31 protein-coding genes (1 of these 31 running past the window's edge) are annotated in these 57,671 nt (G+C 72.5%); 15 read left to right on the forward strand and 16 right to left on the reverse strand.

Annotated features, from left to right (window positions below):
* Nucleotides 1-142: 142 nt before the first annotated feature.
* A complete protein-coding gene (locus ABZ342_RS08455) occupies nt 143-658 on the forward strand; it encodes a DinB family protein (protein WP_360470650.1) in 516 nt (171 codons plus the stop codon).
* Nucleotides 659-660: 2 nt separating this feature from the next.
* On the opposite strand, the gene ABZ342_RS08460 is transcribed toward ABZ342_RS08455, so the two are convergent.
* Nucleotides 661-1,875: an FAD-dependent monooxygenase gene (locus tag ABZ342_RS08460; protein ID WP_360470265.1), complete on the reverse strand. Its 1,215-nt coding sequence runs from the start codon at nt 1,873-1,875 to the stop codon at nt 661-663.
* Nucleotides 1,876-1,951: 76 nt separating this feature from the next.
* Between ABZ342_RS08460 and ABZ342_RS08465 the strand changes: the two genes are divergently transcribed.
* A complete protein-coding gene (locus tag ABZ342_RS08465; protein ID WP_360470268.1) occupies nt 1,952-2,485 on the forward strand; it encodes a TetR/AcrR family transcriptional regulator in 534 nt (177 codons plus the stop codon).
* On the opposite strand, the gene ABZ342_RS08470 is transcribed toward ABZ342_RS08465, so the two are convergent.
* The 4 genes from ABZ342_RS08470 to ABZ342_RS08485 are packed head-to-tail and all read right to left on the reverse strand — an operon-like array spanning nt 2,482 to nt 5,981.
* A complete protein-coding gene (locus tag ABZ342_RS08470; RefSeq protein WP_360470271.1) occupies nt 2,482-4,104 on the reverse strand; it encodes an acyl-CoA dehydrogenase family protein in 1,623 nt (540 codons plus the stop codon). The two genes, ABZ342_RS08465 and ABZ342_RS08470, sit on opposite strands and share 4 nt — an antisense overlap.
* Nucleotides 4,088-4,693, reverse strand: a complete 606-nt coding sequence (locus ABZ342_RS08475) for a TetR/AcrR family transcriptional regulator (protein ID WP_360470274.1) — start codon at nt 4,691-4,693, stop codon at nt 4,088-4,090. Before ABZ342_RS08475 ends, ABZ342_RS08470 begins: the two co-directional genes overlap by 17 nt.
* A gap of 39 nt (nt 4,694-4,732) precedes the next feature.
* Nucleotides 4,733-5,374: a DUF1345 domain-containing protein gene (locus tag ABZ342_RS08480; protein WP_360470276.1), complete on the reverse strand. Its 642-nt coding sequence runs from the start codon at nt 5,372-5,374 to the stop codon at nt 4,733-4,735.
* Between the two features lie 49 nt (nt 5,375-5,423).
* The gene (locus tag ABZ342_RS08485) at nt 5,424-5,981 is read right to left on the reverse strand and encodes a helix-turn-helix domain-containing protein (protein ID WP_360470279.1); all 558 of its coding nucleotides are present in this window, start codon (nt 5,979-5,981) and stop codon (nt 5,424-5,426) included.
* 44 nt (nt 5,982-6,025) lie between these two features.
* Here ABZ342_RS08485 and ABZ342_RS08490 point away from each other — a divergent pair, with 44 nt between their 5' ends.
* The 5 genes from ABZ342_RS08490 to ABZ342_RS08510 all read left to right on the forward strand — a co-directional run bounded on the left by ABZ342_RS08490 (nt 6,026) and on the right by ABZ342_RS08510 (nt 9,372).
* The gene (locus ABZ342_RS08490) at nt 6,026-6,541 is read left to right on the forward strand and encodes an N-acetyltransferase family protein (protein WP_360470652.1); all 516 of its coding nucleotides are present in this window, start codon (nt 6,026-6,028) and stop codon (nt 6,539-6,541) included.
* Between the two features lie 31 nt (nt 6,542-6,572).
* Nucleotides 6,573-7,022 carry an SRPBCC domain-containing protein gene (locus ABZ342_RS08495; protein WP_360470282.1) on the forward strand — a complete coding sequence of 150 codons (450 nt, stop codon included), beginning with the start codon at nt 6,573-6,575 and terminating at the stop codon, nt 7,020-7,022.
* Nucleotides 7,019-7,351: a metalloregulator ArsR/SmtB family transcription factor gene (locus ABZ342_RS08500; protein ID WP_360470285.1), complete on the forward strand. Its 333-nt coding sequence runs from the start codon at nt 7,019-7,021 to the stop codon at nt 7,349-7,351. Before ABZ342_RS08495 ends, ABZ342_RS08500 begins: the two co-directional genes overlap by 4 nt.
* Before the next feature lie 12 nt (nt 7,352-7,363).
* Entirely contained in the window at nt 7,364-7,804 is a 441-nt protein-coding gene (locus ABZ342_RS08505) for an SRPBCC domain-containing protein (RefSeq protein ID WP_360470288.1), read from the forward strand.
* A 563-nt stretch (nt 7,805-8,367) separates the two neighbouring features.
* Nucleotides 8,368-9,372 (forward strand): tyrosine-type recombinase/integrase, encoded by a 1,005-nt coding sequence (locus ABZ342_RS08510; RefSeq protein WP_360470292.1) that lies wholly within the window; start codon nt 8,368-8,370, stop codon nt 9,370-9,372.
* Between the two features lie 40 nt (nt 9,373-9,412).
* Here ABZ342_RS08510 and ABZ342_RS08515 read toward each other — a convergent pair whose 3' ends face one another.
* A complete protein-coding gene (locus ABZ342_RS08515) occupies nt 9,413-9,784 on the reverse strand; it encodes a hypothetical protein (protein WP_086670657.1) in 372 nt (123 codons plus the stop codon).
* 66 nt (nt 9,785-9,850) lie between these two features.
* Between ABZ342_RS08515 and ABZ342_RS08520 the strand changes: the two genes are divergently transcribed.
* Complete coding sequence (locus tag ABZ342_RS08520) at nt 9,851-10,642, forward strand: glycerophosphodiester phosphodiesterase (RefSeq protein WP_360470297.1); 792 nt, start codon at nt 9,851-9,853, stop codon at nt 10,640-10,642.
* 3 nt (nt 10,643-10,645) lie between these two features.
* Here ABZ342_RS08520 and ABZ342_RS08525 read toward each other — a convergent pair whose 3' ends face one another.
* Complete coding sequence (locus ABZ342_RS08525; protein WP_360470300.1) at nt 10,646-11,314, reverse strand: transglycosylase family protein; 669 nt, start codon at nt 11,312-11,314, stop codon at nt 10,646-10,648.
* A 245-nt stretch (nt 11,315-11,559) separates the two neighbouring features.
* On the opposite strand from ABZ342_RS08525, the gene ABZ342_RS08530 reads away from it, so the two are divergent.
* The 3 genes from ABZ342_RS08530 (at nt 11,560) to ABZ342_RS08540 (ending at nt 14,376) form a co-directional block, all read left to right on the forward strand.
* Nucleotides 11,560-12,960: an MFS transporter gene (locus ABZ342_RS08530; RefSeq protein ID WP_360470303.1), complete on the forward strand. Its 1,401-nt coding sequence runs from the start codon at nt 11,560-11,562 to the stop codon at nt 12,958-12,960.
* Nucleotides 12,961-13,037: 77 nt separating this feature from the next.
* Nucleotides 13,038-13,802, forward strand: a complete 765-nt coding sequence (locus tag ABZ342_RS08535; protein WP_196425389.1) for a thymidine kinase — start codon at nt 13,038-13,040, stop codon at nt 13,800-13,802.
* A 226-nt stretch (nt 13,803-14,028) separates the two neighbouring features.
* Nucleotides 14,029-14,376, forward strand: a complete 348-nt coding sequence (locus ABZ342_RS08540) for an RNA polymerase-binding protein RbpA (protein WP_003081521.1) — start codon at nt 14,029-14,031, stop codon at nt 14,374-14,376.
* 96 nt (nt 14,377-14,472) lie between these two features.
* Here the strand turns inward: ABZ342_RS08540 and ABZ342_RS08545 are convergent, their stop codons facing one another.
* Nucleotides 14,473-15,087 carry an NUDIX domain-containing protein gene (locus ABZ342_RS08545; RefSeq protein WP_360470306.1) on the reverse strand — a complete coding sequence of 205 codons (615 nt, stop codon included), beginning with the start codon at nt 15,085-15,087 and terminating at the stop codon, nt 14,473-14,475.
* Between the two features lie 48 nt (nt 15,088-15,135).
* Here ABZ342_RS08545 and ABZ342_RS08550 point away from each other — a divergent pair, with 48 nt between their 5' ends.
* Nucleotides 15,136-15,891 carry a DeoR/GlpR family DNA-binding transcription regulator gene (locus tag ABZ342_RS08550; protein WP_360470309.1) on the forward strand — a complete coding sequence of 252 codons (756 nt, stop codon included), beginning with the start codon at nt 15,136-15,138 and terminating at the stop codon, nt 15,889-15,891.
* On the opposite strand, the gene ABZ342_RS08555 is transcribed toward ABZ342_RS08550, so the two are convergent.
* Nucleotides 15,818-16,618 (reverse strand): PIG-L family deacetylase, encoded by an 801-nt coding sequence (locus ABZ342_RS08555; protein WP_360470312.1) that lies wholly within the window; start codon nt 16,616-16,618, stop codon nt 15,818-15,820. The two genes, ABZ342_RS08550 and ABZ342_RS08555, sit on opposite strands and share 74 nt — an antisense overlap.
* Nucleotides 16,619-16,653: 35 nt before the next feature.
* Here ABZ342_RS08555 and ABZ342_RS08560 point away from each other — a divergent pair, with 35 nt between their 5' ends.
* On the forward strand, nt 16,654-17,400 hold the full coding sequence (locus ABZ342_RS08560; protein ID WP_360470315.1) for a class I SAM-dependent methyltransferase: 747 nt from the start codon (nt 16,654-16,656) through the stop codon (nt 17,398-17,400).
* On the opposite strand, the gene ABZ342_RS08565 is transcribed toward ABZ342_RS08560, so the two are convergent.
* From ABZ342_RS08565 to ABZ342_RS08575, 3 genes are read right to left on the reverse strand one after another with little or no spacing between them, the layout of a single operon-like run.
* On the reverse strand, nt 17,387-18,154 hold the full coding sequence (locus ABZ342_RS08565) for a polyprenol monophosphomannose synthase (protein ID WP_155544054.1): 768 nt from the start codon (nt 18,152-18,154) through the stop codon (nt 17,387-17,389). The genes ABZ342_RS08560 and ABZ342_RS08565 overlap by 14 nt on opposite strands.
* A 26-nt stretch (nt 18,155-18,180) precedes the next feature.
* Nucleotides 18,181-19,812: an apolipoprotein N-acyltransferase gene (lnt, locus tag ABZ342_RS08570; RefSeq protein ID WP_360470318.1), complete on the reverse strand. Its 1,632-nt coding sequence runs from the start codon at nt 19,810-19,812 to the stop codon at nt 18,181-18,183.
* 11 nt (nt 19,813-19,823) lie between these two features.
* Nucleotides 19,824-21,419, reverse strand: a complete 1,596-nt coding sequence (locus ABZ342_RS08575) for an amidohydrolase (protein ID WP_360470321.1) — start codon at nt 21,417-21,419, stop codon at nt 19,824-19,826.
* 132 nt (nt 21,420-21,551) lie between these two features.
* Here ABZ342_RS08575 and ABZ342_RS08580 point away from each other — a divergent pair, with 132 nt between their 5' ends.
* Complete coding sequence (locus tag ABZ342_RS08580; protein WP_360470324.1) at nt 21,552-22,940, forward strand: lysine 2,3-aminomutase; 1,389 nt, start codon at nt 21,552-21,554, stop codon at nt 22,938-22,940.
* 274 nt (nt 22,941-23,214) lie between these two features.
* Nucleotides 23,215-23,634, forward strand: coding sequence for a hypothetical protein (locus ABZ342_RS08585; protein ID WP_360470327.1), 420 nt, complete (start codon nt 23,215-23,217; stop codon nt 23,632-23,634).
* Between the two features lie 100 nt (nt 23,635-23,734).
* Here ABZ342_RS08585 and ABZ342_RS08590 read toward each other — a convergent pair whose 3' ends face one another.
* The 4 genes in view from ABZ342_RS08590 to ABZ342_RS08605 are tightly spaced (at most 10 nt apart) and all read right to left on the reverse strand, a layout consistent with a single transcriptional unit that may run on beyond the window.
* Nucleotides 23,735-23,932 (reverse strand): MbtH family protein, encoded by a 198-nt coding sequence (locus ABZ342_RS08590; protein WP_155544057.1) that lies wholly within the window; start codon nt 23,930-23,932, stop codon nt 23,735-23,737.
* Nucleotides 23,932-25,185 (reverse strand): MFS transporter, encoded by a 1,254-nt coding sequence (locus ABZ342_RS08595; protein WP_360470331.1) that lies wholly within the window; start codon nt 25,183-25,185, stop codon nt 23,932-23,934. Before ABZ342_RS08595 ends, ABZ342_RS08590 begins: the two co-directional genes overlap by 1 nt.
* On the reverse strand, nt 25,182-40,097 hold the full coding sequence (locus tag ABZ342_RS08600; protein WP_360470333.1) for an amino acid adenylation domain-containing protein: 14,916 nt from the start codon (nt 40,095-40,097) through the stop codon (nt 25,182-25,184). The genes ABZ342_RS08595 and ABZ342_RS08600 overlap by 4 nt, the downstream gene beginning before the upstream one ends.
* 10 nt (nt 40,098-40,107) lie before the next feature.
* A protein-coding gene (locus ABZ342_RS08605) for a non-ribosomal peptide synthase/polyketide synthase (protein ID WP_360470336.1) crosses the window boundary here: on the reverse strand, nt 40,108-57,671 show its 3' portion. Its footprint extends 16 nt past the window's final position; 17,564 of the gene's 17,580 nt are visible here — the last part of the coding sequence; the start codon falls outside the window, past its right edge; the stop codon is at nt 40,108-40,110.

Below are 57,671 nucleotides of genomic sequence, written 5' to 3' on the forward strand. Positions count from 1 at the left end.
CGCACGCGCTCACCAGCAGCAGGACGACCAGGACGAAGAGCTTCTTCACCGCGCCTCCACGACCAGGGCCTGCCGGGGCAGGCGCAACTCGAAGCCCATCGCCGCCGATCTGCACCGGTACCTCCAGGAGGAGCGCGAGAGCGTGCTCGCGTCGTTGTCCGGGTTGAGCGAGTACGACATCCGCCGTCCGATGACGCCGACGGCCACCAACCTCCTGGGCCTGGTCAAGCACCTGGCCGGCGGGGAGCTCGGCTACCTGGGCGACTGCGTCGGCCGCCCGGCCCCGGTCCGCCTGCCGTGGGTCGAGGACGGCTCGATCTGGGACAGCGCCGACATGTGGGCCACCGCGGAACAGTCCCGCGAGGAGCTGGTCGAGCTGTACCGGACCGCGTGGCGGCACACCGACGAGTCGATCGACCGGTTGCCGCTGGACGCGCCGGCGTCGGTGCCGTGGTGGCCGCAGGAGCGCCGCGCGACGACGTTCGGCTCGCTGCTCGTGCGGGTCACCGCCGAAACCGCGCACCACGCGGGTCACGCGGACATCGTGCGTGAACTGATCGACGGCCGCGGCGGCGCCGACCGGGAGGACATCGGCGACACCGCCTGGTGGGACACGTACCGGGCGCGCGTCCAGGGTGCGGCCGAGCGGCACCGCTGACTTCAGGCCACCGCGGTCACGGCGTAGTCCTTGACCCGCATCGAGTCGTGCATGCGCACGCCGCCGGTGTTGAGCTTCGCCAGCGCCGTCGTGACGCCGGCCGGCAGCGCGGAGACCAGCTGGCCGCCGCGCGCGAGCGCCCACACCCCGGCGCGGGAGCCGGGGATCAGGCTCCGGGCGGCGCCGACGGCGAACGCGCGGCTCTTGCGCACCAGCTCGCCCATTTCCCTTTCGTAGGCGGCGAAGGCGCGTTCGTGGTCGCCGCCCGCCGCGGCCAGCTCGCCGGCCAGGACGTAGGCGCCGAGCACGGCGAGGCTGGTGCTGCCGCCGACGGCGGGGCCGGGGCAGTAGCCGGCGTCGCCGACGAGCGTGACGCGTCCGCGTGACCACGTGTCGAGCCCGAGCTGCGTGATCGAGTCGAAGTAGAACGGCCCGGGGCCGCCCAGTTCGGCGAGCCAGCCGTCGACCTGGGGGTGCATCCCGGCGTAGGCCTCGCGCAGCAGCTCCCGCTGCCGCGCGACGTCGTGGTGGTGGTAGTCGAGCTGCTCGTCGCGGCGGAACAGGAACACCGCGCGGGCCTCGTCGAGGTGCCGGGCGCTGTAGACGCCGGCGGTGCGCCCGAGGCCGAGGTGCAGCACGGTCTCGCCGTCGCCGAGGCCGTCGGTGTCCGGCAGGGAGAGCACGGCCAGGTAGGCGCCGATGAACTTCGTCAGGCCGGCTTCTTCGCCGAAGACCAGGCGGCGGACGTTCGAGTGCAGCCCGTCGGCGCCGACGACGACGTCGAACCTGCGGGGTGCGGCGTGCTCGAAGGTGACGTCGCCGTCGGGGGAGAGGGCGGTGATCGAGTCGCCGAAGAGGTACTCGGCGTCGTCGCGACCGGCGTCGTAGTAGATCTCGCTGAGGTCGTCGCGCATGATCTCGGCGTGCCGCTCGGAGGTCGCGCGGTAGATCTTCGTCAGGTCCACCCGCAGCGGGCGGCGCGCGCCTTCCCGGTGCAGCGTCATGCGCGTGGTGCCGGTCTTGAGGGCTTCGACGCGGGGCAGCACGCCCATCTTTTCGGTGATGTCCATGGCGGGCCGGAACAGGTCGACGGCGTGGCCACCGGTCTTGCGCAGCGCCGGGGCGCGTTCGACGACCGTGACGTCGAAGCCGTGGCGGGTGAGCCAATAGGCGAGCACCGGACCCGCGATGCTGGCGCCGGAGACGAGAACACGCATGAGTACCTCCCTGACTTAACGGTAGGTAAGTTGTACCACAGTCCTTACCTATCGTTAAGTCAGTTATGCTGGGCCGGTGCCGAAACCCTCCGACACCAAGCAGCGCATCCTCGACGCCGCACGCGACCTCTTCACCACCCAAGGGGTGCAGCGCACCAGCCTGCAGGACATCGCCGACCGGCTGGGCATCACCAAACCCGCGCTCTACTACCACTTCCCCTCGCGCGACGACCTCGTCCGCAGCATCGTCGCGCCCATGCTCGACGACGGCGAGAACTTCCTCCTCACCCAGGAAGCGCGCGGGGACGCGCCGGTGCGCGAGCTGATCGAGGGGTTCTTCGACTTCAACTACCGCCACCGCGCGGACGTGATCATGCTGCTGGCCGAGATGCCGACGCTGGCCGACCTCGGGCTCATCGACCGCGTGCTGGCCTGGCGGACCCGGCTCACCGCACTGATCTGCGGCCCAGCACCGACCCTGGACAAGCAGGCGCGCGCGATCCTGGCCCTGGGCGGCCTGCAGGACGTCTGCATGCAGTTCCCCGACTCCCCGGTCGAGGAACTGAAAGCCGCGGCGGTCGCCGGGGCACTGGACGCACTCGGGCGCTAGCGCACCGCCGCGCGGTCGATGATCGCGCCCGTGTCGACCCCTGGGGGCAGCGTGCCGAACGCGATGCCCCAGTCGCCGCCGAAACGCGACGCGCAGAACGCGTCCGCGACCGCCGGGTCGCCGTGGCGGACCAGCAGCGATCCCTGCAGCACCAACGCCATCGACTCGACCACCCTCCGCGCCCGGTACTCGATCGCGTCGAAGTCGGTCAGCTCCTTGCGGACGCGGCCGACGGCGTCGTCGAGCCGCGCGTCGCCGCCGGCGGCCCGCTCGACCTCGGCGAAGAAGGCCGCGACCGTCTCCGGCTGCTTGCCCATGGCGCGCAACGCGTCCAGCGCTGCGACGTTGCCCGAGCCCTCCCAGATCGACGACAGCGGTGCCTCGCGGTAGAGCCGCGGCATGCCCGACTCCTCGACGTACCCGTTGCCGCCGAAGCATTCGAGCGCCTCGGCCGCGTGCACCGGGGCCCGCTTGCACACCCAGTACTTCGACACCGCGAGCCCGAGCCGCCGGAACGCCTGCTCCTGCTCGTCGTCGCGCCGGTCGCCCGCCGCGGCCAGCCGCATGGCCACCGTCGTCGCCGCCTCGGACTCGACGACGAGATCCGCGAGCACGTTCGCCATCAGCGGCTGGTCGACCAGCGCCTTGCCGAAGGCGTGCCGGTGGGTCGCGTGGTGGACCGCGCGGACCGCACCCAGCCGCATGCCGGACGCGCTGCCGAGCGTGCAGTCCAGGCGGGTGTTGTTGACCATCTCGATGATGGTCCGGACCCCGCGGCCCTCCTCGCCGACGAGCCAGCCGACGGCGTGGTCGTACTCGATCTCCGACGACGCGTTGGACCGGTTGCCCAGCTTGTCCTTCAGCCGCTGCAGCCGGATCGGGTTGAGGGAGCCGTCGGGCAGGACGCGGGGGAGCAGGAAGCACGAAAGCCCACCGGGCGCCTGGGCCAGCGTCAGGAACATGTCCGACATCGGCGCCGAGGTGAACCACTTGTGCCCGACGAGGGTGTAGCTGCCGTCGGCGCTCGGGGTCGCCGTCGTGGTGTTGGCCCGGACGTCGGAGCCGCCCTGCTTCTCGGTCATCGACATGCCCGCGATCAGGCCCCGCTTGGTGCTCGGCTCACGCAGGCCGAAGTCGTACTCGGTCGCGGCCAGCAGCGGCTCGTACCGCGCGGCCAGCTCCGGGTTGGCCCGCAGCGCCGGGATCGCCGCGTAGGTCATCGAGATCGGGCAGCTGTGCCCGGCCTCGACCTGCCCCCAGACGTAGAACTTCGCCGCACGGGCCGCGTGCGCACCCTCGCGCGGGTCCCGCCACGGCGTGCCGTGCAGGCCATGGGAAACCGCGACGGTCATCAGGTCGTGCCAGTACGGGTGGAACTCGACCTCGTCGATCCGGTTCCCGTACCGGTCGTGCGTGCGCAGCACCGGCTCGTTCTCGTTGACCACCCGGCCCCACTCCTGGGCCTGCTCGCTCCCGGCGAGACGGCCCAGCTCGTGCAGCTCGCCGGCCGCCCAGTCCGCGCCGGCGCGCTCGAGCCCGGCCAGCAGCGCGGGGTCGTCGGCGACGTCGTGGCCCTGCAGCGTCGGGACCTGGTTGGTGACCTCATGCGTGGCGGGCATCGGAACCTCCTAGAGCGCGGACGACGAACGTGCGAAGCTCGGCGACGTCACCGGCGTTGCCGCTGGTCAACGGGCCGATCAGGACTTCCGCGGCGGCGCCCACCAACGCGGCCGCGGTGAGCCGGCCGTCCTGCGGCGGCAGCGCGCCGTCCTTGACGCCGGCCGCGACGTGCTCGGCGACGACGTCGGTGAACGCCCGCCGGAACTCGAGCCGTTCGGCGTCGATCCGCGCGTCGACCGGCTCGGCCAGCAAGGCGTAGGCCTGGCGGGGAGCTTTGAGGGCGCGCTGGGCGAACGTCTCGAACACGGCCAGGACCCGCTCGGCGGGCTCGCCGGGGCGCGCGGACGCGGCCCGGACGGCCTCGACCTCCCGCGTCACGACCTGCCGGAAGACGTGCACGACCAGGTCGGCCTTGGTGGGGAAGTGCCGGTAGACGCTGCCGACGGCCACCCCGGCCCGCTCGGCGACGGCGGCGACGGAGCAACCGCCGTAGCCGTGGTCGGCGAGCTGTTCGGTCGCCGCGGCGACGATCGTCTCGCGCTGGGCGTCGAGGCGTTCCTGGACCTTCGGGGTGCGGCGGTAGGGCACGTCAAGAAGTGAAGCACTGATTCATTGCTTCAGTCAACGCTACTTCCCGGTGATCACGCCGACCGCGATCCCCAGGATCGCCGTGTTGTAGACGAACGCCACCACGCTGTGCGTCAGCACCGTGTACCGGATCGGGCGCGCCTGAACCTCCACATCGGACGTCGCGAACGACGTCCCCACCGTGAAAGCGAAGTACGCGAAGTCCAGCAGGTTCGGCCGCTCCGTCGCCGGGAACCGCAGCCCCGGTCCCGGCGCGGCCCGGTAGTGCAGGTGCGCGTAGCGGTCGGCGTACCCGAAGTGCAGCAGGATCCACGCCGCCAGCACCGCCGGCACCGCGCTGATCTGCAACACCGACGCGTACTCGCCGTCCTCCTCGGCGATCACGTTCGCCACCAGGATCAGCGACCCCGCCGACATCCCGACGACGCTCACCAGCAGCGTCGCCGCGAAACTCGACCGGCGGCCCAGCAGGCTGTGCAGCCACGCCGGCTCGCCGTCACCCGCCAGCCGATAGCGGCGGATGCGCAGGAACCGGGTCGCGATCACCGCCACGGCCAGCACGTCCCACGCCAGCAGGAACACCACGTCCAGCCCGGTGTCCGGCGCGATGAGCCAGCCCAACCCCAGCAGCACCAGCAGGAACTCCGCACACTGGTACCAGATCCTCCGAAGACGCCGCACGGCGCGAAGCTAACGGTCCCCGCCCGCGACGGCACGCCGGATCACCTGGTCAGGTGGCCCGCGGTACCAGCGCGACCAGGTACCGGCAGGGCCGCGACCCCGGGTTGGCGAACACCCGCTCCGGCGCGGTCCCCAGCTGCAGGCAGTCCCCGGCGTCCAGCTCGTGCACCTCGGTGCCCTCCCGCATGCGCAGGTGCCCGTCGAGCACCCAGACCTGCTGGTGCAGGAACGCGCTCGCGAGCAACGGCACCTCCGCACCCGCGGGCAGCGCGATCTCGACCAGCTCCAGCGGACGGCCGGCGGCGGGGGAGACCGCGCGCCGCCGGTAGCCGGTGTCCGGATCGACCCACACCGGCTGCTCGGCCGCGCGCACCAGCCGCCGCTCGTCGCCCTCGGCCCGCGCGATCAGCTCCGACAACGTCATCCCGAGCGCGGCCGACAGCTTCGCCAGCAACGCCGCCGTCGGCTGCACGTCGCCACGCTCGATCTTGCCGATCATCGCCCGTGACACCCCGGACGTCTCGGCCAAGGCGGCCACCGAGAGACCGTGGGACGTCCGCGCCGCGTGCACGGTGGCGGCCAGCCGGGCCGTCAGAGGGTCGGTCATGGGTGGATACTATACGACCCATTCTGGCTACCATGTGAGCCATGTTGATCCGAGACGCCACTCCCGACGACGCCACCGCCTGCCTCGCCATCTACGCGCCCTACGTCACCGAGACCGTCATCTCCTTCGAAGACGAACCGCCCTCCGTCGCCGAAATGGCCCGCCGCATCACCGACGCCCACGCCTGGTTCGTCCTGGAAAGCGAAGGCCGCGTCGCCGGATTCGCCTACGCCCGCCCCTTCGCCGAACGCGCCGCCTACCGGTGGTCGTGCGAGACGAGCATCTACCTCGAACGCGGCCGCCGTCGCACCGGCGCCGGCCGCGCCCTGTACGAAACCCTCTTCGACCGGTTGCGGGACAAGGGCTTCTGCCGCGCCTTCGCCGGCATGACCCTCCCGAACGACGCGAGCGCCGGCCTGCACCGCGCCCTCGGGTTCGAGCCGGCGGGCGTCTACCGCCGGGTCGGCTGGAAGCACGGCGCGTGGCGGGACGTCGCGTGGGTCCAGAAGGACCTTCACGCAACCGATGGTTGCGCATCGCCGCCGGCCCCGCTAACGTGACACGCAACCAAACGTTGCACAAGGAGCCGACATGGAACACGGAACCCTCGACCGCGAGATCCACATCGACGCCAGCCCTGACGTCGTCTTCGACGTCGTCAGCAGCCCCGAACACCTCCGCGAATGGTGGCCCGACGAGGCCGAGTACCCGGTCGAGCCCGGGGGAGACGGCCGCATCGGCTTCGGCGGCAGCTGGGTCCGCTTCACCGTCGTCGACGCCGTCCCCCCGAAGCTCTTCTCCTTCCGGTGGACCCACGAAGCGGGGGAGACCGCCGCACCCGGCAACTCGTTCCTCGTCGTCTTCGAACTCGAGCCCACGGCCGGCGGCACCCGCCTCCGGATGACCGAGACCGGCTTCCGCGAACGCGGCTGGGACGAAGCCAAGATCGCCGCCGAATACACCGACCACGCCAGCGGCTGGGACCACTTCCTGCCCCGCCTGCCCGGGTACGCCGTCAAGGTCGGAGCGACGACCCGGTGAGCACCGCCGTGGACGACGACCTCTGGTCGGCCATCGGAGACCCCACCCGCCGCCGCATGCTCGACCTGCTCCTGAACGAGGGCAGCGCGACCGCGACCAGCCTGAGCGAGCACCTCCCGGTGACCCGCCAAGCCGTCGCGAAACACCTCACCGTCCTCGACCGCGTCGGCCTCGTGTACGCGACCGCCGCCGGTCGTGAGAAGCAGTACCGCGTCGACGAGGCCCAGCTGGCCCGCGCCGTCGCCCAGCTCGCCGACGTCGGCGCCGCCTGGGACGCCCGGCTCCGCCGCATCAAGCGCATCGCCGAAACCATCCAGAAGAAGCTCTAGAGAGGCACGACCATGGACATCTTGCACCGCATCGGCATCGAGAAGGCCACACCGGAGAAGGTCTACGAGGCGATCACCACCCTCGACGGCCTGTCGGACTGGTGGACCGAGAAAACCGTGGGGGACACCGAACTCGGCGGCGTCATCGCGTTCCGCTTCATCCCGGGCGGGTTCGACATGAAGGTCATCGAGCTCGACCCGGGCCGGCTCGTGCGCTGGGAGGTCGTCGACGGACCGCCGGAGTGGATCGGCACGACGATCCGGTGGGACCTCGAGCAGCGTGGCGACTACACGATCGTCCTGTTCAAGCACGAAGGCTGGCGGGAGCAGATCGAGTTCATGCATCACTGCAGCACGAAGTGGGCGATCTACCTGATGAGCCTCAAGCAGCTCGTCGAGACCGGGGAAGGTGCTCCGAGCCCGCGGGACGTGATGATCAGCGACTGGCACTGAGATTACTTGACATAATGTACATTATCGGCACTTGGGGACACGCTGCGACGGAGAGCCAGGAGGGGTGCCAAAGCCGGATTCCCCGGGAGGTGCGTTCGGTTCGTCAGGACGGCTCCTGCTGAGGTTTCGCCCCTCGCGTTCTCCCGCGGCGAGCCCCAGACGGCTCTGAGGGCGCCTTTCAGAGGGCGCAGGAGCGTCCCCTGGAGCCAGGAAGTCGATGTGCCGTCACTCGACCTCAAAACGTCACGGTGACGAAACTATGGGCAGCAAACCTGGCGCCAGACCGATCGTTAATGAGAACTGCGCCGCGGAACCTGCCGGTTGTCGGCCGACCCCCGGCGTCCCGGACACCAGAGCGTCGCGACGCCCGAACATATGTGCGCCTCCCCGTCGCGCACGCCGGAAAGGGCGGATTCGGGCCTCGAATCGGCTTCGGCGGGATCCGGGATCCCCCGGGGGTCATTCCGGACTAAACCGACATTTCATGCATAATGGGGATTATGCATGAAATGAGAGGTGACCCGGCGACCGGAATTGTCGGTGCCGTGCTGTAGAAGATCCACATGAAGGTTTCCGAGGCCCAGCAAGCCTTCTTCGCGGCCCGCCGGCCCCGCAAGGACTCTCCGCACACCACCGACGCCTACCGCCGCGACCTCGCCGGGATCACCACTCTCCTGGTTTCGGAACTGGGCCGCCCGGCCGAGGATCTGGACGTCACCGACATGACCGGGCCGGCGCTGCGGTCGGTGTTCGGCGTGTTCGCCGACGGGCACGCGAAGAGCTCGGTGCTGCGCGCCTGGTCGACGTGGAACCAGTTCCTGACGTTCTGCGTGGCGGACGGGTTGCTGGAGGGCAATCCGATGGGTGCGGTGGCGCGGCCGCGGACGCCGGCGTTGACGCCGAAACCGTTGCGGGGTGAGGAAACCCCGGAGCAGCTGCTGTCGGCGGCGGCCGCGGGTTCGCGGCGCGCCCGGGATCCGTGGCCGGAGCGGGACGTGCTGGTGATCGCGCTGGGGCTGGTGGCGGGGTTGCGGGCGGCGGAGATGCGGGCGTTGACGGCGCGGTCGCTGGTGGGGCGCGCGGGTGAGCTGCGGTTGCACGTGAGGGGGAAGGGCAGCCGGGATCGGTCGATTCCGGTGCAGCCGGTGCTGGCGGAGCTGATCGAGCGGTACCGGGAGTCGTGCCGGGTGCGGTTTTCGAGTGTGCGGTTCTCCCCTGGTTCGCCGTTGTTGCTGGATCGGGCGGGTGAGCCGATCGGGCGGGGTGCGCTGGAGTACTTGGTGAAGTCGTGTTATCGCGGGGCGGGGTTGCACGATCGGGTGCCGGCGGGGGCGAACCTGCACGCGTTGCGGCACACGTTCGCGACGAGGCTGGCGGAGGACGGGGCGACGGCGTCGGAGATCATGGCGTTGCTGGGGCACGCGAGCTTGGCGACGAGCCAGAACTACATCGAGGCGACGGGCCGGGAGCAGCGTGCGGCGGCGGCGAGCAACCGGACGTACCGGGCGTTGGACGGGCTGAGAGAGGTTCGGTCCTCCGACCGCTACCCCGACCCCGACCCCGGGTAGCCGTCGCCCTCGCTGACGCTCCTTCTCCCCGGGTGGGTGGTCAGCGGAGTTGTTCGAGGTCCTTGGCCGCGCGGGCGATCTCGGCGGCCAGGCCGCGCAGTTCGCGGGGGTCGGCGCCGTCGTCGGCCGCGGTCACGATGTCTTCGGCGGCGCACCGCAGCTGGAACAGCCGGTCCTGGAGGGCGGCGATCTCGGTGTCGGAGAGGACCACGGCGTCTTCGGGCAATCCGCTTCGCTGCAGTGCGGTGCGGCGTTCGTAGGCGCGCTGGCGGCAGGACTGGCCGCAGTACCGCCGCCGTCGTCCGACGTTGCCCGCTTCCGGGAGGCGGCGGCCGCACCAGCCGCAGTGCTTCGGGGCGCCGCGGCGGGCGGGGACGGGTTCGAGCTGGGTCAGTTCGGCGGCTTCCCTCACCCCGGAGACCCTAGCTGGCCACCGGTTGCTCATGCCGGGGTCATGGCGGAAGTGCACACTTGAGGGATGCAGGCGTCGTTTCCGTACCTGGCCGATCCGCTCCCCCGTGCTTTCGCGCACCGGGGGTGGCACCTCGACGAGCTCGACGGGCTCGAGAATTCGCTGCCGGCTTTCCAGCGGGCGTGCGCGGAGGGGTATCGGTACCTGGAGACGGACGTGCACGCGACGGCGGACGGTGTGGTGGTGGTGCACCACGACGCGAACCTCGACCGGACGACGGACGGGTCGGGGGCGATCGCGGCGCAGACGTGGGAGCAGCTGAAGAACGTCAAGGTCGGGGGGAAGGCTCCGCTGTCGCGGCTGGAGGACGTGCTGGAGGAGCTGCCGAACGCGCGGTTCAACGTCGACGTGAAGGCGGATCAGGCGGTGCGGCCGTTCGTCGAGGTGCTGGAGCGGACGAAGGCCCATGACCGGGTGGCGGCGGCGGCGTTTTCGGATGCGCGGCTGGTGCGGTTGCGGAAGCTGGCGGGGCCGAAGCTGGTGACGGCGATGGGGCCGCGGTCGGCGTTCGCGCTGTGGGCGCGGGGGAAGCTGCCGCTGCTCCCCCTGGGGCGGCTGGTGCTGGGGGCGATGGCGCAGGTGCCGGTGCGCCAGGGTGCGCTGCGGGTGGTGGACAAGGCGTTCCTGTCGATGGCCGGGCGGTCCGGGATCGAGGTGCACACGTGGACCATCGACGATCCGGCGGAGATGCGGATGCTGCTGGATCTGGGGGTGCACGGGATCGTGACGGACCGGCCGGACCTGTTGCGCGAGGTGCTGATCGAGCGTGGGGTCTGGCAGCGGTCGCAGGAGCCGTGAGCGTCAGCGGGGTGGTTTGCCGGTCCAGGCGGCTTCCCAGGTCTTGGGGCCGAGCAGGCCGCTGTCCTTGATGCCGTTGGCGCGCTGGAGGTCGAGGACCGCGGTGCGGGTTTTTTCGTAGTAGCAGCCGGTGCCGGTGAAGCCGTAGCCGAAGGCGTTCATGCGGAGCTGGAAGGCCTTGAGCGGGGCGGCGCAGTCGCCGAAGGCGTAGACGACGCCGGGCCACGGCGGTTTGCCGCTCGGGGGCGGCGGGGTGGGTGCGGGGGCGGGTCCGCCGCCGATGTAGGCGGAGTCGGCGTAGGTGGGGACGCGCTTGCTGCGGGCGTCGCCGTCGCCGGCGAGCTTGAGCATGCCGGCGCACTGCCAGGGCTGCCAGCCGCGCATGCGGTAGAGGTAGAGGGCCCGGTAGTCCTGTTCGGCGGGGGCGGCCTGGTCGGGGCGGCCGGCGCCGCCGACGCTGCGCCAGGTGGGCAGGTCGAACTGGTAGGCGCCGTAGTAGCCGTTGCCGGTGTTGGTGGCGTAGCGGCCGCTCGACTCGCACATGCGGAGCTTGGCCCAGGCCGTCGACGCGGGGTCCGCGGAGGCGAGGGCGGGGACGGTGAGCTGCAGACCCATGGCGGCGATGGCGAGAAGGAGGATTCTCGCGACGGTGCGTCTCCGGTTCTGGATCATGGAAGCACAGTAGAAGCGTGTCCCACTGACCACAAGGGACACACTGCTCGCCTGAGTCTCACACGAAACACTGTTCACACGAGTCAGCGACACGCCGTGACGGGCCGCGCGGTGTGTGCCCCGGAAGTGGCGGATGATCACGAAGCGACAAAGCGGACACGGTTCGGGTGGTCCGGTCCCCCGGGTCCGGGCGCGCCAGTAGTCTCCGCGCTGACCTGCTGGTTTTCGAGGTGAAGGAGCCGTGGATGACGCTGGCCGGGACGCGCTCGACCAAGCGCGAGCGCTGGGGCTGGTATTTCTACGACTGGGCCAATTCGCCGTTCTATTCGTCGACGACGACGGTGTTCGGTGCCCTCTCGATGAGCTCGATCGCGGCCGAGGACGCGAAGTCGAACTTCACCCTTAACGGGGACCGCGCTTGCCTCGACGCGGCCGGCAAGGCGGACACGCTCCACAACTGCGACGTGACGTTGTTCGGGCTGCACTTCCCCGCCGGTTCGGTGTGGGGGTACCTGCTGTCGGTGGCGACGGTGGTGCAGGTGCTGGTCCTGCCGATCGCCGGCGCGGTGGCCGACCGCAGCCACAACAAGCGCCGGATCCTGGGCGGGTTCGCGTTCCTGGGTGCGGCCGCGGCGGCGGCGATGTTCTTCTTCGCCGGATCGGACTGGCAGCTGGGCGTGGTGCTGTTCATCATCGCGAACATCGGCTACGGCGGTTCGCTGGTCGTCTACTACTCGTTCCTGGTGGACATCGGCGGGCCGGACGAGCGCGACGACATCTCGGCGAAGGGCTGGGCGTTCGGGTACCTGGGCGGCGGGCTGGCGCTGGTGTTGCAGCTGGGGCTCTACCTCGGCCACGACACCTTCGGCGTGAGCAAGGACGTGGCGGTGCAGATCTGCTTCCTGACCTCGGGGCTGTGGTGGGCGGCGTTCACCATCCCCGCGGTGCGGGCGCTCCCCCGCCGGCACACGCCGGTCGACGTCGTGCCCGGGGCGTCGGTGCTGCGCGCGGGGTTCGCCGAGCTGCGGCAGACGATCGTCGCGGCGAAGGCGTATCCGTTGACGCTGGCCTTCCTGGGCAGCTACCTGGTCTTCACCGACGGGATCAACACGGTGGTGACGGTGTCGGCGCAGTACGGCAAGGACGAGCTGGAGTTCGGCAACGAGGTCCTGATCGTGACGATCCTGGTGATCCAGTTCGTCGCGTACCTGGGTGGCACGCTGCACGGGCTGGTGGCGCGGCGGATCGGGGCGAAGCGGACGATCCTGGGCAGCCTGGTGCTGTGGGTGGTGGTGCTGGCCGGGGCGTACTTCGTGCAGCCGAAGCAGCTGGTGCAGTTCCTCGCGGTGGCGGTCGGGATCGGGTTGGTGCTGGGCGGAACGAACGCGTTGTCGCGGTCGTTGTTCAGCCAGATGATCCCGGCGGGCAAGGACGCCCAGTACTACTCGCTCTACGTCGTGGGTGAGCGGGGGACGTCGTGGCTGGGTCCGCTGCTGTTCGCGGGGGTGGGGCAGGCGACGGGGTCGTTCCGGCTGGCGATCATCGCGCTGGTGATCTTCTTCGCGGCGGGTCTGGTGCTGGTGTGGCTGGTGCCGGTGCGGCGGGCGATCGTGGCGGCGGGCAACACGCCGCCGGAGGTCCTGTGACCTTGTGACGTGGCCTGTTCGGCTGTCACGCGGGGCCATCCTGGACGAACGTCCAGACACCGATAGGGTCGGCTGTCGTGACCTTGTTGAACGACCGGGCCGCCGGCCCCGATCCGACCGACGCCCTCTCGTCGGTTCCCGCGGCCGGTTCGCGCCGCGGGACACCGCCGGTGGGCAGATTGAAGTTCTGCTACGGGCCGATGGACTGCGGGAAGTCGACGCTGGCGCTGCAGATCGACCACAACCACGCGCGGCAGGGGCGGCGGGGCCTGGTGCTGGTGCGCCACGACCGTTCGGGTGCGCCGCAGATCTCGAGCCGGATCGGGCTGAGTCGGCAGGCGGTGGAGGTCGGCGAGGACACCGACGTGCGGGACCTGGTGCGGCAGGAGTGGGCGCGCGGGCAGCACGTGGACTACGTCGTGGTGGACGAGGCGCAGTTCCTCTCCCCCGGGCAGGTCGACCAGCTGGCGGAGCTGGCCGACGAGGTCGAGATCGACGTGTACTGCTTCGGCATCGCGACGGACTTCCGGAGCCGGTTGTTCCCCGGGGCCGCTCGTCTGTTCGAACTGGCGGACGAGCTGCAGCCGGTTCAGGTGGAGGTGCTGTGCTGGTGCGGGCTGCCGGGACGGTTCAACGCGCGGGTGCTCGACGGTGAGGTGGTGCGGGAAGGGGACACCGTTGTGGTGGCAGATACCGAACAATCCGTAGTTGAATCTTCAGCTTTGGCCGGTTTTGAGGCCGAAAACGCTACTGTGCGTTATCAGGTATTGTGCCGCCGCCACTTCCGATCGGGTGACTTGGGGCCCGTTACTGGTCGTCACGGTCAGTTACGGTTGACCTGACATGGGCCCCAGTAGCCCATCCGGGGGATATCAGCACTAAGAAGGCCGTATTGACGTCACGCCGAAGCGCGAAACGCCTCCTACTAGAGGAAGCTGATGCCGTTGGGTGACGCAGCTCATCGTGAGCAACGACATGGCAGCCCGGGAATCCTCGGGGGCCCCAAGTCGTTGCATAGGGTGAGCATCACCCAGGCTCCACCCGGAGCTGACTGAAAGGACCCCCATCATGGCCGACCGTGTTCTTCGTGGAAGCCGGCTGGGAGCGGTCAGCTACGAGACCGACCGCAACCACGACCTCGCCCCACGCCGCACCGTGCGCTACGCCTGCCCGAAGAACCACGAGTTCGAGGTGCCGTTCTCCGACGACGCCGAGATCCCGACGGTCTGGGAATGCCGCCTGCACGGCAGCGAGTCGGAGATCGTGGACGGCGGGCAGCCCGAGCAGAAGAAGGTCAAGCCGCCGCGCACCCACTGGGACATGCTGCTCGAGCGGCGCACGATCCCCGAGCTCGAGGACCTGTTGAACGAACGTCTCGCCGAGCTGAAGGGCCGGCGGACCTCCCGGTCCGCGTAACGCCCGTGAGCGTCGGCCCGTAGCCACCGCTCCCACCACAACGGAAAGGCCCCCGCCACCTCCCCCGGCGGGGGCCTTTCGCATGCCCGGAGGGTGCTAGTCCGTTGCGTCGCGGAACGGGCCCCGCAGGGCTGCCCACTGGAGCAGCATGATGGTCTTCGCGTCCGCGATCTCCCCCGTCTCGATCATCTTCAGGGCCTCGGCGAACCGCAGCTCGATCACTTCGATGTCCTCCCCCTCCTCGGCGATGCCGCCGCCCTCGCCACGGTCGGCCGGGTCGTAGGGCGCCGCGTAGCAGTGGAGGCGCTCGGTCACCGAGCCCGGGCTCGTGTACACGTCGAACACGTGCTCCAGCTCGCCGATGCGGACGCCGGTCTCCTCCTGCGCCTCGCGGCGGATGGCCGTCTCCGCGTCGTCGGCGTCGAGCAGGCCCGCCGCCGTCTCCAGGAACATGCCGTCCGGGTGGTCGTTCACGTAGACCGGGTAGCGGAACTGACGCGTCAGCAGCACCGTCCCGCCCACCGGGTCGTAGAGCAGCACGGTCGCCCCGTTGCCGCGGTCGTAGGTTTCGCGCTGCTCGGTGCTCCAGCGGCCGTCGCCGTGCCGGTAGTCGAACGTCGTGCGGCGCAGCACGTACCAGGCCGAGGACAGCACTTCCACGTCGGTGACGCGGACGCGCGGGTTGCGGGACGGGCTTGGCAAGGAGGTCATCCCCCGACCATAATGTGCACGACTCGGCAGAAACAAGGAGGACTGTGCATGCTGGTCGGCGAACGCCGTGAACTGCTGCTCGCCCGGCTCGCGGCCGACGGCAAGGTGCTGGCGAAGGACGTCGCGGCCGAGCTCGGTGTCTCGGAGGACAGCATCCGCCGCGACCTGCGCGACCTGGCCGCCGCCGGGCACTGCCAGCGCGTCTACGGCGGAGCGCTGCCCGTCTCCCCCGCCGTCGCCGACTACGCGAGCCGGACGGCGATCGCCGTCGACGGCAAGGACCGGGTCGCCGCGCTCGCCGCCGGCTTGGTCCGGCCGGGTTCGACCGTCATCCTCGACGGCGGCACCACCACCCTCGCCGTCGCCAAGGCCCTGCCCGCGGACCTCGAGGCCACCGTCGTCACGCACAGCCCGACCGTGGCCGTCGCCCTGCTGGACCACCCGAACGCCGAGGTCTTCCTGCTGGGCGGGCGGCTGTTCCGGCACTCCGCGGTCACCTGCGGCGCCGCCGCGGCCGAAGCCGCCCAGTCGATCAGCGCCGACGTCTTCCTGCTCGGCGTCACCGGCGTCCACCCCGACGCCGGGCTCACCACCGGCGACGCCGACGAGGCCGCGATGAAACGCACCCTGGCCCGGCGCGCGGCCGACACCTACGTGCTGGCCAGCGCCGAGAAGCTCGGGGCGGCCTCGCGGTTCACCGTGCTGCCGTTCGCCGACATCGCCGGAGTCATCACCGACGCCGACGACTCTGACCAGAACGTGCAGAAACTTGCAGCGATGGGCGTGGAGATCCGGACCGGCTGACCTCGACGTACCACTCGCGGCCCGCCACGAGCGCGAACACCGGTGCCGGCAGCCACACGAGCACCCGCAGCACCGCCGAGAGCCGCCCGCGGCCGCGTACGTCGGACACGTGCGCGGCGAGCGCCGCCTGCTTGCGCCCGGCGAACCGCCGCACGTCGAAGCGGTGGGTGATGGCCGAGGACGGGCTGTACAGGCGGCCGAGGGCGGCGCTGTCGTACCGGAACGGGATCCGCAGGGCCCGGATCAGCCGGACGAGCCGGATGACGACCTCGCGCGGCATCGTGGCCTCCAGCAGCCGCGTCCCGGTCAGCCGGGCCGCCCGCCGGGCGACGTCGTGCACCTTGACGTGGTCGCGGTGGCCGTAGCCGCCGTTCGGGTCGTAGCCGAGCAGCAGGTCGGCTTTCTCCTCGTGCAGCACGGCGGCGAGCCGGTGCGCGGCTTCCTCGGTGTCGGCGCGGGCGAAGCGCTGCCGGCCGGGTGGATCCGGGTAGAGCTCGGGCCCGTGCCCGCTGTCGGCGTACCCGAGGTGCACGACGCGCCGGACGCCGAGGATGGCCGCGCTCGCCTCCAGCTCGCGCCAGCGCGGGGTCGGGGATTCGGCGTCCATGCCGTCGGTGGCCACGACGACCACCACCCGGTGCCCGTCGGCCGCCGCGCGGGCGAGGGTGCCGCCGCTGAGCAACACGGGGTCGTCGGCGTGGGCGTGGAAGGCCACGATGGTCGTCATCGGCCCCATGATGGCCGATGACGGGAGAAGACGGCATGAGTGAGCACCGGGTCCGGTTCGCGGCGCTGTTCGACGCCGAGGTACGGCCGCACAACGAGCGGTTCCGCGCCGCGGCGGCCGTGGCGCCGGGCGAGGACGTCCTCGACGTCGGCTGCGGCACCGGCGAGTCCACCCGCGAAGCCGCGCAGGCGGGGGCGACCGCGCTGGGCGTCGACGTCTCGGAGCAGGCGATCGCCAAGGCCCGCGAACTCGGCGGGGCGAGCTTCGAGGTGGCCGACGTACAGACCTTCGAGCTCCCGGCCGCGGGGTTCGACGTCGTGCTGTCCCGGTTCGGGGCGATGTTCTTCGCCGACCCGCCCGCCGCGTTCGCCAACCTGGCCCGTGCGCTGCGGCCGGGCGGGCGCCTGGTGCTGCTGGTGTGGCAGGAGCGGGCCCGCAACGAGTGGTACTCGGTGCTGCACGACGCCGTCGCCCCCGGCACCACCCCGCCGCCCGCCGGGCCGCACTTCTCCCTCGGCGACCGGGACCACACGCGCACGGTGCTCGAAAACGCCGGGTTCGGCGACATCGAGTTCACCGAGCTGCGCGAACCCGTCTGCTACGGCCCCGACGCGGAGACAGCGGCCGAGTTCGCGCTCGGCCTCAAGGACGTCCAGGAGCTGGGGCCCACCGAGGAGTCCGCGACCCGTCTCCGGGACGCCTTCGCCGCGTACGAGACCTCGGACGGCGTGGTGCTGGGCGCCCGGACGTGGATCGTGACCGCGCGGGTCAGCGCCGCTTGACCAGGCGGCGCAGCTGCTGCCAGCGGCGCTCCGCGCCCCACGTGGCCACCCGCAGGAACGCCTCGCGGATGATCGAGCCGCTCATCTTCGACTCGCCGATCTCGCGCTCGGTGAAGGTGATCGGCACCTCGACGATCTCGAACCCGGCGTCGGCCGTGCGGACCGTCAGGTCGATCTGGAAGCAGTACCCGTGCGAGTTGACCTCGTCCAGGGCCAGCTTCTCCAGCACCGGGCGGCGGTAGGCGCGGAAGCCCGCGGTGATGTCGCGGGTGCGCATGCCCAGCGCGATCTGCGAGTAGATGTTCGCGCCGCGCGAGAGGATCTGGCGGTTGACCGGCCAGTTGACCACCGCGCCACCCGGCACGTACCGCGACCCGATGGCCAGGTCGGCGTCGCCGACCGCGTCCAGCAGCCGGGGCAGGTCCTCGGGCGCGTGCGAGCCGTCGGCGTCCATCTCGACGATGGTGTTGTACTCCCGCGCCAGGCCCCAGCGGAAGCCGGCGATGTAGGCGGCGCCGAGGCCGGCCTTCTCGGTGCGGTGCAGCACGTGGACGTGGTCGTTGGCGGCCGCGCGCTCGTCGGCGAGCTCGCCGGTGCCGTCGGGGCTGCCGTCGTCCACCACGAGCGCGTGCACGTCCGGGAGTACCTTCTGCAGGCGATCCAGGATCGGGCCGAGGTTCTCCCGTTCGTTGTACGTCGGGATCACCACCAGCACCGGCTCGATTCCCCGGGCCCCCCGCGGCGCCTGCGACATCCGTGCTCCTCCGATATCCCCGGCGGTCAGTCCGCCGTGTCCCCTGCCGTGCCGGCGCTGTCGCGCCGGGTGCGAAAACGGAGCACGAGCCCGCCGGCCACCCCGGCGATCGCCAGTGCCAGCAGCCCGTACTCCGTCCACGCACCGAGTTGATCCGACAGCGTAGTCTGCGTCCGCAGCGGGACGCGCCCGACCAGGGAATCCGCGGTGAAAAGGCCCGTTGAGCTGGTAACCGTCCCGTCGGAGGCGACGATGGCGCTCACTCCTGAGACGGCGGACACCACGACGGAGCGGCTGTGCTCGACCGCCCGCAGCCGCGACATGGCCAGCTGCTGGACGCTCATCTCGCTCTCGCCGTACCAGGCGTTGTTGGTCGGGACGACGAGCAGTTCGGCGCCGTCGCGGACGGCGTCGCGAGCCGGGAAGTCGAACGCGGCTTCGTAGCAGACGAACACGCCGACCTTCGTGCCGGCGACGTCCATGGCCTGGTTGGTGCCGTCGCCGGGGACCATGTCGACGGTCTCGGAGTCGAGGAACGGCGTGACGAGCTCGGCGAGCTTGCGGGCGGGCACGTACTCGCCGAACGGGACCAGCTGCTGCTTGGCGTAGCGCTGTCCGGGCCCGGTGTGCGGGTCCCAGGCGATGACGGAGTTCTGCAGGTGGCGGTCGGGCAGCTCGTAGATGGCGCCGATCAGCGCGGGTACGCCGAAGTTCGCGACGAGCTGGTCGACCTGCGGGTCGGGCCCGGTGACGGTGGTCGCACTCTCCGGCCACAGCACCAGGTCGGGCTTCGGGACCTTCCCGGCGTGGACGGCGTCGAGCAGCCGTTGGCTCTCGGTGATGGTGTTGTGGCGCAGCACCTCGCGTTCGCCCTGCAGCGCCAGCCCGATGTTCGGGGCGTTGCCCTGCACGGTCGCGACGGTGCGCTCGCCGTCCTGCGCGCCGGTGCCGATGGTGGGCCACAGCGCCAAGCCGGCCACGAGGGGCAGCAGCGTGCCGGTGGCGGCGAACACGGCCGGGCGGGTCCGCAGCGCCGCCGTGAGCGCCTCGCGGCCGTCCCAGAGCCGTCCGAGGAGGGCGGCGAGGCAGAACCCGGTCAGGACGACGGCGAGGCCGACGAGCGGCGCGCCTCCGATCGACGCGAGCGGGAGGAACGCGCCTTCGGGCTGGCTGAAGGCGACGCGGCCCCAGGGGAAGCCGCCGAACGGGAACCACGCGCGGGGTGTCTCCAGCGCGATGAACACCAACGCGGCCCACAGCGGCCCGGCCGGCAGGCGGGACACCAGCGTCATGAGGCCGCCCGCGAGGCCGTAGTAGAGCGCCAGCGCGAAGGACAGGCCCAGCCACGGCCACGGCCCGAAGTCGGGGCCGAGGAAGTCCAGCAGCCAGGTCAGCAGCGGCAGGAAGAACACGAACCCGAACGCGAAGCCGTAGCCGAACGCGCCGCGGAAGCTCCGGCGGCCGCGCAGCACGAGCGCGAACCCGGCGAACGCCAGCGGCGCGAGCCACCACAGCGGGCGCGGCGCGAAGCTCAGGTAGTAGGCGAACCCGGACACCAGCGCGCCGGCCAGGCGCAGCAGCCAGGCGCGCGGGAACCGCCGGGTGCGGGCGGGGTGGTGCGGGGTGCCCGGTTCGGGGTCCGCGACGGTGACTGCCACGGGTGAGAACTCTAGGTGATGGCGTCGTGGAGGACTTCACCCGCGCGGACGGTGCGCAGGCAGTGCGGGAGGGCGGCGTCCGGTTCGAGCCGCGGCAGGGGTGGCACGCCGGCGCGCGGGTCGGTGGACCAGCGCTGCACGCGGCTGTCCGGCGTGGCGACGACGAGGTCGGCCGCGTCCCAGATCGCGTAGTGCGCCGGGGCGCCCGGGACGAGGCTGCCGGTGACGCCGTCGTTGACGCCCGCGGCGCGGTGCCCGGCCCGGGTGTGGGCGGTGAACGCCGCGCGCGGGGACAGGCCGGCGCCCGGGGTGCGGTGGTAGGCGGCGGCGCGGACGCTCCCCCACGGGTCGAGCGGGGTCACCGGCGCGTCGGAGCCGAAGGCCAGCAGGACCCCTTCGGCGGCCAGCGCCGAGAACGGGTTGAGCCCGGCGGCGCGGGCCGTGCCGAGGCGTTCGGCGTACATGCCTTCCTCGCCGCCCCAGAGCGCGTCGAACAGCGGCTGCACGGAGGCGACGACGCCCCAGCCGGCCAGCAGCTTCGCCTGCTCGGCGGTGACCATCTCCAGGTGTTCGAGCCGGTGGTGGCGGCCCGCGAGCGCGCGCTGCCCGACCTCCTTCTCGGCGAGCCGGAACCCTTCGACGACTTCGGCGACGGCGGCGTCGCCGATGACGTGGAAGCCGGCCTGCAGCCCGGCTTCGGTGCAGGCGGCGAGGTGGTCGCCGATGCGGTGCGCGTCGAGGTAGAGGGTGCCGGAGCCGCCGTGGTCGGCGTAGGGGGTGCTGAGCGCGGCGGTGTGCGAGCCGAGGGCGCCGTCGACGAACAGGTCGCCGGCGAGGCCGCGGGCGCCGAGCTGGTGCGCGGTCTCGACGGCGCCGAGTTCGCCCCAGTAGCCGACGACCTCGGGGGTGTCCGGGCCGGCGAGGGCGAGCAGGGCGGCGAGGTCGTCGCGGCCGGAGATGTCGGGGCCCGCGCATTCGTGGACGCTGACGATGCCCTGGGCCGCGGCTTCGGTGAGGAACGCGCGCTGGGCGCGTTCGCGCTGCGCGGGCGTGATCGCGGCGCGCACGGCCGCGCGGACGGCGTGGTGGGCGGCGCGGGTCAGCGGGCCGTCGGGCGACCAGCCGTCGGCGTCGCGGGCGGCGGGGGCGAGCTCGACCAGGGCGGTGGAGACCAGCGCGGAGTGGACGTCGACGCGGCTGAGGTAGACGGGCGTGCCACCGGCGGCGGCGTCGAGCTCGGCGCGGCTGGGCAGCCGCGGGTCGGTCCAGGTGCTCTCGTCCCAGCCGTGGGCGAGCAGGACCTGGCCGGGGACGACGGCGCCGCGCACGCGGGCCAGCAGGTCGGCGCCGCCGCGGACGCCCGTGAGGTCCAGGCCGCTCAGGTGCAGGCCGGTGGCGGTGGCGTGGATGTGGGCGTCGACGAAGGCGGGTGCGACGAACGCACCCTGGAGGTCGACGATCTCGGCGCCGGGGTGGAGGGTGCGAGCCGGGGCGTCCTGGCCGACCCAGACCACGGTGCCGCCGGTGACCGCCATCGCCGTGGCGTCCGGGCCGGCGGGGGTGTAGATGCGCCCGCCGAGCAGGAGCGTCGTGTGTTCGTCCGTCACGCCCTTGAGTTTGCTCCTCGGTCCGGAGCCTTCCGCCACCTGGGGGAAGACAGGCCAGCAGGCAGGAAGATTTACTCCGTGAGAACGTTATGACAGGATATTTTAACGCGTTCCCGACGACTAGGAGTACAAGTGACTGCGATCCAGGAACCTGTGACGCCTGCCGCCGCCTTCGACCAGCCCTACGAGTACGCCCGCGCCGAGCTGGTGGAACCCGACTGGCGCCGTTTCCCGGGCTGGCACGACGTGACCGACGCCGAGTGGCGCGACGCCCAGTGGCAGCGGGTGCACTGCATCCGCAACGCCAAGCAGCTGCGCGCGCTGATGGGCGACCTGCTGGAGGAGCGCTTCTACGAGGACCTGCTCGCCGACCAGCGCGAGATGGCGACGATGTCGATGCTGCTGCCGCCGCAGATGCTCAACACGATGGCCCCCACGGCGGGCACGGACCCGGCGAAGGTGACCGAGGCGTTCTACGCCGACCCGATCCGCCGCTACATGCTCCCGGTGCGCAGTGATCGTGACCCGGTCTGGGCGAGCCACCCCCACTCCGAGCGCGACTCGCTGCACGAGGCCGAGATGTGGGTCGTCGAGGGGTTGACCCACCGCTACCCGACCAAGGTGCTGGCCGAGATGATCTCGACCTGCCCCCAGTACTGCGGCCACTGCACCCGCATGGACCTGGTCGGCAACTCCACCGAGACGGTCGAGAAGCACAAGCTCACCCTCAAGCCGGTCGACCGCCAGGACGCCATGATCGCGTACCTGAAGAAGACCCCGGGCGTCCGCGACGTCGTGGTGTCGGGCGGCGACGTCGCCAACGTGCCGTGGCCGCAGCTGGAGTCGTTCCTGATGCGCCTGATGGACATCGACACGGTCCGCGACATCCGCCTGGCGACGAAGGCCCTGGCGGCGCTGCCGCAGCACTGGCTCCAGCCGAAGGTGGTCGAGGGCCTGGAGCGCGTCGCGGTGACGGCCCAGCGCCGCGGCGTCAACCTGGCGATCCACACGCACGTGAACCACGCCCAGTCGGTGACGCCGTTGGTGGCGGAGGCGGCCCAGACGGCGTTGAACGTCGGTGTGCGGGATGTGCGTAACCAGGGCGTGCTGATGCGCGGGGTGAACGCGACGCCGGCGCAGCTGCTGGACCTGTGCTTCGCCCTGCAGGGTGAGGCGAACATCCTGCCGTACTACTTCTACATGTGCGACATGATCCCGAACGCCGAGCACTGGCGGGTTTCGGTGCACGAGGCGCAGGAGCTGCAGCACGCGATCATGGGGTACCTGCCCGGGTACGCGACCCCGCGGATCGTGTGTGACGTGCCTTATGTCGGGAAGCGGTGGGTCCACCAGCTGGCCGACTACGACCGCGAACTGGGCATCTCGTACTGGACGAAGAACTACCGGACGGGGATCGAGCTGGAGGACCCGGAGGCCTTGCAGCGGCGGTACCCGTACTACGACCCGATCTCGACGCTGCCGGAGGCCGGGCAGACCTGGTGGGCCAACCGCTCCAGCTGACGGCGACGCGTCGCCGTCGAGAGGCATACCGACGGGGGGGGGTGCCGCGGAGTCTGATCGGGGCCGCGCGCCCCCCGTCCGTCTTGGACGTTTCGGCTGGCCAGGGCCGGCGACCTCCTGAAACGCGCCATCGACCGCGTCGTTCCCGACAGCCGCACGGGCCACCTGAGTCAGGGCCTGCCGGAGGACGGGGTCCGCATCGACCCGCAAGGCAACCCGGTCAGCAGAAAGAGCCTGGGAAACCACACACCGATCACCTGGGACCACTGAGCACATGACGAACTACACCGACTTCCCCGACCTCGCCAACGTCTACCTCGAAGACAGCTTCGTCCTCGCCATCGACGAGACCCCCACCTCGCTGTCCTTCAGGCTGGAAGCCGCGCTGACTCCGTCACACCCGCGCTACCACGACCCGCGACCGGATGAAGCGCACTGCTACGCCGACGCCGTGCTGACCGTCGCCGACGCAACGAAGATCGAGTGGATCACCCGGTCATCCCAGACCGCCCGCGACGCCACTGGCGAAGAAGATCTCGGCAACATCGACAGCTTCCAGCGTCACGACGATCACTACGAGATCGCCGGGGACTGGGGCCACGTCCGGATCTATTCGACGGCGACACCACAGCTCACTTTCACCCAGAAGGCCACGCACCCGCCGACGGGCCCCACTCACAGTGAAGCCCCCTGATGCCATAGCGGCCCAGATCGAACAAGGGGCTTCAGTACGTGCGACAGGCGCGACGGCGGAGCGGCCTGGGCCGGGAGGTCCGGCCCAGGCGCCACCGAAGTCAGCCAGCCGACATCCGTTCCTGCAGGCTGCGGGGCCGCATGTCCGTCCACACCTCGTCCACGTGGTCCATGCACTCCTGCCGGGTCCCGCGCGTGCCGTCGGGGTGCCAGCCGGCCGGGACCTCCTTGTCCGCCGGCCAGAGGGAGTACTGGCCCTCGTCGTTGACCAGGACCTGGTAAGTGGTGTTCTCGTCCATCAGGACTCCTTGTTGTTGACGGTTTCGACATCGGACACGGAAGGGAAGCCGCGCAGGGTCCGGCTGAACGTCGTCAGCACGGTGACCGCCGCGATCGCCCCCGCGCAGGTGAGCACGGCGGCCGAATCGGGGAGCAGGTCGACGAGCCAGCCGCCGAGGGCCGGGCCGAGCGCCGCGGCCAGCCCGCCCGTCACGCCCATCACGCCGCCGAGGCGGCCGCGCAGCTCGTCGGGCGTGAAGAGCAGCTGGTAGGTGTTGATGGTCGTGTTCGCCGCCGGGGCCAGGAACGCCATCGCCGCGAACAGCAGGCCCATCAGGTAGCCGTTGTGGACGAACACCGCCAGCGGTGTCAGCAGCGTCAGCCCCCAGAACACGCCGATGATCAGCGCGTACGGGCTGAGCTTGCGGTGCAGGTACGGCGCGGCGAGCGCCCCGGCGATGCCGCCGCCGCCGAGCATCGCGGCCATCACGCCGATCTCGCCGGGCGGCACGCCGCGTTGGTTCGCCAGCACGATGATCACCAGGTAGTACGCCGCGAAGAACAGGTTCAGGACGATCGCGCACACCGCCGTGACGCGCACGCGCGGCTGGTGCCACACCCAGCGCAGCCCTTCGGCGATCTCCCGGCCCAGGTGCGCGGGCGGCCGTTCTTCCGCCGGTTCGGGACGCGCGGGCAGGCGGACGAACACCAGCGACACGAACGCGACCACGTGCGCGACGACGTCGAAGACGAACGGCGCGAGCCGGCCCAGCGCGAACAGGAAGCCGCCGAGCGCCGTGCCCGACAGCTGGCCGGCACTGGTGCGCGCCGCGTTCAGCGCCACCGCCGACGGGACCTGCTCGGTGCTTACCAGGTGCGGCAGGCTGGCTTCCTCGGCTGGTTCGAACAACGCCCGGCACAGCCCCATCACGACGGCGACGACGACGAGCTGCGCCACCCCGGCCACGCCCCACCACAGGGCGAGCACGAGGCTGGCCGCCCCGAGCGCCTGCACCGCCTCGCAGCCGAGCATGATCCGCTTGCGTGACCAGCGGTCGACGAGGGCACCGGCCGGCAGCCCGGCGACCAGCTGCGCGATCGCGATCGCGCCGAGCACCAGCCCGGACTGCGCGGCCGAGCCCGTGATCGCCAGCACCAGCAGCGGGAACGCGATCGTCGTGGTGCTGAACCCGGCTTCGGACACGACCTGGCCGGTCCACAGCAGCCGGTAGTCCCGGTTGCGGGACAGCTTCACCTTGCTCGGCGCGCTCACGCCTGCTCCCCTCGGCAGTCGGCGGCGATGCGCCGCAAGGCTTCCGCGAAGCCGGCGGCGACGGCCTCGACCGTCGCGCGGTCGTGCCGGTCCGGCCGGAAGAACCAGGTGAACTCCAGCCGGCCAGCCCGCACGCCGCCGACCACCTCGAGGAGGTGCGCGGGCGCGTTCGCCGGGTCCTGTTCGCGGCCGATCGGTGGGTGCGACGCGCGGAAGAGGCCGTCGCCACCGCCGGTGCCGTCGCCCTGGCCGAGGTAGTTGAACGCCAGCTGCGGGGTGTTCGCGCCCAGCTCCGGGAACCGGTAGGAGCGCAGGACGCCGTGGCCGAACCCGTTGCCCGGCACCGCACGCAGCTGCCGCCGCACGGACTTGACCAGCGCGCGCCAGTCCGCGTCCGGGTCGATCGTCAGCCCGACCGGGAACAGCGTGGTGAACCAGCCGACCGTCCGGGACAGGTCCACGCCGTCGAAGACCTCCTCGCGGCCGTGGCCCTCCAGGTCGATCGCGACCGAGTCCTGCCCGGTCCACCGGCGGACGGCCCACGCGAGCGCGCTGAGCAGCACGTCGTTGATCCGCGTCCGGTACGCGCCGGGCGCCAGGTGCAGCAGGGCGTCGGTGTCGCGCTCGCCGACCTCGAGCGGCACCGACTCGACCGCGGCCGGCCCGTCGCCGGTGTGGTCGAGCGGGAGCGCGCAGCCCGGCAGTTCCCGCGCCCAGAACTCGCGCTGGTCGTCCAGGCCGCCGCCTTCGGCGAACTCGCGCAGCCGCCGCCCCCAGTCGCGGAACGACGTCGTCTTCGGGCCGAGGTCCGCCTTCTCCCCCGCCAGGACCTGGCTGTAGGCCCGTTCGAGGTCCTCCACCAGGATGCTCCACGACACCGCGTCGACGACCAGGTGGTGCGCCGCGAGGAAGAGCCGGTCCGGTTCGAACAGCACCGCACGCAGCTGTGGCGGCCGTGCGAGGTCGAAGCTCGCGTGCACCTCGTCGGCGACGGCTTCGGGGTCCGAAGTGGACAGTATCCGCAGCGGGACCGCCGCTTCGGGCGCGTCGTTGTGCTGCCGCCACTGCCCGTCGTCGCGGGTGAACCGCAGGCGGAGGGCGTCGTGGTGGGCGGCGACGGCGTCGAGCGCCTGCTGCAGGGCCTCCTCGTTCGGCGGCCCGGCCAGTTCGAGCAGCACGGACTGGTTGAAGTGGGCCGGGTTCGCCGGCTCCGCGTCGAGGAACCACCGCTGGATCGGCGTGAGCGGTACGTCGCCGACGACGGCTTCGTGCTGGGCCCGGTCTTCGTCGGCCGCGGTGACCACGGTCGCCAGCGACGCGACCGTCTGGTGGGCGAACAGGTCCTTCGAGCGCATCCGCAGTCCCGCGAGGCGCGCGCGGTGCACGACCTGGATGCTGAGGATCGAATCCCCGCCCAGCTCGAAGAAGTTGTCGCGCGCACCGACCCGCTCGCGGCCCAGCACCTCGGCCCAGATCGCGGCCAGCGCCGTCTCGACCGGCCCGGACGGCTCGACGTACCGGTGTTCTTCGGCGTCGGCGTCGGGCAGGGCAGCCCGGTCGAGCTTCCCGTTGCGGGTCACCGGCAACGCGTCCAGCGCGACGATCGCCGAGGGCAGCATGTAGTCCGGCAGCGACCGGCCGAGGAACTCGCGCAGGTCCGGTTCGGCGTCCGGCACGACGTAGGCGACCAGCCGCCCGTCCCGCGCGAGCACGGCCGCGTCGGTGACCGCGGGGTGCGCCCTCAGGGCGGCCTCGATCTCGCCGGGTTCGATCCGGTGGCCGCGGATCTTGACCTGCTCGTCGGCGCGGCCGTGGTAGACCAGCTCGCCGTCCGGCCGCCGGGTCACCCGGTCGCCGGAGCGGTACATCCGCTCCCCCGGTGGCCCGAACGGGCAGGCGACGAACCGCGACGCCGTGAGCCCGGGCCGGTCGAGGTAGCCGCGGGCGAGCCCGTCGCCGGCGATGTACAGCTCGCCGGGGATGCCCGGCGGCACCGGGTTCAGCCCGGCGTCGAGCACGTAGAGGCGGGTGTTGCGGATCGGGTGGCCGATGGGGACCGGACCGGCGGGGACGGCGTCCCCGGGTTCGACGCGGTACTCCATGCAGCCGACCGTCGTCTCGGTCGGCCCGTACTCGTTGATCACGGTGGCGGCCGGGTGCGCCTGCCGCCACCGGTCGAGCACGTCGCCGAGCAGCTGTTCGCCGCCGACGACGAGGTCCCGCGGGTCGCCCGCCAGGACGGGCAGGTGGCTGGGCGTCGCCTTGAGGAACGTGCACGGCACGGGCTCGGCTTCCAGGACATCGGCGACCCGGATGCGGCCGCCCGCCAGGAGCGGGCCGAACAGCGTCGTGACGGTGAGGTCGAACGACACCGACGAGTGCAGCACGGCCGTGCCGCCCAGGCCCGGGTACGCGTCGACGGCCCAGCGCAGGTAGTTCGCCGCCGCGCGGTGGCTCACGACCACGCCCTTGGGCCGGCCGGTCGAGCCGGACGTGTAGATGACGTACGCCGGGTACTCCGGGTCGAGCGCGACTTCCGGGGCGTGGTCCGGGAAACCGGCCGCGTCGGCGTCTTCGACCACGCAGACCGGACGCGCGTCTTCGAGCATGTACGCGATGCGATCGGCCGGGTAGCCCGGGTCGATCGGGACGTACGCCGCCCCGGTCTTGAGCACCGCCAGCAGCGCCACCAGCAGGTCCGCCGACCGCGGCAGCAGCACCGCGACCCGCGTCTCCGGCCCGGCCCCGGCGGCGAGCAGCCGGTGCGCCAGCCGGTTGGCGCGGACGTCCAGTTCGCGGTGGGTGAGCGAGACCCGGTCGTCGGACACGGCGACGTCGTCGGAGTCGTGGCGCAGCAGGGCGGGCAGGGCGACGTCCGGCCGCGGGTCCCGCGGAGCCGTGGCGAGCACGTCCTCGCGCTCACCGGGCAGGAACAGGGAAAGGTCGCCGACGGGCCGGTCCGGGTCCGTCGCGGCTTCGGTCAGCAGGACCCGCAGCCGCTCGGCCACCCGCTCGATCGTGGCCGTGTCGAACAAGCCGGTGCTGTAGTTGATCGCCCCGCGCAGCGCGCCGTCGTGCTCCTCGAACTGCACGAGCAGGTCGAAGGTCGCGGTCGTCATCGGCAGCGCGACCTCCTCGGCCGCGAGGGTGCCGCCGCCCGGCTCGTCGCCGGTGTTCTGCAGCGCCACCATCACCTGGAACAGCGGGGTCCGGCTCGAGTCACGGACCGGCTGTACCGCGTCCACCACCCGCTCGAACGGCACGTCCTGGTGGGCGAAGGCGTCGAGGACCGTGGTGCGCACCTCGGCGAGGAACTCGCGGAACGGCCGTCGTCCATCCACGGTGGACCGCAGGACCAGGGTGTTGACGAAGAAGCCGATCAGCCGCTCCAGCTCGGGGCGCTCCCGGCCGGCGGTGACCGTACCGACCGCGACGTCCTCCTGCCCGGCCCATCGGGCGAGCAGCGCCTGGCAAGCGGCGACCAGGGTCATGAACAGCGTGCCGTCGCCTTCGCCCGCGAGTTCCTTGAGCCGCGCGGTGACCCCGGCCGGCACGGTGAACTCGACCCAGTCACCCTCGGTGGTGCGCACGGGCGGGCGGGGGCGGTCGGTCGGCAGTTCGAGCGGCGCCACGCCGTCGAGGCGCTCGCGCCAGTGGCCGAGCTGCTCGGCGAGCACCGGGCCGTCGAGGGACTCCCTTTGCCAGACGGCGAAATCGGCGTACTGCACGGGCAGTGCGGGCAGGTCCGGTTCCGCGTTCTGGGTGAACGCGGTGTAGCAGGCGTCGAGTTCCGACGTCAGCACGCCGGAGGACCAGCCGTCGGTGACGATGTGGTGCAGCACCAGCAGCAGCACGTGCTCGTCGGCCGCCTGGCGGAACAGGCGCGCCCGCAGCAGCGGCCCGGTTCGCAGGTCGAACGGCTTCCGCAGCTCGCTTTCGAGGGCCTCTTCGGTGAAGTCCTCGACCGGCAGCTCGACGTCGTAGGGCTCGTGGACGAGCTGGACGCCCCGGCCGTCGACGGTCGCGAACGTCGTCCGCAGCGACTCGTGCCGCGCGACGACGGCGTTCAGCGCCTGGCGCAACGCGGGCACGTCGAGCTCGCCGCGCAGCCGCAGCGCGGTCGGTGAGAGGTATTCGGTGCTGCCCGGTTCGAACTCGTCGAGGAACCAGAGGCGTTGCTGCGCGAAGGAAAGCGGCAGGGCTCCGTCCCGCGGGACGGTCGGGATCGGCCGCGCGGTGGCCTGAGCCGCGGGCAGCCCGGCGGCGAACCGGCCGAGGGTGGGCGCGGTGAACAGCGCGCGGGGCGAGACCTCGACGCCGAACTCCGCCCGGACTCGGGAGGTGATCCGCATGCTGCTGATCGAGTCGCCACCGAGTTCGAAGAAGCTGTCGGTGAGCCCGACGCGCTCGACGCGCAGCACGTCGGCCCAGATCGCGGCGAGCCGGATATCGGTCGTCGTTTTCGGAGCGACGTATTCGGCTTCGGCGTCGCGCTCGGGGGCGGGCAGCGCGTGGCGGTCGATCTTCCCGTTGCGGTTCAACGGGATCGCGGTCAGGGCCACGAACGCCGACGGGACGAGGTAGTCCGGCAGGCGGCCGCGCAGCCAGGTCCGCAGGTCGCGCGTTTCGCCGACGACGTAGGCGACGAGCCGGCCGTCGCGGGCCACCACCGTCGTGTCCGTGACCGCCGGGTGCTGCCGCAGCGCGGCCTCGATCTCGCCCGGTTCGACGCGGAAGCCGCGGATCTTGACCTGGTCGTCGACGCGGCCGAGGTAGTCGAGCCGGCCGTCGGCGGCCCGGCGGACGCGGTCGCCGGTCCGGTACATTCGGGTCCCCGGCGGCCCGAAGGGGTCGGCGACGAACCGGTCGGCGGTCAGGCCCGGCCGGTTCAGGTAGCCGCGGGCCAGCTGGGGTCCGGCGAGGAACAGCTCCCCGGCGACGCCGTCGGGCACCGGGTGGCCCGCCGCGTCCAGCACGTAGGCGGCCAGGTTGGCGAGGGGCCGCCCGATCGAGGGCCGGTCCCCGGTGACCGGGGCGTGCGTGGCGTCGACGGTCACTTCGGTCGGCCCGTAGTAGTTGTGGGCGGCCACGCCGGACGCGGCCAGCTCTCGCCAGAGCGCCTCGCCGGTCGCTTCACCGCCGACAAGCACGGTGGCGGGCCGGTGCTCGCCGGTGAGGAGGCCGGCGCCGAGGAGCTGCTGCAGGTAGGTGGGGGTGAGGTCGAGCAGGTCGATCCGGTGGTCGCGGACGTATCGGACGGCGGCGTGCGGGTCAAGCCGGGTGTCGTCGTCCAGCACGTGCAGCTCGTGGCCCTCGACCAGGGCGAGCAGCGGTTCCCAGGAGGTGTCGAAGGAGAACGACGCCGTGAGCGCGGCCCGGGTTCGCGGGCCGCCGAGGAAGACGCCGCGGTGGTTCGCGAGCATGTTCATCAGGCCGCGGTGCTCGACGAGCACGCCCTTCGGACGGCCGGTGGAGCCGGAGGTGTAGAGGACGTAGGCGGTGTTCGCAGGCCCGGGACGAGTTGCGGTTGCCGCATCTGGGTCCGTGCTGGCGCCCTCGGCGGCAAAGAGCCCGGCCGCCGCCGACGGCAGCTCCGCCCCGCTCAGCACCCCCGCCAGCCGCGCATCCTCAGCAACCGCGACCGCAGGCCCGGGGCGGGCTGCGACGGCCGCACCCGGCGCCGAACCGGTGCCCTCGGCGGCAGCGAACCCAGACCCGGCGAGCCCATCCGATGCCGGCGGCACCTCGGTGCCGTCCAGCACCACCACCGGGCGTGCGTCCTCCACCAGCATCCGCACCCGGTCTTCGGGCAGCCCGGGGTCGATCGGCAAGTAAGCCGCCCCCGCCTTGAACGCCGCCAGGATCGCGATGACCGCCTCCGCCGAGCGCGGCAACCGGATCGCCACCACTGCCTCGGGTCCGGCCCCCGCGGCGGTCAACCGGCGGGCCAGCTCGCCGGCGCGAGCGTCGAGTTCGGCGAAGGTCAGCCGGCTTTCGCGGAACACGAGCGCAGTCTCGTGCGGCACCCGCGCGACCGTAGCTTCGAAGACGTCCAGGACCGTGCCCGCCGGGACATCGAGGGCAGCACCCACCCCGGCCTCGACCAGTTCCCGCCGCTCTTCGGGCGTCGAGAGGGACAGCTCGCCGAGGCGACAGTCCGGGTCGGCGGCGATGGCGCGGACCAGCTGGGCGAGCTGCCCGGCCAGGCGCTGGACCGTCGGCTCGTCGAACAATCGCGGGTCGTAGGACAGCTCGAGGCCCAGCCGGTCGTGCAGGAATGCCGTCAGGTTCAGCGGGTAACTTGTGGTGTCGAGCGAGCTGACGTCCAGCACGCGCACGCCGTCCTGCCCGCTGTCCTCGATCGGGTAGTTCTCGAAGACCACCACGCTGTCGAACAGCGCCGTCCCGGCCGGGACCGCGGTGAACGCCTGCAGCCGGGACAGCGCGAGGAAGTCGTACCGCCGCACTTCGGCCTGCGAGCCCTGGATTCCCCGCAGCCAGTCGGCCACCGGAAGTCCATTGTGGACCTCGATGCGAGTCGGCACGGTGTTGATGAACATGCCGATCATCGCCTCGACGCCGGGCAGCTCGGCCGGGCGGCCGGAGACCGTGGTGCCGAACAGGACGTCGGACTCGCCGCTGTGCCGGGCCAGCAGCAGCGCCCACGCGCCTTGGACAACCGAGTTCACCGTCAGTGCGGCCGCCTTCGCCACCTCCCGCAGGCGAGCCGACTCGAGGGCGGACAGCTCGACGCGCACCTCCGCGGCCGATTCGGCGCGGTGGGCCTCCTGGGGACGGCGGTCGTACGGCAACGGCGTCGGGGCCGCGAAGCCGTCGAGCACCGCGCGCCAGTGGCGTTCGGCTTCGGCGTGGTCCTGGGCCGCCAGCCAGGCGAGGTAGTCGCGGAACGGGCGGCGCGGGGCCAGCTCGGCGGTCCGGCCACCGGCGATCGCCGCGTACTGCTCGGCCACCTCGCCGAAGACCTGCGCCGTGCTCCAGCCGTCGAGCAGGACGTGGTGCGACGTCCAGATCAGCTGGACCTCGTCGTCGGCGACGCGCGCGATTTCCAGGCGCATCAACGGCGGTGCCGTCAGCTCCATGCCCGCGGCCTGGTCGGCCTGGAGCAGCGAAACCAGGGCCGTCTCCTGCTCGGCCTCGGCCAGGTCTCGCCAGTCGTGCTGCCCGACCGGGACGCGGACGTGCCGGTGGACGCGCTGGAGCGGCTCGTCGACGCCGTCCCAGACCATGCTGCTGCGCAGGATCGGCGTCCGGTCCACCACGCGCTGCCACGCCTCGGCGAGCGCACGCGGGTCGCGGACGCCGGCCAGCCGCAGGCGGAACTGGTCGAAGTACGCGCTCGAATCGCTGTCGACCAGGCTGTGGAACACCATCCCGGCCTGCAGCGGCGTGAGCGGGTAGATGTCCTCGACGTCGCGGCCGTCGCCCGCCAGCCGGTCGACCGTGCCCTGGTCGAGCCGGGCCAGCGGGAAGTCCGACGGGGTGCGGCCACCGGCTTCGGCGCAGTGGTCCACCACCTCGGCCAGGGCTTCGACCAGCTCCGAAGCGAGCGCGCGCACGGTGGATTCGTCGTGCACCTCTTCGGAGTACTCCCAGGTGAAGTGCAGCTCACCGGCTTCGACGACCCCGACGACGTCGAGCAGGTACGGCCGGGTGCCCTCCGGGTCGCTGTCGTGCCCGAGGGGCTCGCCGCGGCCCTGGTACCAGCCGTCGCCGTCGACGTCCCAGCGGCCGTGGTAGTTGAAGGAGATCCGCGGGGCCGGGTCGTCGCGCAGCGCGGCGCCGGGCGTGTCCGGCGGGCTCAGGTAGCGCAGGGCTTCGTACCCGGCACCCTTGTCCGGGACGGCTCGCAGCTGTTCCTTGACGGCCTTGAGGACGTCGCCCCAATCCCCGTCGGGCACTGTGAGAACCAACGGGTACTGGGCGGTGAACCAGCCGATCGTCCGGGACAGGTCCAGCGGGGCCGCGATTTCCTCGCGGCCGTGGCCTTCCATCGCGACGACGACGCGCCGGCGGCCCGTCCAGCGGGCGAGCACCCGGCCGAGGGCGCTGAGCAGCACGTCGTTGACTTCGGTGCGGTACGCCGCCGGCACGTCCTGCAGGAGCGCGGCGGTCTCGGCCCGGCCAAGTGACACCGAGACCGCGCGCGCCGACTTCGCGCGGTTGCGGCCGGAGTGGTCGACCGGGAGGTCCGTCCGCGCACCGCGGAGGGCAGTTTCCCAATACGCGGTGTGCTTGTCGAGGTGTCCCATTTTCACGTGCTCGGCCAGCGACCGGGCCCAGTGCGTGAACGAGCTGCCCACCGGTTCCAGTGCTTCGCCGCGGTAGGCGCGGTCGAGGTCGCCGAGCAGGACGCGCCAGGAGACGCCGTCCATGACGAGGTGGTGGGCGGTGAGGAACAGCTGGGGCGCGCGGTCGGCGAAGGTGAAGAGCACCACCCGCCAGACCGGGCCGTTCGCGATGTCCAGCGACGTCTGCGCGCGGACGGCTTCGGCGTGCATCGCGGCGACGACGTCGTCCACTTCGGACAGATCGACGTGCCGGAGGACGTCGGCGGTCTCGGTGGCGGCGGGTTCCTGCCGCCAGGTGCCGTCCGCTCGGGAGAACCGCATGCGCAATGCGTCGTGCCGGCCGGTCACCGCGGCGACCGCGCGGACGAGCCGCACCCTGTCCACGGAGGACAGTACGACGTGGACGGACATGGTCAGCCGCCATGGCTCGTCGAGGTGCTCGAACAGCCACGACTGGATCGGGCCGAGCGGCGCGGGCCCAGTCTCCTCGACGACCACGGGAGCCGCGCTCGGCGTGGCGACCCGGGCCAGCTCGGCGACGGTCTGGTGCTGGAACAGGTCCTTCGACGAAATCCCCAGGCCCGCCTGGCGGGCGCGGGCGACGACCTGGATGCTGAGGATCGAGTCGCCGCCGAGGCCGAAGAAGTTGTCCTCGACGCTGACGCGGTCGACCCCGAGCACCGCCGACCAGATGTCGGCCAGCACCGTCTCTTCCGGCGTGCGCGGGGCGACATAACGGGTTTCGGTGCGCACGCCGGGTTCGGGCAGGGCCTTGTGGTCGAGCTTGCCGTTGGTGTTGAGCGGCAGCTCGGCCAGGCCGACGAACACCGCGGGCACCATGTGCGCGGGCAGGGAACGGCCGAGGAACTCGCGCAGCGCGGTGCTCCCGGGCACGGTCCCGGTCAGGTAGGCGACGAGCCGGCGCGTGTCGCCGGTGCCGTGCGCGACGACGGCGGCGCCGGTCACGTCCGGGTGCGCGGTCAGCGCCGCCTCGACCTCGCCCAGCTCGATGCGGAAGCCGCGGATCTTCACCTGGTGGTCGGCGCGGCCGCGGTAGGCCAGTTCGCCACCGGAAGTCCAGCACAGCAGGTCGCCGGTGCGGTACATCCGGGTGCCGGGCGCGCCGAAGGGATCGGCGACGAACCGGGACGCCGTCAGCCCCGGCCGGTTGAGGTAACCGCGGGCGAGTCCGGCGCCGGCGACGTACAGCTCGCCGGTGACGCCGGGCGGGACCGGCGCGAGGTCCGTGTCCAGGACGTACGCGCGCAAGTCCGGTATCGGCACGCCGACCGTGGCACGGTCGGCGTCGAGGACGCGGTGGGTGACGTGCACGGTGGTCTCGGTGATGCCGTACATGTCGACCAGCCGCGGGCCGTCCGGGTGCCGGCGGCGCCAGTCCGCCAGCCGCACCGGATCCAGGGCTTCCCCGCCGAAGACGACGTACCGCAGGCTCAGCGGCGGCGACGGCAGCGTGCCGAGCCGGTAGAACGCCGACGGCGTCTGGTTCAGCACGGTCACGCGCTGCTCGGCCAGCAGCGTCAGGAAGTCCTCGGGAGCGCGGACGACGTCCGCCGGGACGACGACGAGCCGGCCGCCGTGCAGCAGCGCGCCCCACAGCTCCCACACCGAGAAGTCGAAGGCGTAGGAGTGGAAGAGCGTCCACACGTCCTGGTCGTCGAAGCCGAACCAGTGCGCGGTCGAGGAGAAGAGCCGGGTGACGTTCGCGTGCGGGACGAGCACGCCCTTCGGCACGCCGGTCGAGCCGGAGGTGTAGATGACGTACGCCGTGTTCTCCGGATCGATGCGCACCTCGGGGTCGGTGTCCGGCCAGTCCTCGGCGTGCACGTCGTCCACGACGCAGACCGGGCGGGCGTCGGCCAGTGTCGCCTCGATGCGCGCGGGCGGGTAGTCCGGGTCGATCGGCAGGTAGCCGGCGCCGGACTTGAGCACGCCGAGCACCCCGACGACGAGGTCGGCCGAGCGCGGCAGCCGAAGCGCCACCAGACGCTCGGGCCCCGCGCCCTCGGCGATCAGCCGGTGGGCCAGGCGGTTCGCTCGCCGGTCGAGTTCGCGGTAGGTCAGCTCGGCGCCCTCGTGCGTCACCGCGACGGCGTAGGGCGTGCGTGCCACCTGCGCGGCGAACAGCTCGGGCAGGGTCGGCTGCGGCTCGGCCTCGCCGACCGGGTTCCACTCGCGCAGCACCAGTTCGCGCTCGCCGTCGGTCATCCACGGCAGCCCGCCCAGTGCGCGCGACGGTGCCGCCGCGATGCCGTCCAGGAGGGTACGCAGCCAGCCGGTGAGCCGCTCGATCGTCGTGGCGTCGAACAGGTCGGTGTTGTAGTTGACGAGCGCGTCGAGCCGGCCGGCGGTCTCCTGGAAGTGCACCATCAGGTCGAACCCGGCGGTGACGATCGGCGGGGCCAGCTCTTCGACGTCGAGGCCGGGCAGCGCGGGGCGGGTGTCCGGGGTGTTGTGCAGCACCACCATCACCTGGCACAGCGGCGTGCGGCTGGTGTCGCGCTCCGGTTGCAGGTCGTCGACGACGCGGTCGAACGGGACGTCCTGGTGGGCGAAGGCGTCCAGCACGGTGTCGCGCACGTCGCCGAGGAAGGCGTCGAACCCCCGGTGCAGGTCCACGGTGGACCGTAGAACGAGGGTGTTGACGAAGAACCCGATGAGCCCTTCCAGTTCGGTGCGCTCGCGGCCGGTGACGACGGTGCCGACGGCGACGTCGTCCTGCCCCGACCAGCGGGCGAACAGCAGCTGGCAGGCGGCGAGCAGCGTCATGAACAGCGTGCCGCCGTGCTGCCGGGACAGTTCCTTGAGCCGGGCGGTGGTGCCGGCGGGGACGCTGAACTCATGCAGGGCACCATTCTTGGTGCGGACGGCCGGGCGCGGCTGGTCGGTGGGCAGGTCCAGCACCGGGACGCCGTCGAGGCGGTGACGCCAGTAGCTGAGCTGGTCGCCGAACTCCGTTCGGTCCCGTTGCCAGACCGCGTAGTCGGCGTACTGCAGCGGCAACGGCGGCAGCGCCGGGTCCTCGCCGCGGCTGAACGCCGCGTAGAGCGCGGCCAGCTCGCTCAGGAGCACGCCTGAGGACCAGCCGTCGGTGACGATGTGGTGCAGCACCAGGGTGAGCACGTGGTCGCCGGGAGCGAGCCGGGTCAACGCCGTGCGCAGCAGCGGGCCGGTGCGCAGGTCGACCGGACCGGTGGCGCTGTTCAGCGCTGTGGCGAGGTCGCCGTCCGCCACCGGGACCTCGACCGCGTACGGCGGGTGGATGATCTGGACGCCGCGGCCGTCGACGGTCGCGAACGTCGTGCGCAGCGACTCGTGCCGGGCGACCAGCGCGGTGAGCGCCTGGTTCAGCGCCGCGGTGTCCAGCTCACCACGCAGGCGCAGCACGGTCGGCGACACGTATTCGGTGCTGCCCGGTTCGAACTCGTCGAGGAACCACAGCCGTTGCTGGGCGAAGGACAGCGGCGCCTCCAGTGGGCCTCCGTCGCGCGGCAGGAGAGGGATCGCCGCCTGTGGGGCGGCCGCGTCGGGCAGCTGGGCGGCCAGCTGCGCCGGGGTGGGCGCGGTGAAGACGAGCCGGGCCGGGACGTCGGCGCCGAGGTCGTCCCGCAGCCGGGAGACGACCCGGATGCCGAGCAGCGAGTCGCCGCCGAGGTCGAAGAAGTTGTCGTCGACGCCGACGCGGTCGACGCCGAGCACCTCGGCCCAGACCCGGGTCACCAGCCGCTCGCGATCGTCTCGCGGGGCCACGTACTCGGTGGCCGCGGCCAGTTCCGGTTCCGGCAAGGCCCGGCGGTCGAGCTTGCCGTGCCGGGTCAGCGGCAGCCGGTCGAGGCGCACGAAGGCCGTCGGCACGAGGTGCGCGGGCAGGGTGCGGGACAGCTCGGCTTTCAAGTCGGCGGTGTCGCCGACGACGTAGGCGACGAGCCGGCCGCCGCGCACGTCGACCGCCGCGTCGGTCACGAAGGGCCGCAGCGCCGCCTCGACCTCGCCAGGTTCGATCCGGAACCCGCGCACCTTGACCTGGTCGTCGATCCGGCCCAGGTGTTCGAGCTGCCCGTCCACCCAGCGGACGCGGTCGCCGGTGCGGTACAGCCGGGAACCCGGTTCGCCGAACGGGTTCGCGACGAACCGGTCCGCGGTCAGGCCCGGGCGGCCGAGGTAGCCGCGGGCCAGCTGCGCCCCGGCGAGGCAGAGTTCACCCGGCACTCCGGGCGGGACGAGCCGCAGGTGCTCGTCGAGGACGTACGCGCCGACGTTGCCCAGCGGACGGCCGATCAGCGGACGGTCCCCGGTCACCGGTGCGCAGGTGGCGTCCACGGTGGACTCGGTAGGTCCGTAGTAGTTGTGCGCGGCCGTGTCCGAGGAAGCCAGCTCCCGCCACAGGTCGCGATCCATGGCTTCCCCGCCGACCATGAGGAACCGCGGGCCGTGTTCGCCGGTCAGGAGCCCGGCGGGCAGCAGCTGCCGCAGGTAGGACGGCGTCACGTCGAGGAAGTCGACGCGCGAGTCGCGGACGTACCGGGTGAGCGCGGCCGGGTCGAGCCGGGTTTCGTCGGTGATCAGGTGCAGTTCGTGGCCGTCGGCCAGCAGCAGCGGGCCTTCCCAGGAGGTGTCGAACGACAGCGTCGCGGTGAGCGCCACGCGCATCGGCTCGCGTCCGAACACGCGCCGGTGGTTGGCGAGGAGGTTGACCAGGGCCGCGTGCTCGACGACGACGCCCTTGGGCGTGCCGGTCGAGCCGGAGGTGTGGATGACGTAGGCGGCGTCGGACGGGCGTGGCCCGGCCGGTCTCGATCTGCCGGTGGGCACGACGGTGCCGTCCAGCACGACCGCCGGCCGTGTGTCGTCCAGCAGGACGCGGATGCGTTCCTCCGGCAGCCCCGGGTCGATGGACAGGTGCACCGCGCCCGCCTTGAGCACGGCGAACAGCGCGACGATCGCCTCGGCCGAGCGCGGCAGCCGCACGGCGACGACGCGGTCCGGCCCGGCGCCCCGCGCGGCGAGGTCGGCGGCGAGCGCGTCGGTGCGGGCGGCGAGTTCGGCGAAGCTGAGCCGGACGTCGCCGCAGACCAGCGCGGTCGCGTCCGGCCGGGTCCGCGCCTGGTGGTCGAGGAGGTCGACGACGGTCGTCGCGGGAACGTCGAGCGTGCTGCTCCCCCACTCCAGCAGCGCGGCTTCTTCGGCTTCGGTCGTCAGCGGCAGGTCGGCGATCCGGCGCGCCGGGTTCGCGGCGACCCCACCCAGGAGCCGCAGCAGGTGGGTGAGCAGGCGGTCGATCGTCGCGGCCTCGAACAGCTCGGTGCTGTACTCGACGAGCCCGGCCAGCCGCCCGCCGGACTCCTCGAACTCGATCGAGAGGTCGAAGTTCGACGAGTTCCGGGCCACCTCGGCCGGTTCGGCGGTGAGGCCGGGGAACGACGGGCCGCCGCCGGCGTTGTGCAGCAGCACCATGACGTCGAACAGCGGATGGCGGCCGGGGTCGCGGCCGGCGTGCACGGCGTCGACGAGTTCCTCGAACGGGACGTCGTCGTGGGCGAAGGCGTCCAGGACCGTCTGCCGCGCGATGCTCAGGTGGTCGGCGAACGACGCTGCGGTGTCCACAGCCGAGCGCAGGACGACGGTGTTGACGAAGAACCCGACGACCCGTTCGAGTTCCGGCCGGTCACGGCCCTGCACGACGGTGCCGAGCGCGATGTCGTCCTGTCCGGTGTAGCGCGCGAAGAGCGCCTGGCAGGCGGCGACGAGCACGGTGAACAACGTCGTCTCCGACGCGCGGGCCAACTCGGCCAGCCGCCGGGCGACGTCGTCGGGCACGGTGAACTCGCGGACCGCGCCCGCGGTGCCGCGGGTGGCCGGGCGCGGGTGGTCGGCCGGCAGGTCCAGGGGCGTGACGCCGGCGAGGTGTTGTTTCCAGTGCTCGAGCCCGGCGGCGCGGGTCGGCCGGTCGTGCTGCCACAGCGCGAAGTCCGCGTACTGCAAGGGCTGCGGTGGCAGCTCGGCGTGCGAGCCGTCGCGGTAGAGCAGCCCGAGTTCCTCGGTGAGCACGCCCATCGAGGCGCCGTCGGTGGCGATGTGGTGCACGCACACGAGCAGCACGTGCTCGGCCGGGCCGACGCGGGCCAGCAGCGCCCGCAGCAGCGGCCCGCGGCCCAGGTCGAACGGCCGCACGTACTCCTCGCGCAGCACGGCGTCGAGGTCGTCCGGGCCGACGTCGACGACGGGCAACGGCACGTCGTACGGCGGCCGGATCACCTGCATGCCTTCGCCGTCGACCTCGGTGAAGGTGGTGCGCAGCGGCTCGTGCCGGGCGACGAGCAGCCGCAGCGCGGTTTCCAGGGCGCCGACGTCGAGTTCGCCGGTGAGGCGCAGGGCGAACGCGCTGTTGTACTCGGGGTCGCCGGGCCGCAGCCGGCTGAGGAACCAGAGCCGGCGCTGGGCCGACGACAGCGGGATCGGGCGGGAGCGGTCGGCGGCGGCCGGGATCTCCAGCGTGCGCGCGCCCGCTCCCGCCATCCGCCGGCGCAGCGCTTCCTGCAGGTGGGCGGGCAGCGCCGCGATGCGGTCCTGTCGGGACGTGGTCATGGAGCAGTCCTCACGATTCCTGGTCGAAGGCGAGGCTTTCCAGCTCGCCCAGGATGAGTTCCTCGACGGTTCCGGCGAGCCCGGCGACCGTGCGCGCGGTCAGCACGTCGGCCGGGGTGAGCCGGACGTCGAACAGCGCGCTCGCTTGGGCGGCGATCTGCAGGCTCCGCAGGGAGTCGCCGCCGAGCGCGTAGAAGCTGTCTTCGGCGCCGACCCGGGCCACGCCGAGCACCTCGGCCCAGATCCCGGCGAGCGCGCGCTCGGTTTCGGTTTCTGGTTCGACGTGCCGGGTTTCCGGCGCGGCGGGGGCGGGCAGCGCGCGGCGGTCGACCTTGCCGTTGGCGCTGACCGGGAGCCGGTCGAGGGTGACGAACGCGGCTGGCACGAGGTAGTCCGGCAGCGTGCGGGCCAGGAACTCCCGCAGCACGCCTTCGTCCACATCGGATACGACGTAGGCCACCAGCTGCTTGGCGCCCGGCTGGTCCTCGCGCACGACGACCGCGGCCTGCGGCACGTCCGGGTGCCGGGCCAGCACGGCCTCGACTTCGCCCGGTTCGACGCGGAACCCGCGCAGCTTGACCTGGTCGTCGCGGCGGCCGAGGAATTCGAGAGTGCCTTCGGCGGTCCAGCGGACGAGGTCGCCGGTGCGGTACATCCGCTCCCCCGGCGCGCCGAAGGGGTCCGCCACGAACCGGTCCGCGGTGAGACCGGGCCGGTCCCGGTAGCCGCGGGCCAGGCCCGCGCCGGCCAGGCACAGTTCGCCGGGGACGCCCGGCGGCACCGGGCGCAGGTCCGCGTCCACGACCCGGGCGTGCACCCCGTCGAGCGGCCGGCCGATCGGGATCCGGTCCGGGACAACGTCGGCCATCGGGTGCGAAGTCGCGAACGTCGTGGTCTCGGTCGGGCCGTAGCCGTCGACGACCCGCAGCCCGGGGCACGCGGCGAGGACGCGCCGCACCGACGTGGCCGGGACGACGTCGCCGCCGGTCCAGACTTCGCGCAGACCGGCGAAACAATCCGGAGTTTCCTGGGCGAGGACGCGGAACAGCCCGGCGGTGATCCACATCCCGGTCAGGCCGTGCTCGCGCACGAAGTCCCGCAACACCGGGGCGTCGACACCTTCGCCGGGGGCGACGACCACCCGGCCGCCGTTCAGCAGCGGCACCCACAGCTCGTACGTCGTGGCGTCGAAGGCCAGCGGCGAGTGCAGCAGAACGCGTTCGTGCGCGCCACTGCGGAACCGTCGGTCGGCGGCCAGCGCGGCGACGTCGCGGTGGCGCACCACGACACCCTTCGGCACGCCGGTGGACCCGGATGTGTACATCACGTACGCCGCCTGGTCAGGATCGACGGCGACTTCGGGGTCCGCAGTGGACTCGTCGTCCACGGAGGACAGCAGCACCGTCCGCCCGAGCGGGTACTCCTCCGCGGCGATGACGAACCGGACGCCGTCGAGCAGCAACTTCCGCCGCTCGGCCGGGGCGCGGGTGTCGATCGGCAGGTACGCGCCGCCCGCCTTGACCACGGCCAGCTCGGCGACCACAGCGTCGGCGCGGCACACGGCGAGCCCGACCGCTTCCTCCGGCCGCAGTCCCAAACCCACCAGGCGGTTCGCGAGCCGGTTGGCCCGCCGGTTCAGCTCGGCGTAGGTGACCGCCTCGCCGTCGAGGACGGCCGCGACCGCGTCCGGCCGGGTGCGGACCTGCTCGGCGAACAGCTCCGGCAGCGATCGGGCCGGGGGCTCGTTGCCGGTCGCCGTCCACTCCGCCAGCAGCCGGGTTTCGGCCGGGGTGGTCATGGTGACCGCGCCGAGGGTCCGGTCGCCGTCAGCGGCCAGTTCGCCGAGGACCGTCAGCAGGTGCCCGGCCAGCCGGGACACCGTCGCGGCGTCGAACAGGCCCGGGTCGTAGCCGACGTCGACCGACAGCTCGGCCCCCGGCGACGCGACGACGGTGAGCGGGAAGTTGGTCGTCTCCCGTGCCGACAGGCCGCGCACGGTGAGGCCGTGGCCTGCGGACGCGCCGGTGATCGGGTAGTTCTCGAACACCACCAGGCTGGCGCACAGGTCGACCCCGCCGGGCAGACCCGCCCAGCCCTGCACCCGGGCGAGCGGCACGTGGCCGTGCCCGCGGGCCTCCGCCTGCACGGCCTGCAGCCCGGCGAGCCAGTCGGCCACGCGGGCGCGGCGGTCGACGGCGGCCCGGACCGGCAGGGTGTTGATGAAGATGCCGGTGATGTCGTCCACGCCGGGCACCTCGGCCGGGCGGCCGGAGGTGGTGGCGCCGAACACGACGTCGTCGCGTCCACTGTAGACCGACAGCAGCAGCGCCCACGCGCCTTGCAGCACGACGTTGTGGGTGAGGCCGTGCCGTTTGACGAATGCATCGAGCCGGGCCGTGGCGGTCTCGTCGAGCTTGACCGGCAGCCACTCGGCCGAGCAGGGCGCGTGGCCCGGGGGCGGCGTCCGGTCGGCGGGCACCGGGGTCGGGCCCTCGACGCCGTCGAGCGCGGTGCGCCAGAAGCGTTCGGCGTTCGTCTGGTCCTGGCGGCCCAGCCAGGCGAGGTACTCGCGGAACGGCGGCCGGGTGGGCAGCGGCTGCCCGGCGTAGGCGGTGCAGACGTCCGAAAGCACCTGGAAGACGCTCCAGCCATCGAGCAGGACGTGGTGGAACGTCCACAGCACCTGCACTTCGGTGGCGGAGAGCCGGGCCAGCGCGACCCGGGCCAGCGGCGCCGTGCCGAGGTCGAGGCCTTCCGCGCGGTCCTCGGCGAGGAGCTTCCGCAGTTCCTCGTCACGGTCGCGCCCGGTCCAGTCGAGGCGGCGGACCGGCAGGGTGACCCCGCGGTGCACGACCTGGACCGGCTCGGCGACCCCGGCCCAGACGAACGCGGTGCGCAGGATCGGCGTGCGGTCGACGACGAGCTGCCAGGCTTCGGCGAGCCGGTCGACGTCGGTGACGCCGTCGAGCACGAACGTCGCCTGCTCGAAGTACAAGCCCTCGGCGGCTTGGGAAAGCCCGTGGAACACCATGCCGCCCTGCATCGGCGTCACCGGGTAGACATCCTCGGCACCCCCGGCGACCAGTTCGTCCACTGTGGATTGGTTCAGTGATACCAGGGGGAAGTCCGACGGGGTCCGGCCACCTGCGCCCGGTTCGGCGCAGTGCGCGACGATCTCCCGCAACGCCGTCAGCATCCGCTCGGCGAGGTGCTCGACGGTGCTCCGGTGGTGCACGTCAGCGATGTGCGACCACGTCAGCTCCAGCTCCCCGCCCACGACCCGGCCGACGACGTCGAGGGCGTGCGTGCGGGGTGCGTCCGGGTCGACGTCGGCGTCGAGCCCGCCGGCGGCGTCGTCGAACCGGCCGAGGTAGTTGAAGCTGACCGGCGGATCGATCGCGGGGGCCGTGCCGGTCAGGTACCGCAGGGCGCCGTAGCCGATGCCCCGCCGCGGAACCGCCCGCAGCTGCTCCTTGACCGACTTCAGCGCGGTGCCCCAGTCGTCCGGGACGTCCAGCGCGACCGGGAACATGCTGGTGAACCAGCCGACCGTCCGCGAGAGGTCGACGTCGTCGAACAGTTCTTCGCGGCCGTGGCCTTCGAGGTCGACGACCGGGGTGTGCCCGGTCCAGTCCCGCAGCACGCGGCCGAGTGCGGTCAGCAGGACGTCGTTGACCTGCGTCCGGTACACCTCGGGGACGTCGTGCAGCAGCGCCCGCGTCTCGTCGGCGGTGAGCCGGACGGTGACTTCGCGGCTGTCGGCGACGGTGGCCGGGCCCTCGCCGTCGGCGGGCAGCGGCGGCACCGCGGGCAGCGCGCGCCAGTGGTCCAGCTCGTCGTCGAAACCGCCGGCCTCGGCGTACTCGGCCAGGTTCCGCGCCCAGGCGAGGAACGACGTCGTCTTCGGCGCGAGGGCTTCACCACGGTAGGCGGCGTGGAAGTCCTCCAGGAGGATCCGCCACGAGACGCCGTCGACGACCAGGTGGTGCGCGGCCAGCAGCAGCCGCCGCCCGTCGAGGACGGCGTTCAGCAACGGTCCGCGGCCGAGGTCGAAGGACACCTCGTCGGTGAGCAGGTCGGCGGGCCAGACCGGTTCGCCGTGCTGGACCCCAGCCTCGAACCGCAGGCGGAGAGCGTCGTGGTGCGCCCACAGCGCTTCGAGCGCACGGCGCGCGGCCTGCTCGTCGACGTCCTCGAGGACCACGCGCTGGTCGAACCGCGCGGGCTGGGTCTCGAAGTACCACCGCTGGATCGGCGTGAGCGGTGCCTCACCGGTGACCGGGCCCTGCTCGGCGCGCGGACCGTCATCCTCACCCGCATGTGCCGCGAGCGCGGCCAAGGTCGGGTGCCGGAAGACGTCGTGCGGCAACAGGGTCAGCCCGGCGCGGCGGGCGCGGGAGACGACCTGGATGCTGAGGATCGAGTCGCCGCCCAGCTCGAAGAAGTTCGTCTCGGCCCCGACGTCCTCGACGCCGAGCACGTCCGTCCAGATCGCGGCCAGCGTCCGCTCGGCGTCGGTCGACGGCGCCCGGTGGGTGCCGGCCGCGGCGAAGTCCGGGGCGGGCAGGGCGGTCCGGTCGAGCTTCCCGTTGACGTTCAAGGGGAAGGTCTCGAGCCGGACGAACGCGGCCGGGACCATGTAGTCCGGCAGCGTCTGCCCGAGGAACTCGGCCAGGTCGCCGGCGTCGCCGGTGAAGTAGGCGACCAGGCGCTTGACGCCGTGGTCTTCGCGCGCCACCACCGCGGCTTGCGCGACGCCGGGGTGCGCGGCCAGCGCGGCCTCGATCTCGCCGGGCTCGATCCGGAACCCGCGGACCTTGACCTGCTCGTCGGCACGGCCGACGAATTCGAGCGCGCCCTCGCCGGTCCAGCGCGCGAGGTCGCCGGTGCGGTACATCCGCTCCCCCGCCGGCCCGAACGGGTCGGCGAGGAACCGCTCGGCCGTCAGCCCGGGCCGGCCGAGGTACCCGCGGGCCAGGCCTTCCCCCGCGAGGTACAGCTCGCCCGGGGCGCCGGGCGGCACCGGCCGCAGGTCCGGGCCGAGGACGTAGGCGCGCATGTTGTCCAGGGGCCGCCCGATCGGGACGACGTCCGGGACCGCCCCGGGCATCGGGTACACGGTCGCGAAGGTCGTGGTTTCGGTGGGCCCGTAGACGTCGGCGACCACGGTGTCCGGGCAGGCTTCCCGGACCCGGCGTAGGGCCGCGGCCGGCACGGCGTCGCCGCCGGTCCACACCTCCCGCATCCCCGCGAACACCGCGGGGGCCTCCTGCGCGACCAGCCGGAACAGCCCGGTCGTGAGGAACGCGCCGGTCACGCCGTGCGTGGTGAGCAGCCGGCCGAGGGTGTCGACGTCGAGGTCACCCGGCGGTGCCACGACGACCGTGCCGCCGCTGAGCAGCGGCACCCAGAGTTCGTACGTCGAGGCGTCGAACGAGTGCGGCGAGTGCAGCAGCACCCGGTCGTGCGGGCCGAACCGGTGGTCGGCGGCCAGCGCCACGACGTCACGCCGGCGCACGGCCACGCCCTTCGGCGTGCCGGTCGAGCCGGACGTGTACATCACGTACGCGAGGTTGTCCCGGTCCGCGGCGGGCAGCGGCACGTCCGCCGTCCGGTCGTCCGGCCCGACGACGAGTCCATTGTGGATCGCCCGGGCGGTCCAGGCCCAGGTCTCGTCGGCGACGAGGATGGTGACGCCCGTGAGGAGGGTCTTGAGGCGCGGCGCCGGCGCGCGGGTGTCCAGCGGCAGGTAGGCCGCGCCCGCCTTGATGATCGCCAGTTCGGTGACGAGCAGCCGGGGTGAGCGCTCCATGAGCACCCCGACCAGGCGCTCGGGTCCGGCACCGAGCGAGACCAGGTACCGCGCGAGCCGGTCGGCGGCCTCGTCCAGTTCGGCGTAGGTCAGCTGGAAGTCGTCCCCGGTCAGCGCGACGGCGTCCGGCGTGCGCTTGACCTGCGCGGCGAACAGCTCGGCCAGGTCGCCCTCTGGCAGCGGGTGCGCGGTGGCGTTCCACTCGACCAGCACCTGGTGGCGTTCGGCGTCGGTGAGCAGGTCAACGTCCGCCAGGGGCCGGTGCAGATCCGCGGCGAAGGCGTCGAGGACGCCGGTCAGCAGCCGGGCGATCCGCTCGGCCGTCGCCGCGTCGAACAGGTCCGGGTCGTAGCCGACGTCGAGGGTGATCTGCTCCCCCGGCGAGGCGACGACGCTGAACGGATAGTTGGTCGTCTCGGCCGCGTCGACGTCCCGCAAGGTCAGGCCGTGCGCCGCCGCGGTGTCGGCGGGGTAGTTCTCGAACACGACGATGCTGTCGAAGAGACTCCCTGTACCGCCGCTCCACGCCTGCAGCTTGGTCAGCGGCAGGTGCCCGTACCGGCGCGACTCGACCTGACGGGCTTGCAACGCGGTCAGCCACTCCGCCACTGACGACCCCGCGACGGTGACGCGCACGGGCAGGGTGTTGATGAAGATGCCGGTGACGTCGTCGGCGCCGGGCAGCTCCACCGGACGGCCGGACACCGTGGTGCCGAAGCAGACGTCCGGCTCGCCGCCGAGGCGGGCCAGCAGCAGCGCCCACGCGCCCTGCAGGACGGTGTTCACCGTGAGCCCGGCGCGCCGGGCCGCGTCCCGCAGCCGCCCGGAGTTCTCGAGCGGGATGCGCAGCCACTGCGAGGACCGGGTGGTGTGGGCCTGCGCGGGCACGCGGTCGAAGGGCAGCCGGGCCGGGGCGACGAGGTCGCCGAGTTCCGCTCGCCAGTGCCGTTCGGCCGCGGAGTCGTCCTGACGGGCCAGCCAGGCCACGTAGTCGCGGAACGGCGGCCGCTCGGGCAGCTCGTCACCGGCGTAGGCGGCGAAGACGTCGGACAGCACGCCGAAGACGCTCCAGCCGTCGAGCAGGACGTGGTGGAACGTCCACAGCACGCGGACTTCGGTGTCCGACAGGCGCGCCAGCACCAGCCGCAGCAACGGCGTCTCGGTCAGGTCGAGGCCGCGGGCGCGGTCGACGTCGAGGAGGTCCTGCCAGGCCTGGTCCCGCTCGTCCGGGGTGTGGCCGCGCCAGTCGTGGTGGGTGACCGGGACGTCGGCGTGGCGCTGCACGACCTGGACGGGCTCGGGAACGTCCTCCCAGACGATCCGCGTCCGCAGCACCGGTGTCCGGTCGACGACCCGCTGCCACGCGCGTTCCAGGGCGACCGGGTCGCGGACGCCGTCGAGCACGAAGGCGACCTGCTGGAAGTAGACGCGTTCCTCGCTTTGGGACAGCGCGTGGAAGACCATGCCGGATTGCATCGGCGTCAGCGGGTAGACGTCCTCGACGGCGCGCCCGTCGCCGACCAGCTCGTCCAGAGTGGACTGATCCAGGGCGACCAGCGGGAAGTCGGACGGCGTGCGGCCGCCCGTGCCCGGCGCCGCGCAGTGCCGGACGATCTCGCGAAGGGCGTCGAGCATCGTCGTGGCCAGCGAGTCCACGGTGGACTTCCGATGGACACCCTCGGCGTAGTACCAGGTCAGCTCCAGTTCCCCGGATTCGACGCGGCCGACGACGTCGAGCAGGTGCGCCCGCGCCGAGCGGGGGCTCTCGTCGGATTCGAGGCGGCCGGAGCCGAACTGCCCGAGGTAGTTGAAGCTGACCTGCGGGTCGATCGCCGGCGCCGTGCCGGCCAGGTACCGCAAGGCGCCGTAGCCGATGCCTCGCCGCGGGACCGCGCGCAGTTGCTCTTTGACGGCCTTGAGCGCGGTGCCCCAGTCGTTCGGGACGTCCAGGGCCACCGGGAACACGGTGGTGAACCAGCCGACCGTCCTGGAAAGGTCGATGTCGGCGAGCAGGTCTTCGCGGCCGTGGCCTTCGAGGTCGACGACCGGGGTCCGGCCGGTCCAGTCCCGCAGCACCCGGCCGAGCGCGGCCAGCAGCACGTCGTTGACCTGCGTCCGGTAGACCGGCGGGACCTCGCGCAGCAGCGCGTTCGTCTCCGGCACGGGTAGCCGGACGGTGACCGATCGCATCCCGGCGACCGTGGTGTCCCCGTCGCCGTCGACCGGGATCGGCGTCGCCTCGGGCAGGCCGCGCCAGTGCGCGAGTTCGTCGTCGAAACCCCCGGCCTCGGCGTGCTCGGTCAGCCGGCCGGCCCACTCGCGGAACGACGTCGTCCGCGGGCCGAGGTCGATCGGCTCACCCCGCAGCGCCTGGTCGTAGGCGCGTTCGAAGTCCTCGACGAGCGCGCGCCAGGACACGCCGTCGACCACGAGGTGGTGCACGGCGAGCTTGACGTCGTGTTCGGAGACGTCCAAGCGGACCAGCGGGGTCTCGGCGCCGACCGGGCCGTTCTCCTGGTGCCACCCGTTTTCGTCGTGGGTGAACCGCATCCGGAGGGCGTCGTGGTGCGCCAGCAGCGCGTCGACGGCTTGCCGAGCCGCGTGGGCGTCCACGGTGTCCGGCCCCAGGTGGACGAACTGGTGGAAGTGGTCCGGCGCGGCGGTCTGCGTCGCGAAGAACCAGCGCTGGATCGGCGTCAACGGCACCGCACCGCTGACCGGGCCGCGCTCGGTGGTCTCGGTGGCGGTGCGCGCCGCCGCGGCGAGCGCGGCCGGCGTGCGGTGGGCGAACAGGTCGCCGGGCAGCAGCTCCAGCCCGGCCCGGCGGGCCCGGGACACGACCTGGATGCTGAGGATCGAGTCGCCGCCGAGGGAGAAGAAGTCGTCGGTCGCGCCGACGCGCTCGACGCCCAGCACCTCGGCCCAGATCTCGGTGACCACGCGTTCGCGGTCGGTGCGCGGGGCCACGTGCTCCCGGCCGCCGAAGTCGGGCGCGGGCAACGCGTTCCGGTCGAGCTTGCCGTTGACGTTCACCGGGAACCGGTCCAGCCGGACGAACGCGGCGGGCACCATGTAGTCCGGCAGCGTCCGGCCGAGGAACTCCGCCAGCCCGGCGGTTTGGCCGACGACGTAGGCGACCAGGCGCTTCACGCCGCCGTCCGCGCGGGCCAGCACGGCGGCCTGCACGACGTCCGGGTGCTCGCCGAGCGCGGCTTCGATCTCGCTCGGCTCGACGCGGAACCCGCGGACCTTGACCTGCTCGTCGACACGGCCGACGAATTCGAGCGCGCCGTCGTCGGTCCAGCGCACGAGGTCACCGGTGCGGTACATCCGCTCCCCCGGCGGCCCGAACGGGTCCGCGACGAACCGGTCGGCGGTCAGGCCCGGCCGGCCCAGGTAGCCGCGCGCCAGCCCGGCGCCGGCGATGTGCAGCTCGCCGGGCGCACCCGGCGGGGCCAGCCGCAGGTCGCCGTCCAGCACGTAGACCCGCACGTTGTCCAGGGGCGCGCCGATCGGGACGACGTCGGGGATTTCGCCGGGCAGCGGGTGCACGGTCGCGAAGGTGGTGGTCTCGGTCGGGCCGTAGACGTCGGCGACGAGGAGGCCGGGGCAGGCGGCCTGGACGCGGCGCAGGGCGGCCGCGGGCACGGCGTCGCCGCCGGTCCAGACTTCGCGCAGCCCGGCGAAGACCTCGGGAGCTTCCTGGGCGACCAGCCGGAACAGCCCGGTGGTGAGGAACGCGCCGGTGACGCCGTGCGTGGTGAGCGCACGGCCGAGGGTGTGGACGTCGAGGTCGCCGGGCGGGGCGAGCACGACCGTGCCGCCGTTCAGCAGCGGCACCCACAGCTCGTAGGTGGAGGCGTCGAAGGCTTGCGGCGAGTGCAGCAGCACCCGGTCGTGCGGGGCGAACCGCCGGTCCGCGGCCAGCGTGACGACGTCGCGGTGCCGCGCGGCCACGCCCTTGGGCTTGCCGGTCGAGCCGGACGTGTAGATGACGTAGGCGAGCTGGTCGGGCTCGAGGGCCACGTCCGGCGGCGTTTCCGGCTGATCGTCCGCGCCGGTGACAATGTGTCCACTGCGGACCTCGCGGGCGGTCGCCAGCCAGGTCTCGTCGGTGACGAGCACGTCGGCCTCGGCTTCGGCAAGCAGCAGCCGCAGTCGGTCGGCCGGGGCGCGCAGGTCCAGCGGCAGGTATGCGCCGCCGGCCTTGAGGATCGCCAGCTCGGCGACGACGAGCGCGGGCGAGCGGTCCATCAGGACGGCGACCCGGTCCTCCGGCCGGACGCCGAGGTCCAGCAGCCGGTGGGCCAGCCGGTTCGCGCGGACGTCGAGTTCGCCGTAGGTGACGCTCTGCTCGTCGGTCACCAGCGCGACCGCGGCCGGGTTGCTGCGGACGCGGGCCTCGAAAAGCTCGGGCACGGTCACCGCCGGCACCGGGACCGCGGTGTCGTTCCGGTCGGTGACCAGCTGTCGGACCTCGGCGGCGGACAGCATGGGCACCCGCGTCACCGGTTCGTTCGGGGCGGCGACCATGCCCCGGACCAGGGCTTCGAGGTGGGCGGCGAGCCGCGCGGCGACCACCGGGGCGATGAGCGCTGGGTCGTGGGTCAGCACCAGCGACAGCCGGCGGCCCGGGTAGGCGACCAGGCCGAGCGGGTAGTTGGTGCGCTCGGCCGCCCGGACGTCGCGCAGCCCGGAGACTTCGTCGATCGGGTAGTTCTCGAACACGACGATGCTGTCGAACAGGCTGCCGCCGCTGCCGCTCCACGCCTGCAGCCGGGGCAGCCCGACGTGGCCGAACCGCCGGGATTCCGCCTGCGCGGCCTGGAGTTCGCGCAGCCAGGCGGCGACGCCGTGGTCGCGGTCGAGCCGGACGCGCACCGGTAGCGTGTTGATGAACAGGCCCGCGATGTCGTCCGCGCCGGGCAGTTCGGCCGGGCGGCCGGACACTGTCGCGCCGAAGCAGACTTCGGATTCGCCGCTGTAGCGGGACAACAGAGTCGCCCAGGCGCCTTGGACGAGGGTGTTCACGGTCAGCCGGTGGCGGCGGGCGAAGGCGTACACCGCCGCCGACCCGGCGTCATCGAGTTCGAGGGGGACGCGGGCGCTGGAACTGGCCGAGTGGGTGCGTCCCGAGGCCCGGTCGCCGGGCAGCGGGGTGGGCGTCACGCCGGTGAGTTCGGCGCGCCAGTACGTCTCGGCGAGGGTGTCGTCCTGGTCGGCCAGCCACGCCGCGTACTCGCGGAACGGCCGCCGCGAAGGCGGTTCTTCGCCGCGCAGCAGCGCGACGACGTCGTTGAGGATGCCGAAGACGCTCCAGCCGTCGAGCAGGACGTGGTGGAACGTCCAGATCACGCGCACAGTCGTGCCGGACACCTTTGCGACGGCCAGCCGGGCCAGGGGCGCCTTCGTCAGGTCCAGCCCTTCGGCCAGGTCCGCGGCGAGGTACTCGGCTTCGTCGACGTCGTAGGTGACCGGGAGTTCGGCGGTGCGCTGCACGATCTGGAGCGGCTCGGGCACGCCGTCCCAGACGATCCGGCTGCGCAGCACCGGTGTCCGGTCGACGATCCGCTGGAACGCCTCCCCGAGCCGGCGCGAGTCGGGCACGTCGTCGAGGGTGAAGGAGATCTGTTCGAAGTAGACGCGTTCGCCGGGCTGGGCCAGGTCGTGGAAGACCATCCCCGCCTGCATCGGCGTCAGCGGGTAGACGTCTTCGACTGCGCGCCCGTCACCGACCAGTTCGTCCAAGGTGGACTGGTCGAGGCCCGCGAGGGGGAAGTCGGCCGGCGTGCGGCCGCCCGCGGCCGGGTCCGTGCAGTGCGCGACGATCGCCCGCAGCGCGGCCAGCATCCCGTCGGCCAGCCGCTTAACGGTGGCCTCGTCGTGGACGCCTTCGGCGTAGTGCCAGCCGAATTCGAGGGTGTCGCCGTCGACCCGGCCGACGACCTCCAGGAGGTGCGGACGGCTGTCACTGGGGTCGGCGTCGAGGGTCAGCTCGCGGTGCAGGCCGGTGTAGAGGTCGCCGGGCAGGTCGAACTGGCCGAGGTAGTTGAAGCTGATGGGCGGGGTGATCACCGGCGCCGTCCCGGTCAGGTACCGCAGGGCGCCATAGCCGATGCCGCGCCGCGGAACCGCCCGCAGCTGCTCCTTGACCGCCTTCAGCCCGGTGCCCCAGTCGCCCGGGACGTCCAGGGCCACCGGGAACATGCTGGTGAACCAGCCGACCGTCCGCGAAAGGTCGGTGTCGAACAGCTCCTCGCGGCCGTGGCCTTCGAGGTCGATCACCGGAACGTGCCCGGTCCACTCCCCCAGCACGCGGCCGAGTGCGGTCAGCAGCACGTCGTTGACCTGCGTCCGGTAGACCTCGGGCACCTGCCGCAGCAGCGCCCGCGTCTCCTCGGCGGTGAGCCGGACGGTGACCGCGCGGGCCCGGCCGACCGCGTTCGCTCCGTGGCCGTCGACCGGGATCGGGGCCGCCTCGGGCAGGCTCCGCCAGTGGTCCAGTTCGTCGTCGAAACCGCCCGCTTCGGCGTGCTCGGCGAGCTTGGCGGCCCAATCGCGGAACGACGTCGTCCTCGGGCCGAGGTCGACCCCTTCGCCGCGGGTGACCTGGTGGTAGGCGCGGTCGAGGTCTTCGAGCAGCAGCCGCCACGAGACGCCGTCGACGACCAGGTGGTGCGCGGCCAGGTGCAGCACGCGCCGGCCGGGCTCGCCGGACAGCGCCCACCGCAGCATCGAGTGCCCCTCGCCGACGGGGGCGTTGTGCTGCCGCCAGCCGTCGCCGTCGGGTTCGAACCGCATGCGCAGGGCGTCGTGGTGCTCGGCCAGCGTGGCCAGGGCCGTGGCGAGGGCGACCTCGCCGACGTTCTCCGCTAGCTCGACCGCGATCGCCTGGTCGAACCGGTACGGCACCGCCGCGGTTTCGAAGAACCAGCGCTGGATCGGGGTGAGCGCGACCTCGCCGGTCACCGGCCCGCGGTCGGGGCTCGCCGCGGCGTCCCCGATCACCGGGGCGAGCGCCGCGATCGTCTGGTGGCGGAACAGGTCCGCCGTGGTCACGGCGAGGCCCGCGCGCCGGGCCCGGGCGCTGACCTGGATGCTCAGGATCGAATCGCCGCCGAGGGCAAAGAAGTTGTCCTCGACGCCGACGCGGTCGACGCCGAGCACGTCGGCCCAGATCCCGGCGAGGACGGCTTCGCGCTCGGTGCGTGGCGTCCGATCCCCGGTGGACTCGAAGCGCGGCTCGGGCAGGGCGTGCCGGTCGACCTTGCCGTTGGCGTTGAGCGGCAACGCGTCCAGGACGACGATCGCCGAGGGCACCATGTAGTCCGGCACCGTGCGACCCACCGCGCGCCGCAGCGCTTTGATGTCCACAGTGGACTCGTCGGCCGGGACGACGTATCCGGCCAGCTGCTTGCGCGCGCCGGTGATACGGACGGCCACGACGGCCTGCGCGACGCCCGGCTGGGCGGCCAGCACGCGTTCGACCTCGGCGGGTTCGACGCGGAAGCCGCGGATCTTGACCTGGTCGTCGGCGCGGCCGGCGAACTCGAGGGTGCCGTCGGTGCGCCAGCGGCCGCGGTCGCCGGTCCGGTACATCCGGTCGCCCGGCGCGCCGAACGGGTCGGCGACGAACCGCTCGGCGGTCGCGCCGGGCCGGGCGAAGTACCCGCGGGCGAGGCCGGCGCCGGCGATGCAGACCTCGCCGAGCGCGCCGCGCGGCACCAGCCGGAGCCGCTCGTCGAGCAGGTAGATCCGCATGCCGGCCAGGGGCGTGCCGATCGGGACGGTCTCGGGGACCGCGTCCGCCGACGGCATCGGGAACGACGAGGCGAACGTGGTGGTCTCGGTCGGGCCGTAGCCGTCGACGACCGTGAGCCCCGGGCAGCCGTCGAGAACCCGGCGCGCCGCGGCCGGTGGGACGACGTCGCCGCCGGTCCAGACCTCGCGCAGGCCCGCGAAGCACTCCGGGTCGTCCTCGGCGAAAAGTCGGAACAGCCCGGCGGTCAGCCACAGCGCCGTGATCTTGTAGTCGGCCGCGAGCTGGCGGAGGGCGTCGGCGTCCAGGTCGCCGGGTGGCGCGACCACGACGGTGCCACCGTTGAGCAACGGTACCCACAGCTCGTAGGTCGAGGCGTCGAAGGCGAGCGGCGAGTGCAGCAGCACCCGCTCGTGGGCGCCGCCGGCGAACCGCGGATCGGCGGCGAGCGCGGCGACGTCGGCGTGCCGCACGGCCACGCCCTTCGGGACGCCGGTGGAGCCGGAGGTGTACTCGACGTAGGCCAGGTGTTGCGGATCCAGCGCGATGTCCGGAGTGGACGTCGGCTCGTCGACGTCCGTGACCACGAACGGGTCCGGGTGGACCTCGGCCGCCGTGTCCTGCCAGCGCTCGTCGGTGAGCAGCAACGGGGTGCCGCCGAGGACCAGCCGCATCCGGTCGGCCGGGGCACGCAGGTCCAGCGGGAGGTAGGCGGCGCCGGCCTTGAGGATCGCGAGCACCGCGACGACCTGGTCGGCCGAGCGGTCCATGAGCACTCCGACGCGGTCCTCCGGGCGGACGCCGAGCCGGATCAGCCGTCGCGCGAGCCGGTCGGCGCGGTTCTTCAGTTCGCGGTAGGTCAGCTCTTCGTCTCCGGCCACGGCTGTCGCGTCCGGGTGGCGGTCCGCGCGGCGGTCGAAGAGGTCCGGGACGGTCGCGGCTTTGGTCTCCGTGCTCGCCGGGAGCAGGAAGCGGCGATCCTCGTCGGTCAGCAGCGGGAGGTCGCCCACCGGGCGCGCCGGGTCGGCCGCGATGCCGGTCAGCAGCGTCTCCAGGCTGCGCGTGAGGCGTTCGATCGTGGCCGCGTCGAAGAGCGCCGTGGCGTACTCCACGGTGACGCGCAAGCCGTCGGCGTGCGGCCAGAACTCGACGACCAGGTCGAACCGGGCCGATGGGCGCGGTAGGTCGTACTCGCTCACCTGCAGGTCGCCGACCTCGCGAGGCTGTACGAGCGGGGTCTGCAGGACGACGACGGCCTGCACCAGCGGCGTCCGCGACGGGTCGCGGTCCGGCTGCACCTCGTCGACGACGCGGTCGAAGGGGACGTCGCCGTGGGCGAACGCCGCCAGCACTGTCTCCCGGAACTCGCCGAGGAAGTCCTCGAACGACCGGTCACCGTCCACGGCGGACCGCAGGACGAGGGTGTTGACGAAGAACCCGGTCAGCGATTCGAGTTCGGCCCGGTCGCGGCCGGCGACCGCGGTGCCGACGGCGATGTCGCGCTGCCCGCTGTAGGCGGCCAGGAGTACCTGCACCGCGGCGGTGAGCGTCATGAAGAGGGTGGCGCCGTGCGAGCGGCCGGCGTCGGCGAGCCGCCCCACCAGGTCGGCCGGGAGGTCGTGCCGGTGCACCGCGCCGTCGGTCGTGCGCTGCGGCGGCCGGGGCCGGTCCGTCGGCAGGGCGAGCGGTTCGATGCCGTCCAGGGTTTCGCGCCAGTAGGCGAGCTGGTCGTCCGAAGTGGACTGGAGCCGCCAGTGCGTGTAGTCGCGGTAGCCCAGGGTCAGCGGCGGCGGGGTCACGCCGCCGTAGAGGTCGAGGAGTTCTTTCGTGAGCACGCCGATCGAGCGGCCGTCGGTGACGATGTGGTGCTGGCACAGCAGGAGCAGGTGCTCGCCGGGGCCGAGGGGGAACAGCGTGGCGCGGGTCAGCGGGCCGGTCCGCAGGTCGAACGGCTCGCTCAGATCGGCCTTCAGCACGGTGTCGTCCGGCGGCTCCTCGCTGATGCGTAACGGGATCTCGCCGGTGGACGCGATCTGCTGGACGCCTTCGCCGAACGTCGTCCGCAGTGATTCGTGTCGCGCGCAGAGCGACGCCAGCGCTCCGCGCAGGGTGTCGACGTCGAGCGGGCCGGACAGCCGGAGCCCGACACCGGTGTTGTACTCGGCGCTGCCGCCGGTCAGTTCGTCGAGGAACCACAACCGTCGCTGGGCCGGGGACAGCGGGATGACGTCCGACGGCGGCGCGACCGGGATCGCGGCGTCATCTTGCGGCGCTTTCTCGAGGACGCTCGCCAGCGCGGCCACGGTGGGCGCGTCGAACAGCGTCCGCGCCGAGAGCCCGGCGCCGAACTCCCGGCGCAGGCGCGAAAGCGCTTGAACAGCGAGGATCGAGTCGCCGCCGAGGGCGAAGAAGTCCTCGTCGACGCCGAGGCGCTCGACGCCCAGCACCTCCGCCAGAACCCCCGCCACGGCACGCTCGGTGTCCGTCCGCGGCTCGGCGCTTTCCACGGCCTCGGCGGGCGGTGCGGGCAGGGCCCGGCGGTCGACTTTTCCGTTGCTGCTCAACGGAAGCGCGTCGAGCACGACGAACGCCGACGGCACCATGTAGTCGGGCAGCGACGCGGCCGCCACCGCTTCGAGGTCACCCGGCTCCCCCACCACGTAGGCCACCAGGCGCTTGACGCCGGGCCGGTCCTCGCGCGCCACGACCACGACTTCGGCGACGCCGGGAGCGGCGGCGAGCACGGTCTCGATCTCGCCCAGCTCGACCCGGAAGCCGCGGACCTTGACCTGGTCGTCGACCCGGCCGAGGAACTCCAGTTCACCGTCTCCGATGCGGCGGACCAGGTCTCCGGTGCGGTACATGCGGTCGCCGGGCGCGCCGGCCGGGTCGGCGACGAACTTCTCCGCCGTCGCGCCGGGCCGGGCCCAGTAGCCGCGGGCCAGTCCGGCGCCGGCCAGGTGAAGTTCGCCGGGTTCGCCGTCGGCGACGGGGGTGAGGTCGCCGTCCAGGACGTACGCGCGCATGTTGTCGAGCGGACGGCCGATCGGTACCGCCGCCGGTACTCCGTCCGCCGAGGGCAGCCGGTGGGAGGTGGCGAAGGTGGTCGTCTCGGTCGGGCCGTAGCCGTCGACGACGGTCAGGCCCGGGCACGCCCGCAGCACGCGCCGCACGGACTCGGCCGGGACGACGTCGCCGCCGGTCCAGACCTCGCGCACGCCGCGGAAGCAGTCCGGTGCTTCCTGGGCGACGACGCGGAACAAGCCGGCCGTCAGCCACAGCGCCGTCACGCCGTGTCGCGTGAGGACGGTTCGCAGCGTCTCGACGTCGAGGTCGCCGGGCGGGGCGACTACCACGGTGCCGCCGTTGAGCAGTGGTACCCACAGTTCGTAGGTCGACGCGTCGAACGCGACCGGCGAGTGCAGCAGCACCCGCTCGTGGGCGCCCCCGGCGAAGCGGCGGTCCGCGGCGAGCGCCACGACGTCGCGGTGCCGGACGGCGACTCCCTTGGGTGTCCCGGTCGAACCCGAGGTGTGCATCAGGTACGCCAGCCGGTCCGGGTCGGCCTGTGGCCGCACGAACTCCGCGTCCGGCAACGGATCCGCCGCGTGCACTGCGAGTCCACTGTGGATCGCTGCGGCCCGGTCCGCGTCGTCGGTGATCAGGATCGACACCCCGGCGTCGGCGAGGAGAGTGCGCAGCCGGGTGTCCGGCGCGCGGCCGTCGAGAGGAACGTACGCGCCCCCGGCCGTTACGACGGCCAGCTCGGCGACGACCAGCTCCGCCGACCGGCCGAGCAGGAGCCCGACCCGGTCCTCCCGCCGCAGCCCGAGCCGCACGAGGTGGGCCGCCAGCCGGTCGGCCCGTTCGTGCAGTTCGCCGTAGGTCAGCCGGATGTTTTCGCCTGCCACGGCGACGGCGTCCGGCGCCGCAAGCGCCCGTGCGGCGAACAGTTCCGCGAGGCCGGCGGTTCTCGGCGCGGTGTCGTCCGTTTCGGCCGGCG

The sequence above is a fragment of the Amycolatopsis sp. NPDC005961 genome, from assembly GCF_040629235.1.
Lineage (GTDB): Bacteria > Actinomycetota > Actinomycetes > Mycobacteriales > Pseudonocardiaceae > Amycolatopsis > Amycolatopsis camponoti.

Coding starts and splice junctions, on each gene's coding strand:
- ABZ342_RS08460 (WP_360470265.1), bottom strand. CDS start 1,875: ATGCGTGTTCTCGTCTCCGGCGCCAGCATCGCGGGTCCGGTGCTCGCC.
- ABZ342_RS08470 (WP_360470271.1), bottom strand. CDS start 4,104: ATGCCCGCCACGCATGAGGTCACCAACCAGGTCCCGACGCTGCAGGGC.
- ABZ342_RS08485 (WP_360470279.1), bottom strand. CDS start 5,981: ATGACCGACCCTCTGACGGCCCGGCTGGCCGCCACCGTGCACGCGGCG.
- ABZ342_RS08495 (WP_360470282.1), top strand. CDS start 6,573: ATGGAACACGGAACCCTCGACCGCGAGATCCACATCGACGCCAGCCCT.
- ABZ342_RS08505 (WP_360470288.1), top strand. CDS start 7,364: ATGGACATCTTGCACCGCATCGGCATCGAGAAGGCCACACCGGAGAAG.
- ABZ342_RS08510 (WP_360470292.1), top strand. CDS start 8,368: ATGAAGGTTTCCGAGGCCCAGCAAGCCTTCTTCGCGGCCCGCCGGCCC.
- ABZ342_RS08520 (WP_360470297.1), top strand. CDS start 9,851: ATGCAGGCGTCGTTTCCGTACCTGGCCGATCCGCTCCCCCGTGCTTTC.
- ABZ342_RS08525 (WP_360470300.1), bottom strand. CDS start 11,314: ATGATCCAGAACCGGAGACGCACCGTCGCGAGAATCCTCCTTCTCGCC.
- ABZ342_RS08530 (WP_360470303.1), top strand. CDS start 11,560: ATGACGCTGGCCGGGACGCGCTCGACCAAGCGCGAGCGCTGGGGCTGG.
- ABZ342_RS08540 (WP_003081521.1), top strand. CDS start 14,029: ATGGCCGACCGTGTTCTTCGTGGAAGCCGGCTGGGAGCGGTCAGCTAC.
- ABZ342_RS08545 (WP_360470306.1), bottom strand. CDS start 15,087: ATGACCTCCTTGCCAAGCCCGTCCCGCAACCCGCGCGTCCGCGTCACC.
- ABZ342_RS08550 (WP_360470309.1), top strand. CDS start 15,136: ATGCTGGTCGGCGAACGCCGTGAACTGCTGCTCGCCCGGCTCGCGGCC.
- ABZ342_RS08555 (WP_360470312.1), bottom strand. CDS start 16,618: ATGACGACCATCGTGGCCTTCCACGCCCACGCCGACGACCCCGTGTTG.
- ABZ342_RS08560 (WP_360470315.1), top strand. CDS start 16,654: ATGAGTGAGCACCGGGTCCGGTTCGCGGCGCTGTTCGACGCCGAGGTA.
- ABZ342_RS08565 (WP_155544054.1), bottom strand. CDS start 18,154: ATGTCGCAGGCGCCGCGGGGGGCCCGGGGAATCGAGCCGGTGCTGGTG.
- ABZ342_RS08585 (WP_360470327.1), top strand. CDS start 23,215: ATGACGAACTACACCGACTTCCCCGACCTCGCCAACGTCTACCTCGAA.
- ABZ342_RS08590 (WP_155544057.1), bottom strand. CDS start 23,932: ATGGACGAGAACACCACTTACCAGGTCCTGGTCAACGACGAGGGCCAG.
- ABZ342_RS08600 (WP_360470333.1), bottom strand. CDS start 40,097: ATGACCACGTCCCGACAGGACCGCATCGCGGCGCTGCCCGCCCACCTG.